This is a genomic window from Bacillus sp. 1A, assembly GCF_052682215.1.
Genome location: NZ_JBQYLZ010000001.1, coordinates 3,465,977 through 3,523,647, shown reverse-complemented (window position 1 = coordinate 3,523,647; position 57,671 = coordinate 3,465,977). Strand labels below are relative to the sequence as shown.

General features: G+C 34.8%; 62 protein-coding genes, 5 pseudogenes and 1 riboswitch (2 of these 68 running past the window's edge). Of the genes and pseudogenes, 17 read left to right on the top strand and 50 right to left on the bottom strand.

The window, feature by feature from the left end; genetic code table 11:
* The 9 genes and pseudogenes from ACUN0F_RS18005 to ACUN0F_RS17965 form a co-directional block, all read right to left on the bottom strand.
* On the bottom strand, positions 1-824 hold the 5' portion of the coding sequence (locus ACUN0F_RS18005) for an FtsX-like permease family protein (protein ID WP_445539853.1). The gene continues 442 nt to the left of window position 1, outside the view; only the first 824 of its 1,266 coding nucleotides appear in the window; the start codon lies at positions 822-824; its stop codon lies off the left edge, out of view.
* Positions 825-829: 5 nt separating this feature from the next.
* Positions 830-1,915: an ABC transporter permease gene (locus ACUN0F_RS18000; protein WP_264462185.1), complete on the bottom strand. Its 1,086-nt coding sequence runs from the start codon at positions 1,913-1,915 to the stop codon at positions 830-832.
* 479 nt (positions 1,916-2,394) lie between these two features.
* A pseudogene (locus tag ACUN0F_RS17995) lies at positions 2,395-2,751 on the bottom strand (serine hydrolase domain-containing protein); the annotation flags it as partial.
* A gap of 141 nt (positions 2,752-2,892) precedes the next feature.
* Entirely contained in the window at positions 2,893-4,023 is a 1,131-nt protein-coding gene (locus tag ACUN0F_RS17990) for an RNA-guided endonuclease InsQ/TnpB family protein (RefSeq protein WP_445539852.1), read from the bottom strand.
* Positions 4,023-4,151 (bottom strand): hypothetical protein, encoded by a 129-nt coding sequence (locus ACUN0F_RS17985; RefSeq protein WP_264462187.1) that lies wholly within the window; start codon positions 4,149-4,151, stop codon positions 4,023-4,025. Before ACUN0F_RS17985 ends, ACUN0F_RS17990 begins: the two co-directional genes overlap by 1 nt.
* 512 nt (positions 4,152-4,663) lie before the next feature.
* Positions 4,664-5,245 (bottom strand): annotated as a pseudogene (locus ACUN0F_RS17980) (serine hydrolase domain-containing protein); the annotation flags it as partial.
* Positions 5,246-5,269: 24 nt separating this feature from the next.
* Positions 5,270-6,160, bottom strand: coding sequence for an AraC family transcriptional regulator (locus tag ACUN0F_RS17975; RefSeq protein ID WP_264462188.1), 891 nt, complete (start codon positions 6,158-6,160; stop codon positions 5,270-5,272).
* Positions 6,161-6,208: 48 nt separating this feature from the next.
* Positions 6,209-6,679 carry a GNAT family N-acetyltransferase gene (locus ACUN0F_RS17970; RefSeq protein ID WP_264462189.1) on the bottom strand — a complete coding sequence of 157 codons (471 nt, stop codon included), beginning with the start codon at positions 6,677-6,679 and terminating at the stop codon, positions 6,209-6,211.
* Between the two features lie 17 nt (positions 6,680-6,696).
* The gene (locus ACUN0F_RS17965) at positions 6,697-7,104 is read right to left on the bottom strand and encodes a DUF3980 domain-containing protein (protein WP_000610482.1); all 408 of its coding nucleotides are present in this window, start codon (positions 7,102-7,104) and stop codon (positions 6,697-6,699) included.
* 96 nt (positions 7,105-7,200) lie between these two features.
* Between ACUN0F_RS17965 and ACUN0F_RS17960 the strand changes: the two genes are divergently transcribed.
* Positions 7,201-7,668: an NUDIX hydrolase gene (locus tag ACUN0F_RS17960; protein WP_264462190.1), complete on the top strand. Its 468-nt coding sequence runs from the start codon at positions 7,201-7,203 to the stop codon at positions 7,666-7,668.
* Positions 7,669-7,686: 18 nt separating this feature from the next.
* Here the strand turns inward: ACUN0F_RS17960 and ACUN0F_RS17955 are convergent, their stop codons facing one another.
* Complete coding sequence (locus ACUN0F_RS17955; RefSeq protein WP_264462191.1) at positions 7,687-8,598, bottom strand: DMT family transporter; 912 nt, start codon at positions 8,596-8,598, stop codon at positions 7,687-7,689.
* A gap of 125 nt (positions 8,599-8,723) precedes the next feature.
* Here ACUN0F_RS17955 and pdxR point away from each other — a divergent pair, with 125 nt between their 5' ends.
* The gene (gene pdxR / locus ACUN0F_RS17950) at positions 8,724-10,166 is read left to right on the top strand and encodes a MocR-like pyridoxine biosynthesis transcription factor PdxR (protein WP_046954236.1); all 1,443 of its coding nucleotides are present in this window, start codon (positions 8,724-8,726) and stop codon (positions 10,164-10,166) included.
* 81 nt (positions 10,167-10,247) lie between these two features.
* Positions 10,248-10,688: a YaiI/YqxD family protein gene (locus ACUN0F_RS17945; RefSeq protein WP_046954237.1), complete on the top strand. Its 441-nt coding sequence runs from the start codon at positions 10,248-10,250 to the stop codon at positions 10,686-10,688.
* Positions 10,689-10,774: 86 nt separating this feature from the next.
* Here ACUN0F_RS17945 and ACUN0F_RS17940 read toward each other — a convergent pair whose 3' ends face one another.
* The 10 genes from ACUN0F_RS17940 to ACUN0F_RS17895 form a co-directional block, all read right to left on the bottom strand.
* The gene (locus ACUN0F_RS17940; protein WP_264462192.1) at positions 10,775-11,089 is read right to left on the bottom strand and encodes a DUF3892 domain-containing protein; all 315 of its coding nucleotides are present in this window, start codon (positions 11,087-11,089) and stop codon (positions 10,775-10,777) included.
* Between the two features lie 63 nt (positions 11,090-11,152).
* Positions 11,153-12,148: a sensor histidine kinase gene (locus tag ACUN0F_RS17935; RefSeq protein WP_445539851.1), complete on the bottom strand. Its 996-nt coding sequence runs from the start codon at positions 12,146-12,148 to the stop codon at positions 11,153-11,155.
* Entirely contained in the window at positions 12,145-12,816 is a 672-nt protein-coding gene (locus ACUN0F_RS17930) for a response regulator transcription factor (protein WP_137052709.1), read from the bottom strand. The genes ACUN0F_RS17935 and ACUN0F_RS17930 overlap by 4 nt, the downstream gene beginning before the upstream one ends.
* Positions 12,817-12,850: 34 nt before the next feature.
* On the bottom strand, positions 12,851-13,837 hold the full coding sequence (locus tag ACUN0F_RS17925) for an alpha/beta fold hydrolase (RefSeq protein WP_445539850.1): 987 nt from the start codon (positions 13,835-13,837) through the stop codon (positions 12,851-12,853).
* 106 nt (positions 13,838-13,943) lie between these two features.
* Positions 13,944-14,768 (bottom strand): DUF2785 domain-containing protein, encoded by an 825-nt coding sequence (locus tag ACUN0F_RS17920; RefSeq protein ID WP_264462194.1) that lies wholly within the window; start codon positions 14,766-14,768, stop codon positions 13,944-13,946.
* A gap of 236 nt (positions 14,769-15,004) precedes the next feature.
* Positions 15,005-15,547: a GrpB family protein gene (locus ACUN0F_RS17915; protein ID WP_445539849.1), complete on the bottom strand. Its 543-nt coding sequence runs from the start codon at positions 15,545-15,547 to the stop codon at positions 15,005-15,007.
* Between the two features lie 43 nt (positions 15,548-15,590).
* Positions 15,591-16,259, bottom strand: coding sequence for a hypothetical protein (locus ACUN0F_RS17910; RefSeq protein WP_445539848.1), 669 nt, complete (start codon positions 16,257-16,259; stop codon positions 15,591-15,593).
* Positions 16,260-16,432: 173 nt separating this feature from the next.
* On the bottom strand, positions 16,433-17,176 hold the full coding sequence (locus ACUN0F_RS17905; protein ID WP_264462197.1) for a metallophosphoesterase family protein: 744 nt from the start codon (positions 17,174-17,176) through the stop codon (positions 16,433-16,435).
* Positions 17,177-17,189: 13 nt separating this feature from the next.
* Positions 17,190-18,128, bottom strand: coding sequence for an aminoglycoside phosphotransferase family protein (locus ACUN0F_RS17900; protein ID WP_445539847.1), 939 nt, complete (start codon positions 18,126-18,128; stop codon positions 17,190-17,192).
* A 14-nt stretch (positions 18,129-18,142) separates the two neighbouring features.
* A complete protein-coding gene (locus tag ACUN0F_RS17895; protein ID WP_445539846.1) occupies positions 18,143-18,940 on the bottom strand; it encodes a VOC family protein in 798 nt (265 codons plus the stop codon).
* Between the two features lie 207 nt (positions 18,941-19,147).
* On the opposite strand from ACUN0F_RS17895, the gene ACUN0F_RS17890 reads away from it, so the two are divergent.
* Entirely contained in the window at positions 19,148-20,050 is a 903-nt protein-coding gene (locus ACUN0F_RS17890; protein ID WP_445539845.1) for a sulfite exporter TauE/SafE family protein, read from the top strand.
* Positions 20,051-20,089: 39 nt separating this feature from the next.
* On the opposite strand, the gene ACUN0F_RS17885 is transcribed toward ACUN0F_RS17890, so the two are convergent.
* Positions 20,090-20,539 (bottom strand): GNAT family N-acetyltransferase, encoded by a 450-nt coding sequence (locus tag ACUN0F_RS17885; protein WP_046954245.1) that lies wholly within the window; start codon positions 20,537-20,539, stop codon positions 20,090-20,092.
* Positions 20,540-20,862: 323 nt separating this feature from the next.
* Positions 20,863-21,055: riboswitch (Lysine riboswitch) on the top strand.
* 112 nt (positions 21,056-21,167) lie between these two features.
* Between ACUN0F_RS17885 and ACUN0F_RS17880 the strand changes: the two genes are divergently transcribed.
* The 3 genes and pseudogenes from ACUN0F_RS17880 to ACUN0F_RS17870 form a co-directional block, all read left to right on the top strand.
* Positions 21,168-22,634: an amino acid permease gene (locus ACUN0F_RS17880; RefSeq protein WP_001083377.1), complete on the top strand. Its 1,467-nt coding sequence runs from the start codon at positions 21,168-21,170 to the stop codon at positions 22,632-22,634.
* 20 nt (positions 22,635-22,654) lie between these two features.
* Positions 22,655-23,038, top strand: coding sequence for an iron-sulfur cluster biosynthesis family protein (locus tag ACUN0F_RS17875; protein ID WP_445539844.1), 384 nt, complete (start codon positions 22,655-22,657; stop codon positions 23,036-23,038).
* Between the two features lie 12 nt (positions 23,039-23,050).
* Positions 23,051-23,218: pseudogene (locus ACUN0F_RS17870) on the top strand (DNA alkylation repair protein); the annotation flags it as partial.
* A gap of 64 nt (positions 23,219-23,282) precedes the next feature.
* Here ACUN0F_RS17870 and ACUN0F_RS17865 read toward each other — a convergent pair.
* Positions 23,283-23,759 (bottom strand): DUF2716 domain-containing protein, encoded by a 477-nt coding sequence (locus tag ACUN0F_RS17865; RefSeq protein ID WP_264462201.1) that lies wholly within the window; start codon positions 23,757-23,759, stop codon positions 23,283-23,285.
* A 197-nt stretch (positions 23,760-23,956) separates the two neighbouring features.
* Between ACUN0F_RS17865 and ACUN0F_RS17860 the strand changes: the two genes are divergently transcribed.
* Entirely contained in the window at positions 23,957-24,718 is a 762-nt protein-coding gene (locus ACUN0F_RS17860; RefSeq protein ID WP_264462202.1) for a class I SAM-dependent methyltransferase, read from the top strand.
* A 49-nt stretch (positions 24,719-24,767) separates the two neighbouring features.
* Here the strand turns inward: ACUN0F_RS17860 and ACUN0F_RS17855 are convergent, their stop codons facing one another.
* From ACUN0F_RS17855 to ACUN0F_RS17845, 3 genes are all read right to left on the bottom strand, one after another.
* A complete protein-coding gene (locus tag ACUN0F_RS17855) occupies positions 24,768-25,625 on the bottom strand; it encodes a PhzF family phenazine biosynthesis protein (RefSeq protein ID WP_264462203.1) in 858 nt (285 codons plus the stop codon).
* Positions 25,626-25,672: 47 nt separating this feature from the next.
* On the bottom strand, positions 25,673-25,840 hold the full coding sequence (locus ACUN0F_RS17850; protein ID WP_264462204.1) for a hypothetical protein: 168 nt from the start codon (positions 25,838-25,840) through the stop codon (positions 25,673-25,675).
* A gap of 103 nt (positions 25,841-25,943) precedes the next feature.
* Positions 25,944-26,468 (bottom strand): NUDIX hydrolase, encoded by a 525-nt coding sequence (locus tag ACUN0F_RS17845; protein WP_445539843.1) that lies wholly within the window; start codon positions 26,466-26,468, stop codon positions 25,944-25,946.
* A 156-nt stretch (positions 26,469-26,624) separates the two neighbouring features.
* Between ACUN0F_RS17845 and ACUN0F_RS17840 the strand changes: the two genes are divergently transcribed.
* Positions 26,625-27,248 (top strand): cephalosporin hydroxylase family protein, encoded by a 624-nt coding sequence (locus ACUN0F_RS17840; RefSeq protein ID WP_264462250.1) that lies wholly within the window; start codon positions 26,625-26,627, stop codon positions 27,246-27,248.
* A 183-nt stretch (positions 27,249-27,431) separates the two neighbouring features.
* On the opposite strand, the gene lepB (ACUN0F_RS17835) is transcribed toward ACUN0F_RS17840, so the two are convergent.
* Positions 27,432-27,953, bottom strand: a complete 522-nt coding sequence (gene lepB / locus ACUN0F_RS17835; protein ID WP_445539842.1) for a signal peptidase I — start codon at positions 27,951-27,953, stop codon at positions 27,432-27,434.
* 82 nt (positions 27,954-28,035) lie between these two features.
* Entirely contained in the window at positions 28,036-30,189 is a 2,154-nt protein-coding gene (locus ACUN0F_RS17830; protein ID WP_445539841.1) for a penicillin-binding transpeptidase domain-containing protein, read from the bottom strand.
* 279 nt (positions 30,190-30,468) lie between these two features.
* Between ACUN0F_RS17830 and ACUN0F_RS17825 the strand changes: the two genes are divergently transcribed.
* The gene (locus ACUN0F_RS17825) at positions 30,469-31,050 is read left to right on the top strand and encodes a hypothetical protein (RefSeq protein WP_445539840.1); all 582 of its coding nucleotides are present in this window, start codon (positions 30,469-30,471) and stop codon (positions 31,048-31,050) included.
* Between the two features lie 54 nt (positions 31,051-31,104).
* On the opposite strand, the gene ACUN0F_RS17820 is transcribed toward ACUN0F_RS17825, so the two are convergent.
* The 8 genes from ACUN0F_RS17820 to ACUN0F_RS17785 form a co-directional block, all read right to left on the bottom strand.
* Complete coding sequence (locus ACUN0F_RS17820; RefSeq protein ID WP_445539839.1) at positions 31,105-31,833, bottom strand: NAD-dependent protein deacylase; 729 nt, start codon at positions 31,831-31,833, stop codon at positions 31,105-31,107.
* A 75-nt stretch (positions 31,834-31,908) separates the two neighbouring features.
* Positions 31,909-32,556, bottom strand: coding sequence for a pyroglutamyl-peptidase I (gene pcp / locus ACUN0F_RS17815; RefSeq protein ID WP_445539838.1), 648 nt, complete (start codon positions 32,554-32,556; stop codon positions 31,909-31,911).
* 16 nt (positions 32,557-32,572) lie between these two features.
* The gene (locus ACUN0F_RS17810) at positions 32,573-33,535 is read right to left on the bottom strand and encodes a DUF979 domain-containing protein (protein WP_445539837.1); all 963 of its coding nucleotides are present in this window, start codon (positions 33,533-33,535) and stop codon (positions 32,573-32,575) included.
* A gap of 1 nt (position 33,536) precedes the next feature.
* A complete protein-coding gene (locus ACUN0F_RS17805; protein ID WP_000593393.1) occupies positions 33,537-34,232 on the bottom strand; it encodes a DUF969 domain-containing protein in 696 nt (231 codons plus the stop codon).
* Positions 34,233-34,253: 21 nt separating this feature from the next.
* Complete coding sequence (pxpA, locus tag ACUN0F_RS17800; RefSeq protein WP_327964085.1) at positions 34,254-35,015, bottom strand: 5-oxoprolinase subunit PxpA; 762 nt, start codon at positions 35,013-35,015, stop codon at positions 34,254-34,256.
* A gap of 18 nt (positions 35,016-35,033) precedes the next feature.
* Positions 35,034-36,023 (bottom strand): 5-oxoprolinase subunit C family protein, encoded by a 990-nt coding sequence (locus tag ACUN0F_RS17795; RefSeq protein WP_445539836.1) that lies wholly within the window; start codon positions 36,021-36,023, stop codon positions 35,034-35,036.
* Positions 36,014-36,727: a 5-oxoprolinase subunit PxpB gene (pxpB, locus tag ACUN0F_RS17790; RefSeq protein ID WP_264462211.1), complete on the bottom strand. Its 714-nt coding sequence runs from the start codon at positions 36,725-36,727 to the stop codon at positions 36,014-36,016. The genes ACUN0F_RS17795 and pxpB overlap by 10 nt, the downstream gene beginning before the upstream one ends.
* A gap of 14 nt (positions 36,728-36,741) precedes the next feature.
* Positions 36,742-37,494: an IclR family transcriptional regulator gene (locus ACUN0F_RS17785; protein WP_264462212.1), complete on the bottom strand. Its 753-nt coding sequence runs from the start codon at positions 37,492-37,494 to the stop codon at positions 36,742-36,744.
* 252 nt (positions 37,495-37,746) lie between these two features.
* Between ACUN0F_RS17785 and ACUN0F_RS17780 the strand changes: the two genes are divergently transcribed.
* Complete coding sequence (locus ACUN0F_RS17780; RefSeq protein WP_445539835.1) at positions 37,747-38,160, top strand: hypothetical protein; 414 nt, start codon at positions 37,747-37,749, stop codon at positions 38,158-38,160.
* Between the two features lie 49 nt (positions 38,161-38,209).
* Here ACUN0F_RS17780 and lepB (ACUN0F_RS17775) read toward each other — a convergent pair whose 3' ends face one another.
* The 4 genes from lepB (ACUN0F_RS17775) to ACUN0F_RS17760 form a co-directional block, all read right to left on the bottom strand.
* Positions 38,210-38,761: a signal peptidase I gene (gene lepB / locus ACUN0F_RS17775; protein WP_264462214.1), complete on the bottom strand. Its 552-nt coding sequence runs from the start codon at positions 38,759-38,761 to the stop codon at positions 38,210-38,212.
* 23 nt (positions 38,762-38,784) lie between these two features.
* Positions 38,785-39,462, bottom strand: a complete 678-nt coding sequence (locus ACUN0F_RS17770) for a copper homeostasis protein CutC (protein WP_445539834.1) — start codon at positions 39,460-39,462, stop codon at positions 38,785-38,787.
* Between the two features lie 196 nt (positions 39,463-39,658).
* A complete protein-coding gene (gene spoIIP / locus ACUN0F_RS17765; RefSeq protein WP_264462216.1) occupies positions 39,659-40,789 on the bottom strand; it encodes a stage II sporulation protein P in 1,131 nt (376 codons plus the stop codon).
* 219 nt (positions 40,790-41,008) lie between these two features.
* Positions 41,009-41,737 (bottom strand): ArsR/SmtB family transcription factor, encoded by a 729-nt coding sequence (locus ACUN0F_RS17760; RefSeq protein WP_264462217.1) that lies wholly within the window; start codon positions 41,735-41,737, stop codon positions 41,009-41,011.
* 69 nt (positions 41,738-41,806) lie between these two features.
* On the opposite strand from ACUN0F_RS17760, the gene ACUN0F_RS17755 reads away from it, so the two are divergent.
* Positions 41,807-42,277 (top strand): DinB family protein, encoded by a 471-nt coding sequence (locus ACUN0F_RS17755; protein ID WP_264462218.1) that lies wholly within the window; start codon positions 41,807-41,809, stop codon positions 42,275-42,277.
* Positions 42,278-42,416: 139 nt separating this feature from the next.
* Positions 42,417-42,776, top strand: coding sequence for a nuclear transport factor 2 family protein (locus tag ACUN0F_RS17750; protein ID WP_264462219.1), 360 nt, complete (start codon positions 42,417-42,419; stop codon positions 42,774-42,776).
* A gap of 136 nt (positions 42,777-42,912) precedes the next feature.
* Here ACUN0F_RS17750 and ACUN0F_RS17745 read toward each other — a convergent pair whose 3' ends face one another.
* The 8 genes and pseudogenes from ACUN0F_RS17745 to ACUN0F_RS17710 form a co-directional block, all read right to left on the bottom strand.
* Positions 42,913-44,061, bottom strand: a complete 1,149-nt coding sequence (locus ACUN0F_RS17745) for an acyl-CoA dehydrogenase family protein (protein WP_264462220.1) — start codon at positions 44,059-44,061, stop codon at positions 42,913-42,915.
* A gap of 153 nt (positions 44,062-44,214) precedes the next feature.
* A complete protein-coding gene (locus tag ACUN0F_RS17740) occupies positions 44,215-44,847 on the bottom strand; it encodes a YdcF family protein (protein WP_000662231.1) in 633 nt (210 codons plus the stop codon).
* A gap of 330 nt (positions 44,848-45,177) precedes the next feature.
* On the bottom strand, positions 45,178-45,765 hold the full coding sequence (locus tag ACUN0F_RS17735) for a GNAT family N-acetyltransferase (protein ID WP_264462221.1): 588 nt from the start codon (positions 45,763-45,765) through the stop codon (positions 45,178-45,180).
* Positions 45,766-45,875: 110 nt separating this feature from the next.
* Positions 45,876-47,204, bottom strand: a complete 1,329-nt coding sequence (locus tag ACUN0F_RS17730; RefSeq protein ID WP_046954267.1) for a YjiH family protein — start codon at positions 47,202-47,204, stop codon at positions 45,876-45,878.
* A 113-nt stretch (positions 47,205-47,317) separates the two neighbouring features.
* Positions 47,318-48,196, bottom strand: a complete 879-nt coding sequence (locus ACUN0F_RS17725) for an aminoglycoside phosphotransferase family protein (protein WP_445539833.1) — start codon at positions 48,194-48,196, stop codon at positions 47,318-47,320.
* Positions 48,197-48,397, bottom strand: a pseudogene (locus ACUN0F_RS17720) (GNAT family N-acetyltransferase); the annotation flags it as partial.
* A 211-nt stretch (positions 48,398-48,608) separates the two neighbouring features.
* Positions 48,609-49,043, bottom strand: coding sequence for a ferritin-like domain-containing protein (locus ACUN0F_RS17715; RefSeq protein WP_264462223.1), 435 nt, complete (start codon positions 49,041-49,043; stop codon positions 48,609-48,611).
* Between the two features lie 189 nt (positions 49,044-49,232).
* On the bottom strand, positions 49,233-50,414 hold the full coding sequence (locus ACUN0F_RS17710; RefSeq protein ID WP_264462224.1) for a YhgE/Pip domain-containing protein: 1,182 nt from the start codon (positions 50,412-50,414) through the stop codon (positions 49,233-49,235).
* 171 nt (positions 50,415-50,585) lie between these two features.
* On the opposite strand from ACUN0F_RS17710, the gene ACUN0F_RS17705 reads away from it, so the two are divergent.
* Positions 50,586-51,203 (top strand): TetR/AcrR family transcriptional regulator, encoded by a 618-nt coding sequence (locus ACUN0F_RS17705; RefSeq protein ID WP_445539832.1) that lies wholly within the window; start codon positions 50,586-50,588, stop codon positions 51,201-51,203.
* A gap of 55 nt (positions 51,204-51,258) precedes the next feature.
* On the opposite strand, the gene ppsA is transcribed toward ACUN0F_RS17705, so the two are convergent.
* Together ppsA and ACUN0F_RS17695 are read right to left on the bottom strand one after the other, a co-directional pair.
* Positions 51,259-53,865 carry a phosphoenolpyruvate synthase gene (gene ppsA, locus ACUN0F_RS17700; protein WP_445539831.1) on the bottom strand — a complete coding sequence of 869 codons (2,607 nt, stop codon included), beginning with the start codon at positions 53,863-53,865 and terminating at the stop codon, positions 51,259-51,261.
* Between the two features lie 159 nt (positions 53,866-54,024).
* Positions 54,025-54,121, bottom strand: a pseudogene (locus tag ACUN0F_RS17695) (YolD-like family protein); the annotation flags it as partial.
* Between the two features lie 204 nt (positions 54,122-54,325).
* Here ACUN0F_RS17695 and ACUN0F_RS17690 point away from each other — a divergent pair.
* Together ACUN0F_RS17690 and ACUN0F_RS17685 are read left to right on the top strand one after the other, a co-directional pair.
* On the top strand, positions 54,326-55,183 hold the full coding sequence (locus ACUN0F_RS17690; protein WP_445539830.1) for an MBL fold metallo-hydrolase: 858 nt from the start codon (positions 54,326-54,328) through the stop codon (positions 55,181-55,183).
* 481 nt (positions 55,184-55,664) lie between these two features.
* Positions 55,665-56,006 carry a hypothetical protein gene (locus ACUN0F_RS17685; RefSeq protein ID WP_445539829.1) on the top strand — a complete coding sequence of 114 codons (342 nt, stop codon included), beginning with the start codon at positions 55,665-55,667 and terminating at the stop codon, positions 56,004-56,006.
* A 335-nt stretch (positions 56,007-56,341) separates the two neighbouring features.
* On the opposite strand, the gene cotF is transcribed toward ACUN0F_RS17685, so the two are convergent.
* A complete protein-coding gene (cotF, locus tag ACUN0F_RS17680) occupies positions 56,342-56,821 on the bottom strand; it encodes a spore coat protein CotF (RefSeq protein WP_264462229.1) in 480 nt (159 codons plus the stop codon).
* Positions 56,822-57,326: 505 nt separating this feature from the next.
* Between cotF and ACUN0F_RS17675 the strand changes: the two genes are divergently transcribed.
* Positions 57,327-57,671, top strand: partial view of a YqcI/YcgG family protein gene (locus ACUN0F_RS17675; protein ID WP_264462230.1) — the start only. It continues 414 nt past the right edge of the window; the window shows 345 of its 759 coding nt (coding positions 1-345); it begins with the start codon at positions 57,327-57,329; the stop codon falls past the right edge of the window.

The window sequence follows — 57,671 nt, the reverse complement described above, 5'->3', positions numbered from 1 at the left end:
TCCCCTAAATTTCTCAAGTATAAAGTAACGTCGCTTCCCTTCAGTTGAATCGTTTCTTGTAGTTTGTTTACATCTGCGTCTTTTTTTAAATTCATAATTGTACTTTGATGTAATCTTGAAAACATTATTTCATAATGTTCATATCTATCAATTGGCATGGGTGATAACATAGCCTTGTCTAACTTCTGGTATATATTCGCGCCGTTACCATCTATAATGAATTTATTTTCCGGAAAAAATCCAATAATCGTATATTGATTATTGATTGTATCTCCTATTTGAAAATATTTCTTAAAGTAAGGACCTACCAAAACATTCGTTTTCTCTTCACTATTTTTTTGGAAGTCTTGATATGAAAAGCCTGTTCCAGTTTTTATAGGTATGTTCAGTAATTTATAATAATCTTCATCTATTGTAATTATGCGGATAGTAGGGCTTTTTTCGCGGAAAGTTTTATTTTTCAATTCTTTTAACATACTTTCTTGGAGTGGTCGGTTACTTGATTCTAGTTCGATTATGCTCTGTTCGTATGTACCATACGAAATCACATCTTTATTTTGCCGCATTTTTTTATAAATTTCTTCGACTTGTTCTTTATTAAATTGATCTGCCTTCAACCTATCAGTAGTCATCCCATCATAAGTGATAAAATATGTACTTTCTAAATCTAGTAACGAGTTGGAACTGTTCCTAAGATAGTAAAAATTATACATCCCATTAATGGAAAGAGTCATTGCCGCTAATCCAAACGTGAATTGTATTAAAAGAAATATGGAAATGAGCAATCTATTTTTCAGGGCCATAAGAGCACTTTTTAGTCTCATCTTATTTACTCCTTTAACGCTTTAGCAGGTTCAATTTTAAGTATTTTGAAAAATGGTATTACAGCGGCGATAAACGAAATAGACAAGGAAATTACTACACTCACCATAACTTTGAAAACATCTATACGAATGGTAAAACCAAATAAATCTACTATGCTTTTGTTCATTGTAGTTAAAATCCATTGCATACATATCGCACAAACGGCTGCAGCGATTGCGCATATGAATAATTGGCTAAATATAAATACAAATAAATTCAAATTGCTTGCTCCCAACGCTTTTCTTAAGGAAATACTCTTCCTCTTCGTATAAATCCAAAAATAACTCGCAATTATACAGTTCATTACAGCTATAAAAAGTAGTCTAAACGGAAGAGTAAGTTGTGCTCTCATAGCTTTACTTGAGCTTTTTTCTTTCTCATAATTCTCTTTTTCATTTATTACTTTCGCATTTGCATCAGTTCTATTTTGCTTAAAATACCGAATAAATATATCTATTTCTCGTTTAGGATCTTCGTTAGACCTTACTATCATTTCAAATGTAGTTTCATTTTTCATACGTCGTTTTATCTCATCAGGCATATCCTTTAACCCGATGTAAACATTGTTATTATAAATATGTTCATCATTCGCTCCATTCACGCCTTTAACTCTATATTCTTTACTAAATAGTTTTATTGTTTCAGATTCTTTATAAATGTTCTTTCCAACAATTACACTATTTTCTTCCCCCTCTTTCATTCGAGAACCTTTTATTAATGGTGGAGACCAATTCGTATTTATAAGTCCAATCATCGTTACTTCCCCTATGCCAGGGATTCCAATTCTCATATTATTTGTAATAACACTTGAGTTCTTAAAAGTAGTTTCTGTTAACTCTTGAATTGCTTTGAAATCCAATTCCCCAAAACTAGTAAGCTGAACAGAATAGTAATATTTAAAATAACCATGTTTTCGCTCATAAAATTCTTCATCGTAATCATCTCGAATCGACATCGCTATAAGTATGGGCAGAATCGTTAAAGTAAATCCAATAAATAACATAATGAATATTTTTCTGTTCACTGCTATTTCTTTTAATATTAGATTCATATACCCTCCAAACGTCAAAAAGATAAATATCCTTTTTGACAAATTCCATATAAAGTGAAACTTTAATCAGCCCTCACCAATCGGACGTTTACGGACAGCCCGACTCCCACCTAACTTCTTTGCTCCAACTGAATTTTGAGGTGGGAGTTTTACTGTCCGTTAACGCGGGATAAACTCTGCATTTATCAAAAAACTTAATATATTATTCCGTTTCCGAAGTCATCATGAAACGTACATTAACTTTTAATTAGTTTTTCATACACTTCATCCCCCTTATGTAAATAATTTTTAGTATGCGGCTTCATTATACATAGAAAAATCGATGTTAAAATCAAACAATTGAAATATTAACAATTTTTTACGTTGCGTTTATTTTCCAGTTAACTTAATGACATTAAATTCTTTTCCAAAATCTTTTTCTATGTAAATGCCATATATAAAGGCGGTATGAAATCTCATACCGCCTTTATATCTTAAATTTATTTGTTAGGAAGAATATATTTCGCAATCAATTCCCATCTATCCCGGGTATTCGCTATAATTTCAGAAGCAATTACTACAACCAAATCCTGCTTCGGAATACAACAAATCATATTCCCACCATCGCCCATTGCACAGTACGAAAAGATTCCACCCTCTTCTCGTAACCACCATAAGTAACCGTATTGATTTGGATTCATCGCTATTGATTCTTTTATCCATGATTTTGATAGTATTTGTTTTCCATTATGAATACCTTCATTCAAATACAGCTGTCCAAACTTAGCCATATCTCTAGCTGTTAACGTTAGTCCCCAGCCGCCTGTCGAAATACCGTTTGGATCATGAACCCATCCGATACGATAAACTTAACTAAATCTATACAATTCAATCAAATTTACACAAGTTAGTGCTTCATCGTGTTCTCGCAACCCCAAAGGGACGAGGGGTATAACACTCCACACGAGGCAGTATCGTTACCTCCTATTATCAAGCATTTATTTTACCCATCTTGATAAATTTATCGACGCATTTAAATCTCTATCGTGGTGGCTATTGCATGAAGCACAACGCCACTCACGTATTTTTAAACTCCACTGTCCTTCTGGTTGAACTGAATGGTCGTATTTAACGCCGCAACATGAACAAATCTTGCTTGAAGCGAACCATTTATCAGCCTTTACATATTCAATGCCGTACTTCTCGCACTTGTATGACAAACATTGAAAGAAGAAGTGTAATTTTTGAAATGAAAATGCTTTCGATAGTTTTTTGTTTTTTAACAGGTTTGAGATAGATAAGTCTTCCACAACAATCCTCATTGGTTTGGTTTTCACCAACTTAGCTGTTGCTTGATGGATATGGTTATTTCGGATATTCGTAATTTTCCTAGATAACCGCAGGTGCTCAGTTTTCGCTTTTTCATATCCGGCAGACTGAATTTTTACACCTTTTTTAAATCTCCTAGACATATCTCTTTGTGCTGACTTTTTCCTTTTCAAAAGTTTTTTAACCTTAGCATCTTTGTTTATATTTCGTTCTTTTATACCATTAGAAGCTACAAAAAGCTCTTTTAATCCAACATCCACACCAATCGACTCGTTCGTTAGTTCTTGTAATTCAAAGTCTTCTTGGAATCCTACACTAATCCACCAGTGACGACCATCAAAGGTAACTCTTGGATTGGATGGTTTTTTGTTTCTTGGTAGTTGTTGGCTTGTTTTCACTTCTCCAATAGACTGAATATGAACTACTTTCTTTCCTATAATCAGCCTTTCATAATTGGCATAAAATCCTTGGATTACATCTTTTTTGGATTTATAAGAAGTGTGATAACCATTTTTGTACTTTTTGAACGAATGTTTCCTCGCCTTGTCAAAATCTTTTGAGGCCTGTTTGGGAACCTGTGCATTGATGTCTTTTAACCACTCATATCTCTTTCGCTTCTTGATCTTTGTAAATCGTTTCTGTAAAGCTAACTGTGAAACAGATTTTCCAAATAGCTTATAGTATCTGTCACTCATTCTTTTACAATAGTTATAAGCGAATCTTGCAGCACCAGCATGGTTTCTAAGCACTTGTTCTTGTTCAGGCGTTGGAATCAGTCTGACTTTCTTCGCCAATATCATCAGAATGTAACTCCTTTAATGAAAGATTTGTTCTTCTGAATCGTAGCGTGTTCCATCAGCATTCTCCTGAGACTACCAGGATACAAACCTGTTAATTCTGATACTTGACTAACTCGTGAAAATTTCATTATTATTCTCACCTCATTGAATCTAACATAGCACGTATGTTCGATATTTTCAATGAAGTTTGATAGATTTAATACAATTTATCTCGTTCAACTAAGGACGCAATTCCTTAGCCAGTTCTCTTATGAACTTCTCATGTTTTCACATGAGCGCAGACTATATGTTTATCTCTTTAGAGATAGAGGATTTTTCCACCACCATAGGCTTGTGATGTACTCTCGTCAGTTATACGAGATAGTCGTTGAACGTTCATCTTATCACTTTTGACTTAGATGATTCGAGGCGGAAGACCCATTGTTCTAGTGTTTAGGATTTAACCTTGCACCATCTGATTGATTTTTTCTGCTTTCGCGACATTCACGCTCGCTATTTCTAGCCACGTTGTAGTTCAATCAGCTTTAGGGATTGCCCGCAGTTAACCCTCACTACTAGCCAATCACTTGACTAGCAGGGCTTACTGATATATTTAATTAACTTTCGTTATAATTGGTTAAATAAATCGTAACAGTTAGTTACCCTTTACATCTTTTCCGAATAAGTCATCAAATCCAAATGCTTTCATATTGAAGTTTGGAATTTCTCTCATGCCGAGTGGTTGAAATAAGTACTCATTTGCAAAGTCACGGGCACTTTTTCCTGTTACACTCGTAATAATTGCTGATAGTAAATGAGCTCCTGCAGATGAGTATTTAAAAGATCCGATTTCTCCGCCTGTTCCTATCCTATTTAACGTATACTGTACCCAATCTCGTTGCGTACATAGTTCTTCTAACGTTTCCTGCCAGTCTACGAAAGGATGTGGAGCCGTCATCGTAAGAAGATGTCGCACTGTTATTTCAGATGAATGAACGTTATATTCCGGGAAAAATTCCATTACTTTTTGATTAACACTTTTTATATAACCTTTATCTACACATATCCCAATTAACGCAGAAATAATCGTTTTTGTGACTGACGCTATATGAAATGCTTCATTTGGACTGTGACCGTTATAATAGTTTTCAAAAATAACATTACCTTTTTGTACTACTAACATCCCATTCATATTTTTGTATTCTTCTTTTATAATTAGATCTAACTTTTCAGCAGTTTTCATTATTCATTCCCCTTTAATCCATGATTAAAAAGATTCGATAGGTACATATATATCAACTATATGTTTATTTTCTGGGTGCTGCCTTGGGTCATTTTTATACATTTCAAAAGGATACGAATCTCTCGGTTTATATCTGCTATTTGGAAGCCACTCACCGTATAAGAAATCCCATACTCCTTTATATTCATCTTGGAATATTTCAAAATGACCTACCGCATACTTTCCAGAAGGTATTACCATTATTCCAATGTCGCTCGTTTCTACTGCGGACTCATTCGGAATTGTTATACATAAACTAGTTCTTAAATGATTGTCCTCAGTAAATTCATGATGATCGTGGTAAATGGTTAATACTTTCGTATCCTCAAATACATGACAGTTTTCCTTCGCTGCGTAATGAAATAATTTCTCTATCATTTTTGGAAAAGCGATAGTTAACTCTTTATATGTACCGATATGTCTTATATATGCGACGTTTATATCGTCCGCTGCTACAATTTCAACATTTCCTCGAACCTTCTTACACTCATTGTATTGAGAAGTTCCGCTTACGTCTTTGCAATTCTTGCTATTGTCATTACGATATTGAGACGGACTTACTCCGAAATACTTTTTAAATGCGCGGGAGAAAACTGCTGAATCTGTAAAACCAAAATGGTAAGCGATATCCGTAATCGTCATATCTGTGCGATATGTAAGTAGATTCGTTGCCCTTTCTAACTTCAATCGGTTTACATACCGTGATAATGGCTCGTCTACGATCCCCTTAAAAATCCGATGAAAATGAAACTTTGAAAATCCTGCTACATCTGCTAGCTTTTCAATTGAAAGTGGATCATCTATGTTTGATTCTATATAATCTTGCACTTTGTAAATGCGTCTTAAGTACTCATTTCTACTTTGTTTACTCTCCATACTTTTATCTCCTCACAACAAAAAGGCTAACGTTAAGCTAGCCTACTTTTATACATTTTTCAAAAACAAAACTCTACTACCGCCATTCCCATCATAATTTGTATGTACCGATACACCCTCTATCTCATCATCCCCGGCCTCAATTCGAAAACCGATTTCTTGATGAAACTGTATCGACTTTTTGTTAATTGGTGACGTAATTGCTTTTACAACTTTACGATTATTTGCACGAGCGATATCAAAGAAGTAAGAATACAATGTCGATGCGATTCCTCTTCTTCTATACTTCGGATTTACACCGATAAAATGAACGTATGCTTCCTCTTTATGCGTTTGTGAGAAAAATCCGCATAAGAAACCTAACGTTTCACCATCTTCTTCAATAATAAAACTCGTTTCTTGAAAATGAACGAAGAACAGTTTTGGCAACATAGCAGCCATATCTCTCCCGCCCCACCAATCATTTAAAACTGAATGAATCTTTACATAATCTTCCCCTTGGATGTTTCTTACTCGCATATGTTTCTCCCTCTCACTCACTTCATTTTTTCATAAATTTTAATGACTGTTTCTACTAATAGGATGAATACCCAAATACCGCAAAATACAAGAACAGACTGGAATATAGAGCCTAACATAACAATACTTATTAGACCTAATTCTGAGCCTGAAATTGACATTTCATCAAATCCTATATTATGTATAAATGGACCGGTTGAAAAAGCCATAAAAATAGATGCTATTAAATAAATCACACTCATTATTTTTAATATTTTTATAGAAAGATACGAAGTTTGTTCTTGCTCCACTTGTGATAATTCGATTTCCCCGCTTGCAATTCCTTTTTGCAGACAATCTTCACACAAAAATTCTTCCTTTATTTTTTTACCCCCATGTATTGTACCCGTTATTTCTTTACATCTTGAACATTTTCGATTTATCATGTTGTTACCACTCCAATCTATTAAGATTATACTTATATCATTCTGTATTTACCTTAATATTCCTTTTATGTATTTTACAAGGAAAGGTCGTGTTTTATGATTTCAAAACTTACGTTTGGCTCGAAAAAGCGTACCGTTCATTATGTATTAAGACCTAGTTGTTATGCAGTTATTTTCCATTCATCTTCTTCAATGATTGCTGTTATCCAAAAAGGAGACCGTTACTTTTTACCTGGTGGTGGTATGGAAGGTAATGAAACAAAAGAAGAGTGTTTGCACCGTGAACTACTAGAGGAATTAGGATGGGCGATTGAAATTGATCAATATATCGGTAATGCGGCTCGATATTTTTATGCAGAAAAGGAAGATATATATTATTTAAATGACGGGTTCTTTTATATTGCGAACATGGTGCAGAAACAAACTGAAAACTGTGAGGATGATCATGTTCTAAGGTGGGTGTCTCCTTTACTTGCTGTAGAGCTTCTCATTCATGATCATCAAAAATGGGCCGTTGAACAAGCGCTTTTTTTACAAAAACAAAAAGGGTCTCCTTCTATGTAAAAGAGATCCTTTTTACTGTTAGCTTACTTTTTTCAAATTGAGAGCTGGCTTTTTGATTCCGCCTTTTTTTACAACATATAAGCCAATAAAGATAATAAGTCCGCCAACGAGTTGCATCATATTAATTTGCTCTCCAATTGTTACTGCCGCAAAGATAACTGCGAATAATGGTACGAGATACATATAAACCATTACTTTCGTTGAACCGATTTTACTAATACCGACATACCACATTGCTAGTCCGAAGATGGTCGCAAAGATGATTGAATATGCTAATGAACCCCAGCTTGGCATATCTACTGGCCAAGTTAATGTGTTTACGTTGAATAAACAGTATATAACGAGAGGTACAATTCCAATTAAAGTAGACCATGATGTAACTCTCATTGCGGAGTATTTTGTAATAAGAGGTTGTGCTAAAATTGGATACCATCCCCACGCAATTGCTGCGACTAATCCAATTACATTTCCGAGCCACGCATATTCGTAAGTAGCTCCTCCTGTATGTCCTGTTAATAAAACGAATGCTGCACCAATAAACGCTATTATTGAACCAATTTGTACTTTCATCGAAAAACGTTCTTGTTTGTGCAATACTGCTAATATCCCTGTAAAAATAGGTGACATCGCAATTAATAATGAGGCGTTCGTTGCTGAAGTATATTTCACAGATAGCATAAACATCGTTTGATACATTGCCGTACCAACGATACCGACTGCTATTAATCGTAACCAATCTTTTCTTTCAATACGTAATGAGCGTTCCATTAAAAATGTAATAAGTAATAATACCGGAGATGCTACTAAAAATCGTAAACTATTAAATTGAATGGATGACATATATGCCACGCCATATTTTCCAATTGTATAATTCGCTCCCCATACTAATGCTACTGATACTAGGAGCCATTCCATTTGCCATCTTTTCATCCGAATCTCCCCTTCCATATTTAGCATAGTAAAATTGGCTGGATATAGCACCGTCCAATTGGCTGTTTTTTTACCCAGCCAATTTGTTATACTTGATGTAGTGAAAAGATACGGAGGCATTTTTTATGGAATGGAAGCTAGATAGTGACAGTAAAATCCCTATTTATCAGCAAGTTGTTGACTTTATTGAAAAACGTATTACATACGGAGAACTTCCTCCAGGTAGCTTCCTCCCTTCAGAACGGAAATTAGCTACACAGTTAAATGTAAACCGAAGTACAGTAACGACTGCTTATAATGAACTACGTGCTATGGGAATTGTAGAAAGTACGACTGGTAAAGGTACACGTGTAAGTACACATATGTGGGGCGTTTCTCCAACATTAACGCCGAACTGGAGAAATTTCGTAGAAGGTGGTACGTTTTTACCAAACTTACCGTTACTTCGCCATATTCGAGCAGAAGTACAACAAAATGAAAACATAATAGATTTTGCCAACGGAGAGCTCGGTTGTAACCTCTATCCTCACGATCAACTACAAACAATTTTACGAGAACAACCGTTAACGCAGTCATTAAGTTACGATCATCCGCAAGGGTATCTCCCGCTAAGACAAGCGGTAGTAAAATATATGAAGGAATATTTAAAAGTTGAAGCGACCGAACAATCGATTATGATTACATCTGGCGCACAGCAAGCACTTCACCTTATCGTTCAATGTTTATTAAATCCCGGTGATGCAGTTGCTTTCGAAAGCCCTTCACACTGTTATTCTTTACCCTTATTCCAATCAGCAGGTATTCGTATTTTCCCGTTACCTGTCGATGAACACGGTATTAATCCAGATGATGTGCAAGAGTTATATAGAAAACACCGTATTAAAATGATCTTTTTAAATCCAAACTTCCAAAACCCTACGGGAACAATGCTACATCCAAACCGTAGAAAAAAACTGTTATCACTTTGCGCAGATTTACGAATTGCGATTGTGGAAGATGATCCGTCCAGCTTACTTACGTTAGAAAAGAAACAACCTTGCCCTACTTTAAAATCAATAGATGAAAATGGGACAGTCATTTATGTACATTCCTTATCTAAAATGATTGCACCAGGTTTACGAGTTGGCTGGCTTGTCGCCCCGCAGTCTGTAGTCGAACGGTTATCTGACGCAAGGCACCAAATGGAATTAGGTATGAGCATTTTCCCGCAGTGGCTTATGCAACAATTTTTCGAAACCGTACCATTTCAGTCTCATATCGTACCGTTACGAAAACAATTAGCAGAAAAAAGAGACGTTATCGTTCGCGCCCTAAATGAGCAACTTCACGATAAAATCTCTTTTTCAAACCCGACCGGCGGTATATACATTTGGGGGAAATTAAACGAACCGATAAACGAAAAACAACTTATTATGCAAAGTTTAAAACAAGAAATCGCATTTATGCCAGGTAGTATTTTCGGCGCGAAAGATGGTTATATTCGTTTATCTTATGGAAAAGTGAATATTAATCAAATTGAGGAAGGTATTTCTCGTTTGCGTGAGGCTATTTTAGTTTGTGGAAAATAACTTTTAATAAAGCTTTCTCGTTTGACAAAAGAAAAATCTACCATTATCATCAACTCGAACCTATTTTTAGGAGTGATAAAAATGAAAATCTACGTTGATGCAGATGCATGTCCTGTAAAAGATGTAATTATTTTAGAAGCTACGAATGTAGAAATCCCTGTAACCCTCGTTACTAGTTTTTCTCATTATTCTAATGCGGAGCAGCCAAAAGGCGTGGAAACAATTTATGTTGATTCTGGAGCAGATGCTGCAGATTACCGAATTATGCAATTAGCCAAAAAAGAAGATTTAATCGTAACGCAAGATTACGGTCTTGCTTCGCTCGCTTTAGCAAAAGGCTGTATCGTTCTACACCATAAAGGCTATAAGTATACGAATGATAACATTGAACAATTGTTACAAACACGGTATTTAAGTGCAATGGTTCGAAAAAGCGGCAAACGCACAAAAGGTCCAAAACCATTTACAGCAGAAGATAAAGAGAAATTTAGAGTGCTCTTTAAAAGTATAATTGCACTTTAAAAATGAACCGTCTATTTGCAAGGAAAACTTCGCAAAACAAAGAAGAGAATATCGAAATGAACATTCTCTTCTTGAGGTTTACCCTTTTAAAATGAAGGTAAATTATCTAAGTTATTTTCCTTTATTCCATCAGGTTCACTACGTAAAATATCTCTACCATACTTATGAAATACGTCCACATGAGCTAGCTTCCCTGATTTCGCTTCACTAAGAGCAGTCATATAATCTAACTCTCTCCCGCTACTTGTTTTAAACGCTATTAAATCACCATCATCATTTTTACGAACGGCAACAATTTGTTCTGCTCCTAAATTGACTTCATGGTCAACTTCAAATTGAGCTTGCTCTTCTCCTTGATGTAAGTAATCATTGTAAACTTTTTCAAAGTCTTTTTCGTCCATAACATTCACCTCCAACACATTTTATTAGTATGGTTGTGAGGTATTGGTTTTATGTAATTTGTTCTAAACTTTAGTATTTTCAAATGAAAACATAGTACCCTCACTATTTGATTGTAAAGTGTATTTTATATCGAACATCTTTGATATATCTTCAATATTTTTCAAACCAAGTCCCGTACCTTTACTATTTATATCAAACCCAATCCCATTATCTCTAAAGGAAACAATATCTTCATCTATAATAATTTTGAGTTTTTTAGCTTTAGAATGTTTAAGGACATTTTGAAAAATATTATCAAATAACCTTTGCATCCATAACTCATTACTATTCCATATCAACTCTTTATCTTGTAGATTATATACTAATTCAATTTTATGAATGCTATACAAATAGCTCCATTTTTTAATCATATTTTCTATTAAATTATGTATATTAACTTCATCATTCACAATATAAGTATTCTCTAAGGTCTCTGTAGATTGAATATTAAATTCGTTAGTTAAATCACTTATATATTGTATCTGCTCATACAGTGATTCAAGTACTGGTGCTTGTTCCTTGTACTCACCTTCTAAATAATATAATTGTAATCTGACTGCTGTTAAGGGTGTATTAATATCATGCCGTAATTTATTTAATAGTTCCTTTTTTATTTGTTCCTGTTGTTGTAGTTCTAATTCTCGATAAGTTGTTCTTTCTATAAGCAAATTTACTGATTTAATCAGCTCTCCCATTTCATCATCACTTTTAACATTTATTATATTAGGGATTTTTTTATCACTAGCTAAATCACGAATCGTTTGATTTAATACATTAATTTTATTTAATACTGTGTTAATCGATTTTGAAAATACAAAAGCTAATATTAATAGTGATAATAAAAATATGATTAACATCGTAGGATATGCATAGGATTCGTGAAAAGGAATGTTCTTATTTTTAGTTTTAAAGACAACATTATAAATAACTGATACAAAGATACTAATTGACAACAATAACAGTGGTACGCTAATAATAGCGGAGAGTAATAGTAACTGATATTTTTTCTTTAAGTTCATTTCTTCATATAGGTATTTAATCTATACCCTTCTCCATATATGTTCTGAATAATATCACCTGTTTTATCATCAATTTTGGTCCTGATTTTCTTTATATGTACGTTCATGATATTTTGATTTCTATCTTCAAGTTGCCATAGGTAATCATAGAAGTGTTCTTTAGATAAAATTCTATCTCTATTTTCATATAAATAGAAGAATATTTTACGTTCGATTGCTGTAAAAACAACTTCATTACGCAAATCATTAATGAAAACTCTTTTATATTCTGCATCTATAAATAAATGGTTAATTTGCGTGAATGTACCATATTGATTATCTAACATTTTCTGAATCCTTAACAACAACTCTCTAGGATCAAAAGGTTTTATCATGTATTCTTCTCCAATAGTCAAACCTTTTAGTTTACTATCCATATCATTCCTAGCTGATAGAAATATAATTGGAATATTTAATCCTAGATTTTTTATTTTCTTTGTAATTTGATAACCATCTTCGCCTGGTAACATAACATCCATTATGACTAAATCTATTTCATGAATTACATCAAGAACTTTCCTTCCCTCTTTTTCCCAACACACATTATACTTCTCGCGCTGTAAAATTTTTTGTAATAAATCTCCTATAATCAAATCGTCTTCAACAATTAATATGTTATATACTTTCATTATGTAGACCTTTCATCACTAAAATAACAATAGCTTAGTTCTTCATTACTTTATTCTTAATAAAGTCCATAGTAAATTTGTATATTTCATCAGGAGCGTATAAATAAATGCTATGTGTACCTTCAATTATTTTTACATCAGCTATTAATAACTTGCTAGCAAACTCCTTATAATCTTCGTTTTTTTGCTTTGTATACTTCGAATCTTTATATTGCCTAGCAATCGCATCTATAAATAACATTGGTGTTTCTTTTGGGATCGATAAGGAATTTGATTTTTTACTGTTATTGTAGCTTTGTAAAAGTTCTTGCTTCATATCATCAGTAAAAGCCCTCTTATACGTAAGCGCTTTATAAATATCTTTTTCCTGTTCGTTTAAAAAGGATTGACGAATGACTTCGGAATTATAAGTAATAGAGGGAGCTAATCTCTGAAAACCAAATTTCGTTAAAATATTCATCCCTTTTATTTTTAATGAATCAAGCATACCTATTTTATTAGTTACGTACTGTTTAGGTAAACCAATATCTAACGCAATAATCCCTTTTACTTCACTTGGATATTTTTGTGCCCAATAAATAGCCTCTATTCCCGATAGAGAGTGTGGTACTAAAATGTAAGGTGGTTTATTTCCACTTCGAATAAGCGCTTCTCTCGTTTGTTCTAATATCGTATCAATATCTCTATCATCTTGAAAAACATCACTGTATCCATAACCCGCTCTCTCAATTACAGAAATCTTGTTTTCTTTTGAAAATTTACTATATAAGCCTTTCAATTCATAAACAGGAGCGGCAATTCCAGATCCGGCCATAAATACAAACGTATCCTCCCCGCTCCCCTCATTATAAATATTCACTTTTTTATTATCGAAATTAACAAGTTCACCTTCATTCTTCATTAATTTCGATTCGATTTTTAATTGATAGTTATGATATATAAATACAGCGCCTGTTCCAAAGAAAATCATACTAATACACATTAAAAATATTATTTTCACTGACTTCAATAATTTTTTCATTTGACACCCCTTTCAACCTATATTGAAAGGGTACAATATAAAAATAAATTTCTAATAAATTTTTCAAAATTAATATCTATTCATTGTTTCTAAGGATGAATCACTTTTAATACCTACGCAAACCCTTCAAAGTCTCCAATATATCATCTGTAAAGGCTGTACTACCTTCTGCCTCTAAAACTCTGAAATAAAAACTTCTTAGGAAAGTTCTAATATTTTGTACTAAAATAGCATGCTGCGGATGTCGGATATCTTCAACAGTTGCTATACTATGTAGCCAATTGCTCCACTCTTCTCCAATTAAAATATTTTGGTTGCGTAACGACATAATTGGCTTTACTAATCTCTCATCTTCAAAGTGCACATACACGTAATCACTTAATCGAACCTTCTGACGAACAGCAGCTAATATTGCATATGAAAACTCACGATTTTGTATTGTACGCGCTAACGCATCGAGCGCATCTGCTGCATGTGCAGTAGAGTGTGCCCATCCTTTTCCTTCTACGTAGCCTCTTACATCTTCTTCTAAATATACATATTCCAGCACTTGTTCTGCTACACTGTACAGTTGTTCTTCAGATAAAAGTGGTTCTCTTTCATGAACAGATAAAATAAGTGGCGGAATTAATACGGAGAACGCACGTTTAAAAACAGAGTCTGTGCCCTTTTCACCAATTTTATAAAATAAATAATCAGGACTAATTGCTTGTAACATTAATCCTCGTAACTCTTTTTGTCTAAATACATCATTTGTAATCCATGTGTGAAGCGTACTATAAATTAAATCATCACGTAATTCAGCATCAGGTGAACCGATATAATCTAACATCCACTGCGCATATGGATATGCATCTACGTCTTCTGGTACAGCATAATTATTATTTTTAATTTGTAGTAGTTCTTCTTTTAGTTCTAGTACTTCATTCATTATATTTCCTGTCCCCTTTTTACTTTATTAACATATTTTCGCCTTATCCCCTGTAATTGCCTATCCTTATATGAACTTGATTCAATTATATATAATTTATCCTGATAAATAAAAGGAAATACATTAGAACATCGCAGTCTCTCACTTTGTTTACATGCATTTCATGTAAGTTTAAGTTATAAAATAAAGGATGTTTTTTCTTTTGTATTCACACGTAGTTACAATCAAAAATTTAATCATTTTAGAACTTGTTTAATAAATTCTGTTTTAGCTTTTGTGTATGCTTCTCTATCTTGGTTAAATCTTTTAGCTAAATCTTGTTTCAGATTTGAATACTCATAAACTAATTGTGGATTTTCTCGTAAGCGGTTACGAAATAAAAGTTGTTGCTCCCATCGCTCAGTTCCTTTAACCATTAAATGTAGGTGAGCTATACGCCTATTATTCTTAACTTTCACAAAGAATCTTCTCCAAGGTCTTTCATCTAATTCTGGGCTTACATAATGCCAATTATATATGGCCAATGTAGCTGAAATATCTAGTACTCTTTCAAATGAGTCTATTTCAGCCATTAGATCAATGATAGGTTTTGCAGGTAAACCAGGTATGGATGTACTTCCTATATGTATTACTTTGCTTATACCTAGAGGAGCAAGCAGTTCATATAGTTGCTGCTCTTCACATCGGCCTTTATCTTGCCAATCAGAATTTGCATTAACTATCTCTACTGACTCATTTGCCCATACAGGCCAATCGTTCGAAGTATCTTTTTTATCCACCCAACACATCCCCTTTCACGAACTTTTTGCTATTTAAACGATTTTAAATTCCTTTAAATACAACTACCGGATCATCAAAATTACTACTCTGAAATATAACATTCGCACATTCTTTCGGATTATGCTCATCTATATACATCTTACAAGCCGCATGATATCTGTTTATAAACATTTTCTCTGCTTCTTCATAACTTCCAAAAGCCTCAGTCTCGCGCTCTGCACCATGTTTTCTCGCAATCTCAAAATCTGTATCTACGAAAATTTTATAGTCAAATAGATACTCAATTTCTTTTTTCAATAAAAATGTTCCATCTACTATTAGCACCATATTTGGCGGCGCCACTAGCGGCGTATTATGTACAGGCATGTCCGTTATTAAGTTATGAGAAATCGCTTCATACTGTAAATTCTCGTTAGGTCCTAAAGGCTTTAATAACCTTTCTTTAAAAGCTATATAATCGTGTGCATCTTCATAATACCCTCTTGCAGATTCTTTACCTTGTGCATAACGAATCACTCTCGGGTTATGAAAATCGTCAATGCTTGCGCGTGTTGCTTGTACTCCTCGTTTTTTCATTTCCTCTGCCAGTTCGTTTGCAAATGTGGTTTTTCCTGATGCTGTAATACCGCTTACTCCAACTCTTATTGGATGTGTTAAATTTAATTTTAAAATATGATCTGCAATTTCTTTGATTCGTTTTTTTCGGTTCATGATATTTCTCCCTTCATTTAGTTTACATAATAAAATTATAATTAACTTTCCGTGTCACTATTTGTCAGTAAATCGATATTTTTTGCCGAATCGTCGGTATATTAAAAAAATCGTTGATATATTTTAAGTTACGATAGATATATTTGAAAAATCGTTGATATATTATGATTAGCTTACTTTCTCTTAAACCCTCGATATAAAGCAGTCCGTAATTCTTGTTTGTATTCTTCAATTTCTGGCATATCGAGTTCTTCTGCAAGTCTGATAGCTAATTCAATATCATACGGTACACGTACGAGTTGAATAGAAAAGCTCGCTGCTTCTTTTTCATTGTAAGATCCTTCGAATATTAAATAAGAAGCTTGTGTAATTTCAAGAGGATTTCCTACACTACCAGCATTACATAACGTTTTCCTTTTGAAATTTTGAACGAATGCTTGGTGAACGTCACCGTAGCAAACGACATCTGGTTTTCTTTCTCCTTCTATATTCTCTGTGAGCTCACTATTTTCGAACATACTAATACGCTCTTCTCTTGAGGCATGTGGTTGAATTCTTTCATATAAACTTCTCGGTGAAGCGTGGAACATACGAATCAGTTTGCCGCTCATAAAAAATTCAATTGAAAATGGTAAGCTTCTTAAATAGTCATTTTGTTCTTCCGACAGTTGTTTTTGATGCCATTTTAATGCCTCAAATTCAGTCGGTTTTGTAATGAAATCATCCCAGTTCCCCATTACAACTCCTTCACATTCTTTACGAATGATTTCAATCACTTCGCTAGAATGAGGACCTTTCCCGACTAAATCTCCAAGACAAATGATGCGCTCGATTCCTCTTAATTTAATATCTTGCAGCACAGATTCTAAAGCTGGAATATTACCGTGAATATCTGAAATTACCGCTATTTTATCCATATGAATCCCTCCATTACTTATTGTTTATTATATCCTCATGTTGTGATTGATACCATTTTGGAATATAGGATGAAAAATTGTTATGATCTTCGATAATTCGGTTTAATCTCTCTTTCATATCATTTACTAAATGTGGCGTGCTTCGGTTTGTCCATACGATATCAGCTGGGAATGTCATTGCTGCATATAATGAATACAGTTGCCAAAAATGAAGTGACGGTTCTCCCCCGCAATAACCATGAACTTGTCCAACCGCAAATGGCTTGCTTATTCTTGTAGTAAAAATCGCTACGTTATAGAAATCGTGTATTGGATCGCCAAAATCATATCCACCAAAATCGATAACGATAAACTCCTTATTATGAATCATACTATTTGCTGGATGGAAGTCATCGTGTAAAAATGTGATTGGGCGATTTTTCAATAATTGTTTATGCTCCCCTACAAAACTTAATACTGGCTTCAAATCAAGGAAATCTATTTCATAGTTTGCTAACGCTTCTACGTATCTTTCGTATTTATTCCATCGAACCGTTTCCCATTTATTACTTGCACTTTCTCTTTCAATTGAGTGGATTCTCTTTAATACTTCCCCTGCTTTTCTTCCTGCATAATACTGTTCTTCCACCGATAGCTTCCCTAAACCTTCTTCACCATTTACACCTTGTGCCCATTCAAATACTTGAACACATTTATTTAAATCCTCCAGCTTTATAAAATGAATTAACTGAGGCGTAGGAATATGTAATAACTCTAATTGTTTCATATACGTATATTCTTCTTGTTTACGTTCAAAATGAACAACATCACATACTTTTACAAAATAAGTTTCTTCGTTCTTTAATTCAATTTTATATTTCTCTTCATGTGAAAAACCTTTTGAAATAGCTGTACACTTTACAATACGAGGCCATTCTAGTTTTCTCTCTATCTCTCTAAGTATTTCCTTCACAACGTTCACCTCTATCAATATATGTACAAACTACCTAACACTTCATTCTCTCGTTTACTTCCACCTGTAAATTCCACTGCAAATGGATATTCGCCATGATACTTCAATCGTTCTAGTACTAACCCTTCTCCAATTGGTTCACAAAACTGCACATGAACATCTCCAAATGATACGCTTTGGCACTCTGCATTCCATTTTTCATTCTTAACGACCTGGCTTGCAGTTAGCCCCATTACTTCTTTCCATTTCCGTACTGTTTCTCGAACATTTTTCACTGCGTAATGAATCATTTCAATTTGTTGTACTTTGTTTTTATGTTCAGTGATCGTCCCTATGTTACGTAAATCGTTTCTTCTTTCTTCGTCCGTTTCATTCCATTGTATAAAGAAAGGTAATTTCGGTCCGTTCTCTTCTTGCTTTATAAATAACATTTTCCACTCTAAAAGGCGGCCATCTTTTCTCATACGTTTCCCTTCAAATGGTCCTATCGTATGTAAACCGTGCTTACTAAATTTATTTGCTAGGTCTTCAATGGCATCTGTTCGAATTGCAATTTGTAGCATTCCTTCTCCGTCTTGTAATTTCACTACTGTTTCTTGTATTAATGGATTGTCTGCTTTCTTCGCTTTTTCTTCATGCTGAACTGCTAAAAATTCTATATATGATAAATCAAAATAACTTAAACTATTCCAAGTACCCCAGGTAATATGCTCTCCGCCTAGTGCAGTATGAAATCCACGCTCCTGCATTTGTTTTGCCGCTTCCTCCGGTGTACCATGTACTGCGTGTACGAGATGATCAAATCGTAACATGTCTTTCTCCCCTTTCTCTCCATCCTTTTATTGTATATTTTATTTTTCTTTCATTCAATTCAAAAAACTTTAAAACCTAGTTGATTTATACGATTAATATGTATTATAATAAAACAAATTTAATTATTGCTGATTGGAAAAACCAAAGGCACTTTTCTCATACGGGAAAAGTGCCTTTTTCATTTATTATTTACAGGGGGATTATTTATGCAGAAATTAATTGTCTTTGCCATTATTGGATTTTTCGCTCAATTGATTGATGGTGCGCTTGGAATGGCGTACGGGGTAACATCTACCTCACTATTATTAATGTTTGGTATCGCACCGGCTGTAGCTTCCGCATCTGTTCACTTAGCTGAAGTCGTTACAACTGCCGCTTCTGGTGCATCTCACATCAAATTTGGAAACGTTGATAAATATACCGTTTCCAGGCTTACATTACCAGGAGCAATTGGCGCATTTATTGGGGCATGTTTTTTAAGCAATTTACCTGGTGATGTAATTAAACCGTACATTTCCGTATTTTTATTTACTTTAGGGGTTTATATTTTATTACGATTCCTCATTCAAAAACAAATTGTTACTTCAAAAAAACGTATGTCAGCTAAACAGCTTGTTCCGCTTGGCTTATTCGCTGGTTTCGTTGATTCAACTGGTGGTGGTGGCTGGGGTCCGATTACGACACCTGTGCTTCTAGCAAGAGGAAATGAAGCTAGAAAAGTTATTGGATCTGTAGATACGAGCGAATTTCCTGTTTCACTCGCTGCAACAATCGGATTTTTCATTTCACTTGGCTGGGAACAAGTAAGCTGGGTTTGGGTATTTGCGTTAATGCTTGGCGGTATTGTCGCAGCTCCAATTGCTGCATGGTTAGTACGCATCGTTCCAGCACATTTACTTGGCGTATTAGTTGGTGGCCTTATTATCTTTACAAACATTCGTACACTGCTCACTACATTTAAAGTGGATCCGACTATTATTTCACTTTCTTACGTGGCAGTTGGTATTGTCGTTATTATTTCTATTTTCATTGCTGTTCGTAATCATTCCAAGCGTTCTAACGCACCGACCGCCGGATATCCGAATGATCAAAAACAAATGCTACCATAACGATAAAAATATCGCCCGATTCACCTCGAGCGGTATTTTTTATTTTTCTATTTTCCAGTTAATCATCGTTTCTGTAGTGCCAATTCTTTTCATATGTAATTTCTCTAATACACGAATCGATCCATCATTTTCAAGAAGTGTCTCTGCAATAATCGTTTCTACCTCTCCTGTTTGAAAAGCCCAATTTATTAGTTCTCTTACAGCTTCTGTCGCATACCCTTTATTCCAATATTTCTCAATAAATCCGTAACCAATTTCTACTATATGTTCCTCATTTGGTTTCCCTTTAAACCCTATATCACCTAGAACGATGTCATCTTCTTTTCGAATGACATACCACGCGCCCCAAGGTAATACTTCCTTATCTTTTTTTACAGTTTCTACATGTCCTACAATATGTGGACCACTATCATATCCTTGCTTTCTCGCAACGTGCATCCTCTCTTCTGTACACGGTACTATATAGAGCCTTTCTGTTTTTAATTTCATGTTAATTTCCCCTTTTTTGCTTAAACGTTACTTTAATTATAACAAAAAAATATGATCTTATCATGAATGTCGAATTATATTTTCTGAATTTTCATTTAATTTTAAAGGGTTTTTCAATATTTTTTGCGAAACATTTGTATAACAATTTTTTCTTTGCTTATTGCTACATAATAGTAGGTTCGGGTGGAGTTTTGCAAGCGTTTCCTATACAATAACCGATATTTTTTGACTTTTCCTAACAAAATATCTTGCAATATATTCAGAAAGTCATTACAATTGCCATATATTAAAAATCTTAGCAATATATCAAATCCTCATCAATCCGATGAGGTAGAGGTTGCGACTTTTATGAGTAAAACGGACGAGACACAGAGAATGTCACCGACTCCGTTTGAAAGGAAAAGTTGCCGAAGTTTATATTTCTTCTCTGGAATTATGAGCTGGGGCTGTCTCCGAAAGGAACAGAACTGTCACGTTTACAAAATTACCGTGTAAACGTGGGGTGCTATCTTAACGGAAGGGTATGATGGGGTGGTTATTTGTGAAACGTTCCGCCAAATTCCTTTGGCGGTTTTTTGTATTTTTCTCCCCCGTTCCTTCCTATCTTACAAGAAAAGGAGTGTTGAACATGAATAGCGCAACGAATCAAGCTACCTCTAAAACGCAAACTACACAAGGACAAGGTGAATTAAAACGCGGATTAAAATCTCGTCACCTTACAATGATTTCTCTCGGTGGTACAATCGGTACCGGACTATTTCTTGCCAGCGGTGGTGTCATCCATTCAGCTGGTCCTGGCGGTGCACTAATCGCATACGCCGCAATTGGAATTATGGTGTATTTCTTAATGACAAGCTTAGCTGAACTCGCAGCTTACATGCCTGTTACTGGATCTTTTAGTACTTATGCAACAAAATTTGTTGATCCGTCCCTTGGCTTTGCACTTGGATGGAACTATTGGTATAACTGGGCCATTACAATTGCTGCTGAACTCGCTGCTGTAACATTAATTATGAAATTTTGGTTCCCAGATACCCCTTCTCTTATTTGGAGTGGATTATGTTTAGCTATTATTTTCCTTTTAAACTATTTATCTGTTAAAGGGTTTGGTGAATCTGAATATTGGTTCGCACTTATTAAAGTAGTTACTATTATTATCTTTTTAATTGTCGGCTTCATGATGATTTTCGGAATTATGGGCGGCGAATCTGTTGGCTTTAAAAACTTCACTGTTGCAGATGCACCATTTAATGGCGGCATTATGGCAATTATCGGTGTATTTATGGCTGCTGGGTTCTCCTTCCAAGGAACTGAATTATTAGGAGTAGCCGCTGGTGAAACTGCTGATCCAGAGCGCAACATTCCAAAAGCAATTCGCTCAATCTTTTGGCGTATTCTTTTATTCTATATCCTTGCGATTCTCGTTATCGGTTTATTAATTCCTTATACAACTGAAAGCCTTGCCGCAAGTGATGTTACAGTAAGTCCATTTACACTTATTTTTGAAAAAGCAGGCGTTGCCTTTGCTGCTTCTGTTATGAACGCTGTTATTTTAACGGCAGTACTGTCTGCTGGTAACTCTGGTATGTATGCATCAACTCGTATGCTTTGGGACTTAGCTCGCCAAGGAAAAGCACCGAAGTTTCTTGGTAAATTAGATAGCCGCGGTGTACCTGTTAACGCATTAATCGTAACATCGATTGTCGGTAGTATCGCTTTCATTGCTTCTTTATTCGGTGACGGTGTTGTATACATTTGGTTATTAAACGCATCTGGAATGTCTGGCTTTATCGCATGGGTCGGAATTGCAATTAGTCATTACCGTTTCCGTAAAGCATATATCGCTCAAGGTAAAGATTTAAAAGACTTACCATATAGAGCAAAATGGTTCCCGTTCGGTCCAATCTTCGCATTTGCACTTTGTGTCATCGTAATTTTAGGACAAAACTACGGCGCATTTATGGGCGAAGCAATCGATTGGAACGGTGTACTCGTTTCTTACATCGGTTTACCACTCTTCTTAGTACTATGGTTAGGATATAAATTTACGAAGAAAACAAAAGTGATCCCACTTGATAAATGTGAATTGAAATAAAGTGAAACGAGCAAACAAATATGTTTGCTCGTTTTTTATTCCAATGCTTCTCCCTTCCCTATTCCTCCTGTTTTTGCAATAATAAAGGAAATATACATAAAGACATTCGCATTACTGATGAAGCAAAAGCAGCTATACATAGATTAGAACGTGAAGACAAAAAAATCATTCGCATTAGAGGAACAATGACAAACTCTTGCAGTATTTTCGTTGATGTTGATTTAATTTGGGATACATATGATGCAGATGATGTTGTATATGAAGATGCTGATTTTATTGTACAAATGGATTCATTTACGAAAGACTACACTGGTGATACGGTGACACTTGATTATAAAACGACAGGTTTTAGTATTACGACTCCGAGTGAGACTTTAGTTTATGGGTTGTCGATTAAAAAATAAAATTTGTTTTTATCAGTAGCCAATCATATTAACGACATTAAGAAAGAAGATAAAGAACTCTTTTTTCAATGGTTGCAGCAGTTACGTGATAAACAACATCCGATTAACCCTTGGATTATAAAACATGGGTTAAGAACGGTGATAAAAAGTGATGCTTTGCCAAAAGTTTTTTCTTTTTAAGTATTTTAAAGAAAACCGCTTATGCTTCAAAAATGAAATATAAACGGTTTTCCTCTTTCAACCATTACCCTTGCCTTAAAATATTTCGAAACATTTCCGGCTTATTTCGTTCAAAGCTTTCTATAAGTTCTTTTCCAAATATCGTTATACTCTCTTCCCAAGGTTGGCCTAAATAGCCCCACTTAAAGTCTTTCTGAATAAAGAAGTAGTAATCTCCATTTGGAAATACAGGTATCATCCACTCATCAAATTCATTTCTTTCAAACTCTACATGTGGATTCACCCAATAACACTCATGTTGCCAATCCAGTGCCATGATATATTCATTCGATGCTGTAATTTCTTGAAAAGCTTGTAACGCTTTACTTTCCAGATCGTTTATCGACTCCCCAAAGTAATGAGAAATATTATATGTAACAAAAGGACTTGGCACCATAAATGATGGAAATATAGAAACACTTGGTGAAAAATCAAGTTCACTATATATCTTGTCCCAAATTTGATCATTCTCTTTGTCCGTAAACTCTATCCAGTTTTCCATTAAACAACTACCTTCCCTACTAACTTCAAAGGATTTCCACTCGATTATCCCGAATATATAAATAACCATTCTCACAAGGAGCGAATTTATATGAATCTATTCGAACATGAAACGTAAAACCGTTCCATTTTAATAAGAGGTCCTCCTTTTTTCTTTTCTCATCATATCATTTACTTACAAAATAGGAGGATACAATTATGAAACGTGATCCATTATTTTTAACTTTATTAGAAAGTGCTAATACAAATTTTAGCGGCTGGGATTTTTCTTTCATTTCAGAAACTGGTCGAATGAAGAGCGAGCCTTTATCGTGGTCGTACGGCAGCACTGCTTTTCAACTTATGCAGCATACAGAATCAATGCTCGATATGGGCACTGGCGGCGGAGAATTTTTATCTATGTTACAACCGTTCCCATCAACTATTTTTGCGACTGAGGGCTATGCTCCAAACGTGCCAATTGCTCGGAAGAAATTAGAACCTTTAGGGGTTACAGTTATAGAGGTAACGGATGATACTGCTTTACCATTTCAAGATGGTCAGTTTGATTTAATGATAAATCAGCATGAATCATATGCTGCCTCTGAGGTAAACAGAATCCTTTCTCCAAATGGAATTTTCCTTACACAACAAGTTGGTGGTCTCGATTGTGCGGAACTAAATGAGCAGTTTAGCCCGCCGCTAAATAGCGAATTTGCAAGTTGGTCGCTTGAAACGGCATGTAGTCAGTTAGAGGAAAATGGATTTACTATTTTAGAAGCAAAAGAAGAGTTCCCTTTTCAACGTTTTTATGACATTGGTGCGATCGTCTATTATTTAAAAGCAGTTCCGTGGCAAATTCCTGATTTTACTGTCGAAGGTTACTATGAGGAATTATATCGTATACATGAGATCATCTTGCAAAAAGGATATTTTGATGTGAAGCAACATCGTTTTATGATTAAAGCGATTCGCGGTTAATCATGGAGCATATGAAAAAGAGATGGATCTACCATCTCTTTTTTTATTTTCACTCAATATTTTCTATATTTAAACACTTCGTTTCACAGTAATAGCCTTTGCCACCAACATAAACTTTTTCTATTTTATTCTCGCTATCGGTTGCTAATTTAACTAATATTTCGGAAGGCGAGTGTAAAGAATAACCTTGTTCAAATACATAAACTTCTTTTTGTAAGTAGCGCTGTTCATAAAGGTAGCAAGCTAATGCACCGTTTGAAGTTCCAGTCGCTGCTTCTTCATTGATATCGTATAGCGGAGCAAAGTTTCTGCATATAATTCGATTCTCATTAAAAGTATATAGATGCATCCCGACAACATTATAATACTTGCTGATTTCTTTAATTTTTTCAAAATTAGGTTGCATTATATGTAATTGTGTTTCGCTTTTTATAGGAATTAAAATATCTTTTAAGCCCGTGGAGACAATTTGAATTGGGTATGTATTGTCTATATCTTTAATGTCAAAGCAGTCGATAAACTCATTTGGAGATATAACATCATAGAATATCGGTTCGTTTTGTTCCATGAATATGATGTCATCTTTTATGGTAATAGTAAGAACACCGCTGTTCGTTTCAATCGTATAGCGATTCTTGAAAAGTTTATTTACATGCATCAGTATCGCGAAAGAGCCAATTGTGGCATGACCACATAAATCAACTTCCTCTTTTGGTGTAAAATACTCAAATTTATAATCAGCAATTTCGGACTCTGATATAAATGCAGTTTCCGCATAGCCCAGTTGTTTGGCTATTGCCATTTTTTGAGTAGTGGTCAATGTATTCTCCATAAATACCACTCCTGCTTTATTTCCCCCTTTATGATCCTTACTAAATGCACTTGCAACATAAACAGATATTTTCATAAGACACCTTCCTTCCTCACTTATAGTAAATTGTAGCATATAAAGTACTACTCATACGCATTTATATAACCACCATCTTTCATTACATTTGAATAGGAAACAAGATAATCTACTTTTTGAATGTCTTGCAGTTTTTTATCACTTTTCAAACTAGCTACAAAAAGGAGCATCGTACATATGACGATTATGCCTAATGAAATATATTTCTGGAACATTTCATCATCTCGCATATAAAATGAAAGCAATCAACATAATAATGCTGATTGCTCTATAAAATATTATCTATTAGAGTATAAGATTGATTGTTTCCATATTTTTCTATTGAGAAACAAGTTGTTTTTCATACCGTTTGTTCACATCATCTTCCATTAAACATGCAGTTGTGTAATGAATAATATTCCGGTTATCATATGTGAATATATGTTCCAACTTATTTTCTTCTTTTAATATTATCGGTAAGTATTTTTGTAAATTGCTAACTACACCTCTATTATCATAATTCAATATCCAATCAATTTCTTTCCATTCTAATAATCCTTCCGCCGTACTTAATGGTGTATTCATATGTACTCCATCTTGTAAATCAGCAAGAAACACATACATTCCCTCATTATGCCTAGACTCGTCTTTATCTTTAAAAATAACATTCCCCTTATATGTTACACTTGGAAGCTCTATTCCCGTTTCCTCAAGCGTTTCTCTAATAATTCCTTCATATGGCGTTTCATTCTCTTCTATTTTTCCTCCGACACCATTCCACATTCCCATATTTGGCTTTTTATTTCTATTCAATAAAAGTATTTCATTTCCTTTTCTAATGAAACAAATTGTGTATTTGTACATCCGTCCATTTCCTTTCATTTACACATGAGTTATTTAGCTTATTTTTAAGTAAAAACACTCGCCTTACAATTCCTTACTACATAATATATAGTACAACTTTCATACGTAAGCACTTTACGTAAAGCGAAAGAATCCTTTTTAGAAAGGAGAATTAACATCGATACTATAAGCAATAAATTTCTAAAACTTTATTACGACAGCAACGTTTGGTTACATGATACACACTGGCTCGGGGTTCCAATCTGTAAACTTCCCTCTGACCTTTTTTTGTACCAAGAGATCATTCACGAATTAAAACCCGATTTAATTATTGAATGTGGAACGTTCTATGGTGGTAGCGCACTATATTTAGCTTCTATGTTAGATTTAATTGGAAAAGGTCATGTACTTACTATCGATATATTCCCTCAACCAAATCGTCCATCTCATGACCGAATTACGTATGTAACAGCTTCTTCTGTTTCTGTACAGGCCGTCCAAACAATTTTAAGTATGCGCAAACCTGATGATGTGATTTTAGTTATTTTAGATTCTGATCATAGTAAAGAGCATGTCTCAAAAGAACTTTTACTTTACAAATCTATTGTAACAAAAGGCAGTTACTTGATTGTAGAAGATACAAGTATTAATGGTAATCCCCTCTCTCCCGATTGGGGCCCTGGCCCAATGGAAGCTGTAGAAGAGTTTTTAGCTAAAAACAACAACTTCATAATCGATGAATCTAAACATAAGTTCTTCATATCATTTAACCCAAAAGGTTTTTTAAAGAAGATAAAGTGAAACTTTAATACGTGGGAAGGTTCATCCCCCACGTATTATTAGTTGAACCAATCGGGCTTTTACGGGCAGTTGATCTCCCACCTAACTCCTTTGCATAGCTAAATTTTGAGGTGGGGGTCTTACTGCCCGGCAAATAGCGGGGTAAAGTGAAACTTTAATAAGTGGGGTTGTATATAACCCCACTTATTCTATGATCTTCATTTTTGAAAAAGGATAATATACAAATGCTACTTTGCCTATTATATTATCTTCTTCAATATATCCTAAGCCGTTTCGACTATCTCTACTAAGTTCACGATTATCTCCCATTACAAATAACTTATTTGGCGGGATTTTTGTCTTTTGAAAATTATAAAACACTTGCGTATTATTGAATAAATCTTTATTTGTATATGGTTCTTCTTGCTTTTTATCATTCACATATACTGATCCATTCGTTATGTTAATTACGTCACCAGGAAGTCCTATTACTCGTTTTACATAATATTTCGACTCATCCTCTTCCTTTATAATGACAATTTCTCCGTGCTCTAAATTAGAAAAATGTACTGCTGCTTTATTTACAAATACGTAGTCTTCTTCATATAAAGTCGGTTGCATCGATTTCCCTTCCACTTTACATAAAGTAAAAGAATGATAGGCTACTACCAAAACAAACACGAAGAGTATGTATTTCTCCCAGCCTCTTTTAATCTCCTGTTTCATATCCATTCCCACCTTATTTAAACGCTTTTTAACTCAAAAAATATATCACTGCACAATATGTCTCCATGCAGTGATACTATTTTTACTGGGCCTTGTTCGGCTGTTCTACTGGGACTGGATTTCCACCCGCTCTTTTCGTTTTCAATTCAAAATACGCATCCAAAATCTCTTTACCAATCGCGGAATTAATTCCTGATTTGTCATCATTCACCCAAGGTACAACAACTGAAAAAGCTACTTCCGGATCAGCATCATATGGTGCATAACCGGCAAGAGTTAAATTATAACATTTTTTCCGGTTATTATTTTCATCTCTTCCAATATCACTTTCTCCACCGTATACAGTTTCAGCTGTTCCTGTTTTTCCAGCTGGTTTATATGGTAATCCTTTAAACGTTGCCGTACCTGTTCCGTCAGTTTCTTGAAAAACTCTTCTAAATCCTTCTTTTACATGATTAATGTATGAAGTGTCCATATCCACTCGATTTAAAATAACTGGTTCAATAGACCGAACAACTTTTCCAACATCCTCTGGTCTATGTGGTTGCTCTCTCACTTCTTGCACAATTTGTGGTTTCATTCGGTAGCCGCCGTTTGCAATTGTTGACATATATTGAGCAAGTTGAAGCGGCGTATATGTATCGTACTGTCCAATCGCGTAATCAAGTAAAAAACCAGGTATGTTATCCGTTCTACCCATTTGACCAATCGATTCATTCGGCAAGTCAATTCCAGTCGGTACCCCTAAGCCAAACTGTCTAAAGTAGTAGCGCATTTTATTAAATGTCTCTTTTTTAATATCTAACGGATTGTTTGGCACATAATTTATACCTGCCATTTTTAAAGCTGTATTAAACATATAAACGTTTGATGAAACTTGTAAAGCTCTTAAATCATCAATATCACCAAAGTCTTTCCACGATTTCTTCGGCTTAGTACTTCCTTTAAAATACATTGGTGCATCAAAGAAATGCGTATACGGCTTAATTGTTTCAGTTTGATATCCGGCTAATAACGTAGCCCCTTTCACAGTTGACCCTAACTCATAAGAACTTGTCATCGTTCCTAAAGCGAAGTCTTCTATTTGCATTCCGCCATCTTTATTTACAATTTTCTTTCCTGCCATTGATAAAATTTGGCCGTTTTTTGGGTTCATCATTACAACGAACGCGCGATCCATCATCGGCTCTGCAGAATGAAATGCTCGTAAATTCTTTTCAAGACTTTCCTCTACTTTTTTCTGTAACTCCATATCTACTGTTAACATTAAATTATTTCCACTTTTTCCTTCAGTCACTTTTTCCGTCCGAATAATATTTCCCGCTTTATCCGTAATATTTTTAGACTGTTCTTTCGTTCCATGTAATGCATCTTCGTACTGTTTCTCGATGTAACTCTTACCAATGCGATCATTTCGGTTATAATCACGCACTAAATAATAATCTAACTGTTCTCTCGGCAAGCCCTCATTTTCAGTAGAAACGCTACCAAGTATGGAACGAAGTATTTTATCATTTGGGTATTCACGTTCCCAATCCACTGTCGTATCCACTCCTGGCAAACTTGCCAATCTTTCACTTACGATTGCATATTCATTTTGACTTACATCTTTTTTAACAATTTGCGGCGTCATTTTATATCCCGCATTCATCCTACTTTTAATTGCTAGTACTTCTAAATCCTCTTTTGATAGTTCGCTTAATTCTTCTAGCGTAATTCTTTCACGGCGCAACTCTTCAACTTTTTTATCTAATTCTTTCCCTTCTATCTCTTGCTTCCTAAATGTACTCTCATCTTCTTTCGTCACTTTTTCTGCTGCTCGTTTTTCATTTAACTGCATCCAAAAATCTTTTTTATCTGTTTCTGTCAACTTATTTATATCTTCTGGCGACATTTCAATTAGCTGGGCTAAGTTTCTTGCTACTTGTAAAACTTCTTTCGAATCTACTCCTTTCATTTTCGTATATGTAACGGTTCGTAGCGGTTTGTTATTTACAATCACTTGACCTACCCGATCAAACATTTTCCCTCTAGGAACAGGTGTGCTTACCGTTACATCTTCCTTTTTGTTCACTTCATTTCTATACGTTTCTCCATCAATGATTTGTACTTTACCTAATTGAATTATAATAGCTGAAAATAAAAGAAAGACGATAAAAAATAGTACATTTAATCGAAAAGGAATATGAGTCTTTTTCTTTTTCGATTGTTTCTTCTGCTCCTTTTTCTGTCTCATTTCGCTCCCTCGCTTCATTCTATTAACATTTCTACATAGAACCATTATGTATCAAATTTATTTATATGATATATATAGAATTTTATATTAATTACTAAAGAAATAAAAGATTTAATTTTCAGTATTTTAATTTTATGACCTATTTATTACCATTCCCTTATTAAGGAATAACATGAATGTTATTCTAAAAGAAAGATTGTATTCCATTGTTTTTTCATACCATTCATTTACATTTATTTGTATACTAATAATAAAAGACATTACTAAGGAGAAAATGAAATGACAGACTCATTTACAATATATACCAATACGTCATATTGTTTAAACTTTATGATTTATATTCAAAATATGTATCTCAATCAAAAAGAGAAAAAAGGAGCTTTACGCTTTCCTTACATACCAAAAACATTACATTTCTCACCTGACTTTGAAACAAATTTCAAAGAATTATGGCATACACTTCGCAAACAAATTGCTAACGACAAATATGATTTACAAATTTTTTATGAAGAAAATCATATCTTTTATGAGAAGCTTTTTGACACTCATTTATGTAATGAGGAATCCTTCAAAGAGTTAACATGTAGTTTTAAAGTATGGTGGACTAGCGTTGCAGGTCAGCTTTCATTAGAATGGTCTGTAAGTGAGTATAGTCATCAACTTTACAATGATTTAGTTTTATACGTAAAACAAAACCAAATAGAACCTTTACAACAGCTACACATTAGCTTACTTTATGATGACTGTGTATTCGCTACAGATAATATTACTTCTTACTCTGCCATTTTACCTACGAAACACTTTTTTATAGGTTATAGGGATGTGGTTACTACATTATCGACATGTTTTCATAAGGCTTAAGTAGTGATTACCCAAATAAAAAACTGAGGTGAATACCTCAGTTTTTTCGATAACTTATTTAATTGAAGCTAACCCTTCAACAAATTCACCAATCTTATTTTGAAAAACAAAATCAAAGTTATATTCTTGCCCTGTTAACTCTTCATTTACTAAAATGGTCGTTGCCCCTATTTCCCTCTTTGCGATTTGCGGGAATGAAGCGACGGGTTGTACTTTTAATGACGTTCCCATAACGATAAGTACATCTGTTTCATATAAACGTGTTATCGCATTTTGATATTGCGGCAATGTATCTCCGTATAAAACAACGTCTGGATTTAAAATGAAATTACACTTTCCGCAGCGAGGCACTTCATGATCAATCATATACTGCAAATCATATCCCGCTTTACACTTCGGACAATGTGCTGTTTGAAGTGTTCCATGTAAATCAATGACATGCTTACTACCGCCTAATTGATGTAAACCGTCAATATTTTGCGTTAAAATCGTAATGTCTTTCCCTTGTTCTTCTAATTTAGCTAAAAAGCGATGGCCACGATTTGGTTTATATTGATGAAACGTATTAATTTGAAAGATTTCTTTATAATGCTTCCAAAATTCTTTCGGACTTCTATTATAATATCCTCTTGATAAATACATCTCCACATTCGCATCAGCATACAATCCATTTGCTGAACGGAAATCTGGGATACCACTTTCCGTACTTGCACCAGCGCCTGTTAACACTGTAATTTTCTTCGCTTTTTCTAAAATTGAACGCACTTCTTTAAATTGTTGCACAAAAATCACCTCTATGTATTTTCCTATACTTATTATACCAGTTGTTTACAGGAGGTGTCGTACGATTCGATTTATTTAATGCGTCGTACCCCCAATTTCAACAATATCCACATCAACTGTCGTCGTTACCTCAACTGCCAATTCTATCCCTTTACTAATCGTAGAAAGTGACATGCTCGGTTGGCCTGGATAGTTACTCGCTTGTTCTGGTAAGAACGGAATATGAATAAATCCGCCTTTTATTTTCTTATCGAGTTTCTCTAGTTCATGCATGAGACCGTAGAATAAATGATTACAAACGAATGTACCTGCTGTTTGTGAAACGGAAGCTGGTATACTTTCTTTTTGCAGTCTTTTTACAATTGCTTTCATCGGAAGTGTAGACCAATAGGCAGCTGGTCCTTCTTCTACAACCGGTACATCTACCGGCTGATTCCCTTCATTGTCAGCAATTCTTGCATCATCAACATTAATTGCGACACGCTCTATCGTAATATCTGGTCTGCCTCCAGCTTGTCCAATACATATAATCATTTCAGGGTTTAGTTCTTCTATATACTCTTTTAATACACTGATTGATTTTTGGAATACAGTTGGTACTTGTTTACTAATAATCTTGTACTCTCCAATTGTTTTTTCATGTAAACTTTTTGCTACTTCCCAAGCTGGGTTGATGCTTTCTCCGCCGAACGGATCAAATCCTGTTAATAATACTGTTTTCATAGTTTTACCCTCCTAATTAGAAACGATATACTAAGCCGTACATAATAAACATATTTATGATAAAGATTGAAAGAGCAATTGGTACTTGTGCTTTAATAACTGCATTTTTATCTTTTAATTCTAAAAGCATCGCCGGAACGATATTAAAGTTTGCTGCCATTGGCGTTAGTAGCGTTCCGCAATATCCAGCAAACATACCGAGCGCTGCCATAATCGCGGGGTTTCCTCCGTGCATTTGCACAATTAAAGGTAAACCAATTCCGCCAGTAATAACGGCAAATGCTGCGAATGCATTTCCCATTACGACTGTAAAGAGCATCATTCCTAAACAATACGCCATAACAGCAACGAACGGATACTCTGTCGGTAATACTTGGCCGACTAAATCAGAAACGACTTGGCCAACACCAGACTTCGCGAAAATACCGCCAAGTGCTGCTAACATTTGTGGTAAAATGACAGCCCAGCCGACAGCTTGTAATAGTCTGCTTCCTTCTTGAACAGGCGTTATTATTTTCGATTTCGTAATACGCATCGCCGCAATGAATGCAAGTAGTGCCCCAAGTGCTAATGCAACTAATGTGACTTTATCTGGATCAACAAGGGATACATTCCCCCATTTAATCTTCCCTAACGTTAACGTACCGATAATTGTAAAAATAGGAATTAATAGTGCAGGCATAAAAATTTTATTTTTTAATTTCTCCGCATGTTTCACACGTTCTTGTACTGGAACTTCTTTCTCCTCTGATTTTGTTACTTTATTTAATGAAGCTAACACGACCATAGCAAGCACAATACAACCAACGTAAAACGAAGGAATTACATTTCCAAATAAAAATGTAACTGCAAACAATGCCCAAAATAAGCTAGAACCAAATCGATTTGGATGCTCACGATCAAACGCAATACGAACAGCGATAAATGCAACGATTATACCTAATACATAATAGATTGTATCCATAGTTATGATGTTCATATTATATTGCCTCCTTCTCTTCTTTTCCTTCTGTCTTCATTGTTTTCTCTATATATTTATCAAACCTTCTAAACCTAATCCAGCTCACGATAAGTGCAGATATTGCAGTTGGAATACCCCAAAGTGCCATATCCCATACACCGACATGCATACCTACTGAATCGAAGAATCCTTTCATTAATAAAATGGCGCCAGTTGCGATAAAAATGTCTTCTCCGAAAAACCAAGCTGTATTTTCCGCAGCCGCTGCGTTTGCTTTAATCTTCTCTCTTAATTTTTCAGGAAGTTTACCGTATTTACCTTGCGCAGCCCCTTCTGCCATCGGTGCAACGAGCGGTCTTACTGTTTGCGCATGACCACCAATGTTCAGCCCCAGTGCTGCTGATGATTCTCTTATCGTAAAATATGACATTAATACTCTTCCAGTTGTTGCACCTTTAGATTTCGTTATAAGTGCTTCTGCTCTTTCTTTTAAACCGTAACGCTCTAAAATTCCGATTACCGGTAAAGTTAATATAATCGGCATAGACATATATCTATTTTCTATGAAAAATTTACCGAACATGCTGATCACATCATAAAAGCTTAACCCTGAAACCATACCAGTAACAATACCAGCAACCATAACGACTAATAGTGTATTTAGCCTAAATAAAAACCCAACCGCAACAAGTAGTATCCCGATTAATTTAATCATTCCAGCACTTCCCCCTATTTTTTATTTCGGTGCACAAATAGAAATACCATTAAGTTCGAATGTTCTGTATATTTTTTCCGCAAATTGGACTGCTTTCTCTCCATCACCATGTAAACAAATTGTTTGTGCTTGAACTGCTACTTTCTCTCCGCTCACCGCTCTTACATAGCCTTCTTTCACCATTTGAAGCACTTGCTTTATCGCTTCGTCTTCATTTTTTATGAGCGCATTTTCTTCTGTACGACTTGTCAACGTTCCATCTTGCTTATACGTACGATCTGCAAAAGCTTCTTGTACAAGAGTTACATTGTATTTTTCTGCAGCCTGTATAAACGCCTCGCTATTTGCTAATCCGTAAAGTAATAGAGTTGGATTCACATGAGAAATTGCCTTTGTGATTGCATTTGTAATTTCTAAATTAGTTGCTGCCATATTATATAAAGCACCGTGCGGTTTTACATGATGCATTTTCCCGCCTGCCGCTTTCACAAAAGCATCTAATGCACCGATTTGATATAAAACGTAATCGTATACTTCACTTGCTGAAACATTCATGTTTCTTCTTCCAAATCCGATTAAATCAGGAAAACCAGGATGCGCACCAATTGCTACGTTATGCTGCAGTGCCTTTTCGACCGTTTTCCTCATTACAGTCGGATCACCCGCATGAAAACCACAAGCAACGTTTATAGAGGAAACGAACGGAAGAATTTCATCATCATTCCCCATTTTATAAGCTCCAAAACCTTCTCCTAAATCACAGTTTAAATCGATTGTCGTCACGGTATTTCCCTCCTAATGTCAACTTCGTAAAGTGATGAATTTCTTTAATAGATTCATATTTACTTCTTGTTCTATGTACAATTGTTCCGCTTCTTCAAGCGTAATTTTCTCAAATGAAACATAGTCTCCCGGTTTTAACTGAGCAAGAAGTGGTAAATCTACTGAAATAATATTTCCCATTCTCGGATAGCCACCTGTCGTTTGCCTATCTGCCATTAATATAATCGGCTGTCCTCCATTAGGAACTTGAATGGTCCCAAATGTAACCGGACTCGATAAAATTTCTTTTTCTTCCACTCTATTTAAAACTTCTCCTTCAACTCTATAGCCCATACGGTCAGCGTAATTAGATACTTTATATTCTTTCGTAAAAAATGCCTGTATACTTTCTTCTGTAAATTGATCATATTCAAAATCAGTTATAACGCGAAGCTTAGGGTACTTCTTATACTTTGGCAGTACGCTTTTGCTAATTGCCCATTTCGTTTTGATTTGCTCCTCCTTTTGTAAGTCTTGAATGAAACGACTCGCTATTTCTGAGTGGGTACCAATTTGAAAATAATCTCCTTTTTTCAGCATTCTTCCCTCAATACCACCAATCGCAGCACGTATATAAGTACTTTTGCTTCCCATCGTATGATCAATATGTATACCACCTGCAAAAGTCACATACGCTCTGCAACCGTTTTTCACTTTCCCAAAACAAAGCATGCTACCTTCTTCCGCTAAAATGGGACGCCATAATGGAATACGCTTCCCATTCAGTAACGGCTCCATATTTGCTCCACCAATTGCGAGTAACGTCGTTTTCTTTATTAACAATTTCGGTCCCATAATCGTCATTTCGAGTCCCGCTTCATTCTCTTCATTACCGACTAACATATTGATCATCCGAAGTGCACTTTGATCCATAGCCCCGCCAACTGGTACACCGTATTGTTGATAATGAGATCGTCCTAAATCTTGGACTGTTGTAAACATTCCCGCATGCAAAACCTCTACATCCATTCTTTAGCCCCCTCAAGTGATACGTACTCTTCCTTCGTTATCGGGATAAATCGTAAATACATACCACTTTGAATATAGGTTGGTGTTTCTTCTTCTGGATTAAATAACGAAATAGGAGTTCGGCCGATAATATTCCATCCTCCTGGTGTTTCAAGCGGATAAATACCTGTTTGATTTCCGCCAATTCCTACTGAACCAGGAGCAATTTGTAACCGCGGTATTTCTTTTCTAGGTGTTTCTAGTTCTTTTGATAGTCCTCCTAAATACGGGAATCCTGGTGTAAATCCTAACATATACACAAAATATGTTGTTTCACTATGTATGCGAATCACATCTTCTACTTGTAAACCGTGATAATGTGCCACCTCTTCTAAATCAGGTCCATATTCGCCCCCGTAACAAACGGGTATAGAAATATGTTTCACATCTCGTTTCAGCTCTTCCTTATACGTATCTAATATTCCAGTTATGTATTGGCATACGTAATCATACGGTCTTATCTTTCTATCATTTCCCTTCCATACTTCATACAAATTGTAGTAAACGGCTAATGAAGTAAACGATGGAACGCATTCAATCATTCCTGCAAACGGATGTTGCTGCAGTGCTTGAAATAGTCGTTGCACTTTTTCGTAAGTATCCATCCCGATTTCTTCACCAAATGTAACAATAATTGCTTGATCCCCTAACGCAGAAAATTTCATCCCACTCCCTCTTTCTATGCCAAAAAGCCGAGTTCTTTCGAAATGCGATGTGCTGTTTCCTTCACCTTCGCAATAAAATATGAAATATTACTTTCGCTGTACTCAATTGCTAATCCTGAAATACTAATACCTGCTACAACCGTTCCATCGCTTGCAAAAATGGGCGCTGCTATAGCCGCTGTATGATTTTCTAACTCAGAGTAACTAATTGTGTGTCCTTCCTTTTTCGCCATTTGTAACACTTCTAGCAATTGTTCCTTATCCACAATTGTTCCATCTGCAAACTGTTTTAAATCTGTTTCCTCTATGTATTTCCGTTTCTCTTCCTCAGAGAAATACGAAAGTAAAATTCTCGGACATGCGCCAGCATAAAGCGGTGCTCTTCTTCCAACCGCTGTATACACTCGTACAGGCTGAACGCCTTCCATCTTTTCCACATAAATCGCGTCATTACCATCTTGAATAATTAAATTAACTGCCTGCCCTAAACTATTTCTAAGCTCTTTCATATATGGAATCGCAATATTTCTTACAGATAATCTTTGTGAAACAAGTTGACCGAACCGTAAAAATACGACTCCTAAATGATATTTCCCCTTTTCGTTTTTTTGTAAAAACTCCATTTCTTCTAACGATCCAATTAAACGATAAACAGATGTTTTCGGCATACTCGTAAGCTGAACCATCTCTGTTAAACTGAGCTCGTCATGCTCATAAAACAACTCTAAAATATCCATTGTTTTAACTGCCGTTTTATTTATACTCATTCTATCTCCCTCTTGTTCCGAATTTCGGAACTTAAATTCCGTTTTTCGAAACAAACATATAATTTAAAATTATAAAATATTCTTTTAATTCTATCAATATTTTTTTAAGTACATGACCCGATATATTTTGTCAGTAATGTAAAAAACATAAATAATTAAATGCATTTGTAAATTTTTACATCAAACGATTACATGCCCAATATATTTCAATTATTATTATATATGTAAAACAAAATATAAGGAGTGTTTCTTTTGAAAAAGCTACTAGTGATTCCTGCTATTATGTTGTCTGTTTGTATAGGTTATAATGTGACATTTGCGGCAGATGAAGGAACTAATATTAGCTCTCAAATTGATCAACGCCATGCAATAACTGACGGAAATGTTGCCTTTTTCGGATCAAGTATTTCTGGCTTTTACTACTCTCATGGAGATGACTTAAGCGTTCTTGTAAAAAATATTGGTGATTCTCCTTTTAGTTACACTTTATATAATGCTAAAGGTTCTTGGATGATTGACGGGACTTTAAAACCAGGGGAACAAGCGATAAGTGAATTTAGTATAAACTGGAGTGATTGGCTTCCTGAAGGTGAATACAAGATCAATTTTAGAAATAATGATGGTTCTCTTTCAAAAGTTCAAGTTATAGCCAAGCCAAACATATAAATAAGGTACAAAAAAAGTATGGAAGAATATTTCTTCCATACTTTTTGTTTTATAACGTTCTTACTTGTTTCAACGGCCAGAAAACAGCTTGGCCTTTTCCGACAATTTCATCTTCTGAAATAAATCCAAACATACGACCATCTTTAGAAACTTCACGATTATCCCCTAAAACAAACACTTGGCCTTCTGGCACTTTCGTTTTTCCTGTGATTTGTTCTAACGTAAAGTCTGGAGTTAATACACGGCCTGCTGCTTTTTCTTTAAACTCTTTTAAATATGGTTCTTCCATCGCTTTTCCGTTTACATATAAAACATCGTTTTTATACTCCACTGTATCGCCTGGTAAACCAACTACTCGTTTTACTAAATCGTACCCTTCTTTTCCGTGGAAGACGATAATATCAAAGCGATCTAATCCACTTATACTATAACCGATCTTATTCACTAGAACTCGTTCGTTATTTTCTAAAGTGGGCATCATCGATTCACCTTGTACTAATGAGGGTGTAAATAAAACACCGCGAATAATAGCAATTAGGACAAGGGTAAACCCTATCGTTTTAGCCCATGAGAATAATTCTTTCTTCGTATTTTCCTTCATCGTTTCTCCTCTTTCTTACGTGTTTATTGTATGATTTGAACTAATTCTTGCACTAAATTAAGATCAATTTCAGAAAAACATGATTTCCCTTCTCTTACCGCTGTACCGACATGAGCTTGCGAAATTCCAGTTTCATCTAGCAATTTCTTTATATTTTCTTTCGTCACACCAGCTCCAACTACAAGCTGAATTTGGCCATCACTTACCTTTTGCATATCTGTAAGCACTGGGATATTATCCACTATATTTCCTTGTCCACCTGAAGTTAAAACGTGAGTCACTTTATGAAACTTCTTTAAAGTTCTCATCGCTTCTACTGGATTTTCTATATCATCTATCGCACGGTGGTACGTTACATTTATTCCATCTACAACAGATAGTAAATCTGCTAGTTTCTCTTCATCCACTTCATTTTTTTCATTTAATACACCTAATACAACACCAGCTACTCCAAGATTTTGAGCAACTACAATATCCTCTTTCATCATTTCAATTTCTTCTTCCGTATATGTAAAAGACTTCGCATGCGGACGAATCATAACGTGAATCGGTATATGTACTGCTTCTACCGCTTTTTTAATAAAAGCATAACTCGGTGTTAAACCACCTTCTGTATAAGATGTAATTAATTCAATTCGCTTCCCGCCAGCTCGTTCAATTCGTTTCACATCTTCTAAACATGTTGCAATAACCTCTAGCATGAGATGACCTCTTTTCTTGCTTTTTTCTTATTATACAGTAGGTGAAATAAGAAGCATAGTATTCTCCTATAAAACTATAAAAAGAAGAATGAAAAGAAAGATTTTTTTCAACTAATACTATTTATTGGTAATTTTACATTCTACAAAAAAGGAGTAACCCCCTAGAATTTCTGACTAGGTGTCACTCCTTTTTATTTTAGTTATTTTTCTTAGTTACTTCATTATAATAGTGGCTAAATGCTTCTACTAATGCGTCAACGGAAGCATACAACTCTTCTGGTGTATTATCTACCCCTCCCATTTCAATAAGTAATGCATTGGGGGATAGATCTTGATTATATACTCCGTTTCCGCTTTTACGATCTTTAATAAAAATCCCTCGGCTTAAACCGTAATATTTTTCATCTAAATATGAATTTATTGCTGTTACTATTTTTTTATTTTTTTCAAAGTTAGGATTTTCTCGTCCTAAAATAAAATAGAGCCGAGCATAATTCTTTCCGTTAATATTTTTTGTTGTAGTATTTTTTCGCGCATCGTCCCTATGAAGGTCCATTGGAAACATAATATTTTTATCTTGTGCTAATTTATCTTGTAATATTTGACGGGATCCTTTGTAAGATTGGGCCCAATTTAAATTTTTATTTCGCAGAAAATCCCTCATATTTGTCGTATCATGTGAAACACCTATTCCTTTTTCTTCTAACTTTTGTTTTAAATAGTTTCCAACAAACGTAATATTCACTTCATTATTTGTACTAGAAGCATCATCGGGTATAGTGGCACCTGGAATGAGAGGAATAAACGACTCCCAACTATGTGTATGATAAATAAAAACCTTATTTTCACTGTTATTTTGTGTATTTGAATTGTTTTCTTTCTCACTCTTTGGGTGTTTTATAGCAGTACCTTTATTTTTAATATTCTCTAAAGGAACACTAGATTCTTCGGGAATGTTCGTATAATCCGTTCCCTCTCCAGCAATTAATATTTCCGAATAAAATTGATTCATATTAGGAAGTTCTCGAGTTAATAAACTTCGGAGATCATTTACATTAATATTTGTAGAAAGTGAAAGCAAAAAAGATTCCAAAGACGCTCGTCCTTTTTCTTTATGAAATTCTTCTGCAAAATAACGATTTTCACTTCCTATCATATACATAAGACCTTTAGTAGAATTCGTTCCCAATAACTGATTAATATAATACGATTTAAATACGTTTGAATTACTAGAAATGAAGAATGAAGTGAGAATACATATAATGGTGAATAAAATACATATCATTACATACTTTATATTAAATACTTTCAGTTTCACTTTATTCATTTTATATCTCCCTTCATTTACTATATTCTTACGCATAATTTTCAATGAATATGATTAATAATTTAATAGAACTGCCTCAAACTACTATGTTTTCATTTAACCTCTTTCCATAAAGCAAATGAGGTTAAAGTTGCCATATGCAAATATCATCAAAGATTTTAAAACAAATTAAATAACCTGAGTCTATATAAATATAGAACTCAGGTTATTTCATACTGTTTACTCGATAGGAGGCACTGCATTTTGATGGACTTTTTTATTTTCCATGTCAATGCCTAATTGGTCTTTCAATAACTTCATACCTTTTTTTGTAAGATGGACGGTTCTATTCTTATCCGTTTTTGTAATCCATTCCTGTTCAAAAAATAGTTTTGCTATCGCAGATCCTAACCAACCAGCAATATGGTAGCGTCGTTCACTCCAATCAAGACAAGGTTTTGCAAATACCCTCCTTTTTATATTTGCCTTATCAATATTTATTCCAAAATTCAGAAACCACAACTTACCTTGTTCCGTTACAATGTATTCTCCTTCTTCTAAAATTATAAATTCCCTATGTAGTAATTTTTCAGTTATCTCTACACCGAGTCTGCCTGCAAGATGATCATAGCAAGTTCGAGCATAACGAATTTGTTTTAGTTGATCCGATTGTTTTAAAGACCGAACTTGGACTGTTGGTGCAATTGTTCCTAACTTTTCAAGAACTTCTGCTACCTCTTGATTAGCAAGTCGATAGTAACGATGTCTACCATGTTGTTCAACTGTAAGTAGATTCCCCTCTACTAATTTAGAAAGATGAGAACTAATCGTTGGATGTGACACCTTTGCCATATAAGCCAATTCGCTAGCAGGTAGTGCCTGATTATTCATTAGACAATCTAAGATAATTGCTCTTGTAGGTTCAGCAATTAGTTTAGCTATATATGAGATATTCGGATATACATTCATATTTCGATGATACCCTAACTATTAAACTGATACAATTATTTTAAGTTTAAGAGTAAAGGAGAATGTATTATGAATGCAATTGATCTTAGTATATTAAATTTGAAAGAAACGAGAAGGCGCTCAGAAAAATTATGGAATTCTCTTCCCGATAATTTTCTTAATTGGAAACCTGATCATGAAGCTATGTCCTTTGGTGAGATGATTCGTCATGTATGGAGCTCAACTTTTTATTATCATATGATTTTAAAAAACAACGGCTCAATAAATGATATACATTTCCCGTATGATAATGAGCCAATTACTTGTGTAAAAAAAGAAATTGAATTGGCACAATCATACTTTACTGACTTTATAGAATATGTTCAATCCATAAGCATAGCTGAGCTAGATTCAACCCTTATTGATCGAAGCGATGTTGGCTATCAAAGATATTTAGGCGACATGCTATTAAGAATTGCCTATCATGATGCGGTCCATGCTGGTCAATTTTTACAATATTTACGAATGATAAACTTGGAAAGACCTTTAATTTGGGATTAAATATAACAAATGTTTACAAAGCTTCCAAACCGGCATTATAATAATACGCAACCAATTATCTAACTAGTCAAAATCCTTTTCATTAGTTAAAAAGAGCAGTTTAGTTGTTGTACGATAATTAATATATGGGGATGATTACGTGAAAAAGCACTCTGAATTAAAAAAGCATTTATGTGAACTGGAGGAAAAACTATTAGAACCTAAAACTCGTACAAATCCAGCAGAACTGGACAAATTACTTGCAGACGACTTCTTTGAGTTTGGAAGTTCGGGAAACGTTTGGTATAAGAAGGATTCTGTTGGTGGAGACGGACTTAGTGTGAGAGAAATGACTCTTTCTAATTTTGAAATATACCCTTTATCGAAGGATACTGTGTTGGCGACATATCTTGTAAGAGATGAAACTAGAATGCAGAATACTTTGCGAAGTTCCATTTGGAAACTGATAGATGGAAAATGGCAAATATTTTTCCATCAAGGAACACTTACAAAATCATGATAACCATTTATATTAAAAATCTACATCTCAATTTGGTACGTCGTACACATAAAAAGCACGTGTTCGATTACTAATCAAACACGTGCTTTCAAAACAACTATATTGTCCATAAACACTAAAATATAAGCTTTAAAAACTACGACCGAAACGCCGCATCCGCTAACATAGATAGTGTTGCATCATCCATCGGCGGATTGTGTAGTCCTGCTCTGACGTTTAAATAGTAACGGTGAAGCGGATTTTTTTCTGATAAACTTTTTGCTCCTACGATGCGCATTGATTTATCCACTATGGATATCGCCGCATTTGTTACGGCGTATTTCACTGCCGCTAATTCTGCTTGCAGTGACAGTTTATCTTCTGCCTCATCGTATTTTTTCGCAATTTGATATAAAAAGACGCGAGCTTGCATAAGCTCGAGTTCTAACTCTCCGACTAATCTTCTAACATTCGGTAATAAACTAATAGAATGGTTTAAACTATTTGGCTTGTATGATCCCGCAAACTGAACTGCATAATTTCTTGCTGATTGTGCAATTCCTAAATAACATGCTGGTATATGTAGCAACCAGCCAATACCCTTTTGTTTCACTTTCCCGCCCTTTACATCTGTAAAAAAGCGACTTTCTATCTCTACATTTTGTAAGACAAGGTCGTGACTAGCAGTCCCTCGCATCGCAACGCTATCCCACGTTTCTTCAATGGATACACCGAGCGTATTTCTCGGAATGACAAACTCGCCAACTTCTTCTCGACCTTCAATACTTGCTGAAATAATAAAATAATCAAGTATTGGCGCCATCGTTGTAAAGGTTTTCCTTCCATTTATAATCCACTTCTCGCCTTGTTGAACCGCTATCGTTTCTGGTTTTCCGCCACGCGTCGGACTCCCTGTTTTTGGCTCTGTTGCTGCCCTGTTAAAGAGCGCACCATTACTCACTTCTTCGCAAAACCATTTGAACATCTCATCATTCCAAGAGCGATTTTCCACTAGCTCTTTTACAATGCCAAGATGCCAGCCAATCGATAATGCAGTAGCTCCGCAGCCTTCCGCGATTTTCTCTTGAAATAAAACGAAGTCATATAAAGAAATCGCACTACCACCAAATTCCTTCGGTAACGTTAATTTCGTATATCCGATATCTTTCAAATCACTTATATTTTCATACGGAAATGATCCTAATTCACTTAGTTGATGCTCTCTTTCTATGAACTTCGGAATCAATTTATTTATTTGTTCAATAATGAAAGATTGTTCTTCTGTTTCAACAAATGAGAGTGCCATACTATAATCTCCTTTATGTTCGATTCATCAACCGCTCACTTTTTCATTATGATTATATGAAGCTACCTCTCTATTGTTTCACTATTCCGATAAAAATACAATGTTTTTGACCAATAAGAAAAGTTCCCATTTAAAATAGGTTCTTTTCTTATATTAGTCTCCCTTCAATGCCTTTAACGGCAAAGAGGTTACATATCCAATGTACGAGAATAATTCTTTAAAGAAGAATGGTATTTCTGTGTCTAACGTTTTATATGCTGATGTCGGCGTTGGTGAAGCATACGCTTCAATATTAATATGTTTTGCGATTCTCATTGCGCGTTTCATATGAAGTGGATCACTTACAATCGTGTATGTGCGTATTCCGTTCTCTATTCCAACTTCCTTCGCATTCTTTAAGTTTTCTTCTGTGAAAAGGGATTTTGTTTCAATTAAAATATCTTCCTCTTTTACACCTTGTTTCATTGCATATACTCTTGCAGTACGGGCTTCCTCAAGTTCTGCCTCGAACTTTGTACCACCTGTAAAAATAATCTTTTTAATATTTCCGTTCTTATATAAAGAAATCGCATGATTAATTCTTTCTTTAAATACAGGAGATGGTTTTCCGTTCCACGAAGCTGCTCCTAGTACGATACCAGCATCCGTTTTCACGCCATCATTTGTTTTAAAACGATAACTCCAAATATCATAAGCTGCATAACTTACATATAAAATAGCAGAACAAATCATTAGTAAAAATACTTGAAAGATTCGTCTTTTCTTACTCTTCTTATTTTCTTTCATTTGTAATTGCCTCCGTACATCATCCATACTTCTATAAAAAAACATTTATATCAAATCGTTTTGTTTGAGTTTATTTAAAAGAAGGAACTTTACTTGTTATTTATGTATAAAAGGGTTTTCATTTAAAATTGAGGATTATCAATTCATTTTTATTTGCGGTTTTCATTACATGTTTTAAATTCATAAGTTTATTACCATACAACTACATTGTAACGAATTTTTTCTCAGAAGGGAACGATGAAACAAAAGGAATTAAAATAAAGTAGCATTTTGTAAGAAAAAAGGTATATTTTTCTTACATCGCGAACAATATACCTTTCAAAACACGAATTATAACTTTTCTTTATACAACTCTAAATTTTCTAATAAACGTGCTTTCACAACTGGCCATTCACTTGCGATAATACTATACACAACTGCATCTCTCACATAACCACTTGGCAATTTTCTTTCATTTCTAAGCACGCCCTCTTTTACTGCACCTAACCTTTCAATTGCTCGTTGTGCCTTTTCGTTTCTTGCATCCGTCTTAATTTGTACTCTCAGCATACGTAATTTTTCAAAAGCATACTGGAGAAGCATGTACTTACACTCTGTATTTATACTCGTACGTTGCACACTTGGACGATACCAAGTCTGCCCTAACTCGACTGTCTTATTTTCTACTGAAATATTATATAGACGTGTACTTCCTACAATCGTATTCGTCTGTTGATCCACTACAACGAAAGGTATTTGAGTACCCTTCCCATAACCCTGTATCGCTTTTTGAACATATTGCTGCATATCTTGCGCACTATCCATTTTAGAAATTAAATACGCCCAAATATCCCGATTTCCTTCTACAATCGAAAACAAAGTTTCGACATCATCACTATCTATTAACCGTAACTTTGCTCTTTCATGAATTATTTCCATTTGTTCCCCTCCTCTTTTTTTACTATATCATACAAATAACATCTTATAATCTATATATCGTAAATTAACAAACATAAAAAACTCGCTTTTCTTTAAAGCGAGTTCATTCTTTATAGAAGTATGTAAGCAATCGGCGTAATAATAAGTAACGTTAATATCGTTCTTTGTACATAGAGAATAATAAGTTCCGATACTTTTAACGGAATGTCTGTCGATAAAATACAAGGAATGGAAGCTGAGAAGAACAATATAGATGATACCGAAACAACCGCAATGACAAACTTTGTCACAAGTGGTGCACTTACTACTAATAATGATGGCAAAAACATTTCCGCAATACCAACGGATACCGCTTTAGCAGCTAGTTCTGCTTCTGGTAATTGTAATAGCCATGTAAACGGATAGAAAATATAACTAATCCAATCAAATATTGGCGTGAATTTCGCTAAGACGATACCAATTAATCCGACTGACATAATGGATGGTAAAATTCCCATCGTCATAATAAAACCGTCTTTTAAGTTCACTGCAATATTTTTCATAATACTCGGTGCAGACTTTGATACTTCTAACGCATCTTCCCAAGCTCGTTCTAGCATTTTTTCTTTATAAACAGGCTCTGGGAACCCTTCTTCTGTTACATATGTATCTGGTTTTCTACTAAGGGGTGGGATTCTTACGGTGATAGCAGTTACGATGAATGTTACAACGAGAGTAGTCCAAAAATAAACATTCCATAAATGCATAATGTCTAATGTTTTTGCGATGATAATCATAAATGTTGCGGATACTGTAGAAAAGCCTGTAGCGATAATAGCTGCTTCTTTTGTCGTATATTTTCCTTCTTTATACACGCGGTTCGTAATTAATAACGCCAATGAATAGCTCCCTACAAAGGAAGCAACCGCATCGATTGCTGATCTTCCCGGTGTTTTCCATAACGGTCTCATAATCGGACGGCAAAATGTACCAATAAATTCTAGTAATCCGTACCCGACTAATAACGCTAAAAAAGCTGAGCCAATTGGAACGAGTAAACTTACCGATATTACTAGTTTCTCATACAAAAACGGCCCTACATCTGGCGCAAAGAACCAGGCTGGTCCCACTTTAAAACAATATAGTACACCGAAAACGACGCCAACTACTTTTAAAATAGAAAAACAAATGTCTACGATAGAAGCATTCCATTTCTTCGTATAAAACGGATAAATTGCACCCATTACCATAACAAGTAGTGCGTAATAAGGTACTACTCCTGGAACCGAAGCCCGGACCCAAGATACGATATGATCAATCATAATGGACGAAGCACCATTTATCGTAACTGGTACGAAAAACATAAACACCCCAACGAGACTAGCGAGTATAAACCGAAGAATGATCCTCTTCTCACTCCCTGTCTTAATTACATTCCTTTTTAATTCAATTTCACTCAAAATTCGACACCTCCTATTTATCTAAATATTCTGTATAATTATGTTAGATTCCTTCTTTCGATTTCTAATATTTAATCATATGAAAAAGCCTATTTTGAAATAGGCTTTTTCTATTACCTCTCATAATCATCCACAATCACTTGAATGACACGATACGATTCTTCCGCCACTATCTTATTACTAATCTTATTCGCATCATACGTAATTAACGCCTTCCAAAGTGCCCATCCTCTCGCCCTATTCCACGTTTCTTTATCTATGCGCAATACTTCTTTAAATACGTTTCTACTATTCTTATCAAAAAACGTCCAAGCCATCGCTGCATCACAAGCCGGATCTCCTACTCCTAAAATACCAAAATCAATTACGGCGCAAAGCTTTCCGTCCTTAACGAGTAAATTTCCTGGTGCAACATCTCCATGAATCCAAACTGTTTTACGCTCCCACGTTGACTGAAGTGCTACACCCCAAAGATGCTTTAATACGTTTTCATCAAAAACGTCCTTATTATTTTCGATAGCACCTCTCGCCTCTTCATCATATACAGATATAAGCCCGCCTCGGTAAAAATTATGTGCTCCAGCTACCGGTCCATTACTCGCATCAATGGACTGCAATTCTACTAAAAATGATCCTAAGTGTGACGCAAATTCATTTAAGTCACGGACATTTTGTTTCGTAACTATTTCGCCCTCTATCCACTTATTAATAGACCAAGGCCACGGATACGCTTCAGACGGAGCCCCTTTCGCAAGTGGTGTAGAAATCGGTAAAGAAAGCTCCTTACTTAATATAGGAAGCCAACTATTTTCTTTCTCTACTTGCGGTGCATATGCCACGTCACTTGGCAATCTTACACTCATCTCATCACCTAGGTGAAATGTTCTGTTATCATGCCCACTAAACTTTACGGGCTTCACGTCTAAATGTGCCCATTCAGGAAACTGTTCCCCTATTAACCTTTTAACTAAATCGGTATTAATTTGATCCATTCAATATCCCCTTTTCTTTTGAAACTTACTAAGTCCATCTATACTCCCAACATATTCAAAACCATTTTTCTTATAAAAATCATTCAACTTACGATTATGCCCGACGCAGTCTAGCTTCAAGTACTCTTTGTCATGTTGTACATTCTCTTCTATCCACTGTAAAAGCCATTCTCCAATCCCATTCCCCTTATACTTCCGCTTCTGTAGCAATTCGAATTGTATATTCTTTAACTGTAGTTCTCTCCATATTACGTTTCCCCTTTCATATACTTACTTCTCTCTTTACTAATTTTCATTTTATACATTATATACCAAAACTAACTAATACACCTTCAAGATATCTATTTTACAGCTTGTATTCCACAAAAAAACCGTCTCACTACTAGTGAAACGGTTTTAATTTCTTAAGCATTCACTTCATCTTCACAAAATAATATAAAAACCACACTGCATGATTTTGTTCATCGGCAGCTATTCTGCGCAATAACTCTTTCAGATGTGCATCCGATGCTTCATCTGAAATTTCCAAGTAAAAATCTACTGTCTTCTGTTCATCTTGTATTGCGAATTCTAATCCTTGTAAGTACGTATTCGGACATTCTTCTGTAATTTTTGGTTTTGGCTGCTGACCAGTTAAATTTGTATAGATCTGTACAAACTGATGAAAATGCTTTATCTCATCATTACGAATTTCAAGAATTTGATTTCTTTCCGCCACATTTGGAGCCATATTAGCTAATTTCGCATAGCAATTTATAGCACTAAACTCTCCATTAATTGCTTTCTCAATATCACGAATCAACTTATCATTTTGCCTATACCAATCATAATAATTCGAATTATACATCTTATCCCCTCCATTATTTCGCATTACATTTTATGCAATTTGAAATAGCAGGAGCATGTATACAAAAAGAACCGCAAATCCGAACTCTTCTATTCCCCTTAAAATATAGAAAAACCTATCTTGCTTGATTTCCCTATAGGTTAATAAAAATCAAAAAACGCTTCACTCTTAGTGAAACGTTTTTATCCTTTATGCGTGTAATTCTGTTATATGTTCCTTTATTGCACTACGTTTGAAAGCAGTCGCTAAAATAATAGCCATACTTACCGCACCAATCCAAATGAGCACAGTAACAGGTGTACCCCAGCTTAACCCTTTTCCGAAGAAGAATATTTCTCTAAGCCCTTCAATCATAAATCGCATTGGTAACCATGCGTACACCCAATCTTGATAAAACGGAGACAACATTTCCGGTGCTAATGATAATAACGGTGCACCGAAGAAAAGTAAGAGTGCGAATACACCAATTCCTTTTAGTCCAACTAGTGAAAGTACTGCGGATATCATTAAAAAGAAGCTAAAGGACGTAATTGATAAAAACAGTGCCGTATCCGTGAAATTCGAAATATTTAAACCTACCATACCATCCGCGATCCATGTGAGGCCAAATCCAATAACAAGTGCCGCGACAGCCCCTGTTATGATTTGTTTTAGTTTTAATATGAAGCTTTCTTTTCTTGTACCTACTGGCATTTTACTTATCGCAATAAAGATAATTGCTGCGCTCGCTAAACTTGCAATCCATAACGGCTGGAATAAAGACATTGGCGAGTTACCGTTCGCACTATTTTTGCCGATTTCATTCACATTTGTCACTTTCTTTGCAATAGGTGTTATTACATTTGAAACTTGGTCTGCTGTTAATGTAGCTCCTTTTGCTTTCAATTCTTCTAATAGTTGTGTACGAACAGTATTGTTCATATTATCAACGATCGCATTTAACATTTGTCCTGCCATAGTTGATGCAGCTGTATTCATTCCTTGATTGATGAATATTTCTACCTCTGGCGAAGATGGCTGTGGTGTTCGTAATGATGCTTGTTTTGTGCTAAAGTCTTTCGGAATAACTAATGCTGCGTAATATTCTTGATTATTTAAACCTTTTTGAACTGCTTCTTTATTTTTCACTTCTACCCACTTCACCGCAGGTTCTTCATCTGATTTTGATGTCTTTTTCATATTATCAACAATCGTTTGCCCCATATTCATCTTTGGTTGATTCGGAATTTCTACTCCTTGATCCTCATTTACAATTGCGATTGGCAAATTTTTCGGCTGTGGTTGAACGGTTGGAAATAACGTGAATGAAAAAATAAAAACAACAAGTAGTGCAATAACTGGTGATACATATAAAAGTTTATTTTTAAACATTTTCTTTTCTCCTCCTATAATTTGATTTATAATAACAAACAACGTGTTGTTTATTTATATTTTGAATTATATGTTCGAGTTGAACCTTATACAATAATCAAAAATCGTGAATGTGTCGGTTATAAGACACATTCTTGAAAAGTGTTGAGAAAAATTAAGGAGGGACATGCTTTGCGCGATAGTAATTTAGATTTACGTGTTATTCGTACGAAAACTGCCATACGAAACGCATTGGTCGAATTAATTGAAGAAAAAGGTTTTGACGCCATTACAGTGAAAGATATTACAACGAAAGCAAACATTAATCGCGGTACTTTCTATGCGCATTATCAAGATAAATTTGATTTAATGACGAAATGCCAAGAAGAAATTATGTATAAATTTTCTAGCATTGCCAAACAGAGATTGCCTGAAGTTATTGCGGATCTTGGGTCCAATCCTTCCCCAACAATGCCGTTTATACTTATTACTTCTATTCTTGAATTTCTAAATGAAAATAGTGATTTTATGAGAGCTGTATTAAGTCCAAAAGGAGATTTGTCTTTCCAAACAAAACTGAAAGACTTTATGTGGAAAACAATATTTGAAGATACGAATGGCGCTCTCATTAATAAGGAGAATTTACTTGTCCCAAGCCAATACTTAGCTTCTTATATGGCATCTGCTCATATAGGTGTTATTCAGCAGTGGTTAACTACCGGGCAAAAAGAAACACCTGAGGAAATTGCTCGCATTTTATCAACAATCGCAGTTCATGGACCTTTTTATGCGGCTGGCTTAAAAAAATAAGTCAGCTATATAATAAAAGATCATCCACTATAATAGCGGATGATCTTTTATTTCATTACAACACTTCAATATACCCTTCTGTTCCATGTACCCGAATTCGTTGCCCATCTTTGATTCGTTTCGTAGCATTCTCTACCCCGACGACTGCTGGTAATCCATATTCACGTGCAATCACTGCCCCGTGCGTCATAAGTCCGCCAACTTCGGTGACTAACCCTTTTATAGACACAAATAACGGTGTCCAGCCCGGGTCAGTAAAAGCAGTAACTAATATATCCCCCTCTTCTAAATTCGCATCTTCCATGTTTAAAATAACACGAGCTCTTCCCTCAATCACTCCTGAAGAAACAGGCAAACCTACAATCGCGTCAGCTGGGAGGTTTTCTCGTTTATATTTACCTGTAATGATTTCTCCATCAGACGTCATAACGCGGGGAGGCGTTAGTTTTTCATATAATTTGTACTCATTTTTTTGTTTATGAATAAGCTCGTAATCTAGTTTTTTCGTGCGAATAACTTCGTGAAGCTCTTCAAAAGTTAAATAGTATATATCATCAACTTCATGAATGACACCGCTTTGGACAAGTTGCTCAGCTTCTTTCAATAATGCCTGCTTATATATGAAATAACGATTAATCATGCCGTATTTCGGATATTCACGATAGCCAATAAAATTACGGATTTTACGAATCATTCGCTTCGTTTCTTCTATCTTTTGTTTTCCATCCGGCAATTGCTGCAATCGGTCTAATAATTCTTCTTCTTTTTTCAAAGCTTCTTGCAGTCCTTCTTCAAACTTCCGTTTACTAGCACCCGCTTCAAAGTCTCTTATATTATTTAAAATCATCGGGATAATTGTAGTTGGCTTTTCACTCCAGCGTGTTTTCGTAATGTCAATTTCTCCACTACATCTCATTCCGTATTTATTTAGAAAAGTTAGAATGGCATCTCGGGCTTCTTCTCCACCTTTAAACTGAACTATTTCATCTAAAAAGTTATCGTTTTCTACATGTTGTAAATACGTAATAACTTCTTGGTACGGCCGAATCACATCAGCAACGTCCAGTAATGCTAGCCCCATTTCAGACGTAATATTGTTTTGTACCGATTGAGAAAGTATGTCTGCTGCATTCTTTTCGCCTAGCCAGTGCTCCATCTTTTCATTCATCCATGTTGAAGCATTCATACCTGCCATAATGACAGCGATACTTTGCGGATGAAATAATATTTTCTTTAATTGCTGAATATCTTCCAAAATAAAATCAAGTACATCCACCCCTGATTTCGTTTGCATGTTTCGTTTTAACTCTTCGATTGATGCTTCACTATTCTGTATTAAATTCGTAACGATTGCCGGATCATTTTCGATTTCTAGTTGCGAATTTGCAGGTTGCTTACTTTTACTAACACTCTTTTCTTTTTCATCATCCGGCAACAATGTAATAAAATTATCTCGCTCGATTATAGTCGTTAATGCATCTCTTACGAGTGGATCTGATTTTCCTAAAGTGTTTATTAAATAATCTCTGCTAGCAGGTGAAGCCAATTGTTGCGTAGCATCAACAAACAGCCGTCCTCCCGCTTGTCGCATAGGAGCATTAGTCGTTAACAGGAAAAAAGATAACCCTAGCGGTTTCATCGCATCGGTCATCATTTGTTGATGGCCAACTGATATATATACATGATTTCCCCCATCATTTTCTTCAGGAATTGGATATAAAGTCGTAATGGGGCGACTTTGGACAATATAAAATGTATCATCCACTAAACACCATTCAATATCTTGCGGACAACCAAAATAAGCTTCAATCTGTCTTCCGATCTGTGCTAGTTGTAATATTTGTTGTTCAGACAATGTTTGAAGCTTTTGCTGAACCGGATCAATCTGTTTCGTCTCCGTTCCGCCCTCTTTTAAAGCATAAATAGCTAATTTTTTAGTCCCTATCATCATTCCGGCAATTTCGCCTTCTTTTACTTTATAATTATCGGCAGAGACCAATCCTGATACTAATGCCTCACCAAGTCCAAAACTGGCATCGATTGATACTACCTTTCGGTTAGAAGTAACCGGATCAGCAGTAAATAAAATGCCCGAAGCCTCAGGGAAAACCATTTTTTGAACGACAACACATATAGAAACTTGATTATGTTCAAAATCATTTTGCATGCGGTACATAACTGCTCGCTCTGTAAATAAAGAAGCCCAGCACTTTCTTACATGCTGCAAAATCGCTTCTTTACCGATAATATTTAAATACGTATCTTGTTGACCAGCAAACGAGGCATACGGCAAGTCTTCAGCCGTAGCACTAGAACGCACGGCATACGCATGTTCATTTCCAAAACGTGAGAGATAATGAGCTACCGCTTCCACTACTTCAGAAGGGATTTCTACTGCCATAATGACTTCTCTAATCTTCTTACTAATTCCACCAATTTGAGTTCGGTCTTCACGTTTCAACTTTGTTAGCTGCTGCAACAAAGTTTGAAGCTCGTCATTTTGCTCGATGGCCTTTTCATATCCTACCGTTGTAACACAAAATCCTTCTGGCACTTGTATCCCTTGAACGCTTGATAACTCCCCTAAATTCAATCCTTTTCCACCAACGAGTGCAAGCTGCGTGTTTTCTATTTCCTGAAAATCGAGAACGAAAGAACTCATGTAACATCTCTCCTTACTTTGCATGTGTACTTGATTGTAGCAGGAGTAAATACGAATAAACAGTCTATTTTGAACTTGATTTACATGGTATAATTAAGTTAGGAAGAGATATTCCCCCCTCTAATTCACTTCAACTACATCACCAAACTTAAACATCCTTTAATTATGAAAAGCATCGGTTACAAGTAATCGTCTTATTTAATGGATTTATATCAGCTACTGTTATGTAATTTTTATATAAATACACATCAAAATATTAAGATGAATATTTTATTAACTCATCACCCTCCTCAAAAAAAATTGTAGAAACTATTATATAAATTCATATGTCTCCACCTTAATTCTAGGACTTAATTTTTTTTGTAATCCCCCACTAATTCTTTTTTCAAATGTCCCAAAATGGATTCGAGAAATTAGGGAACTATAATGTCGTATTAAAATATATTAAGGGGGATAAAAAGTGGACAAGGAAATGAATTACGGAAGTGATTACAAGTTTATTCCAGCAACTTCAATTGAAAGTGGTCATGGCCTTGAAGTATTGCCTGATTTATTTTGTTACACGATTCAAATCGTCAACATATGTTTTGTTGGAAATCCGCATACCAATGATTTTGTTTTAGTTGATGCTGGAATGCCTAAATGTGCAAATGAAATTATCTCTGTTACTGAGAAGCAATTTGGTACAAATAGCCGTCCAAAAGCAATTATTTTAACTCACGGGCATTTTGATCATGTTGGAGGAATAATCGAACTCATTAAGTATTGGAATGTTCCAGTCTATGCCCATCAAATGGAGATACCGTTCTTGACTGGACAACAAAGCTATCCTGGACCAGATCCAACAGTTGAAGGTGGTATGGTAGCGAAAATGTCTCCCCTGTTCCCTAATGAAGCAATTGATTTAGGAAATAGCGTAAAAACACTACCTACCGATGGAACTGTTCCCCATATGCCAGAGTTTAGATGGATTCATACACCAGGGCATACTCCTGGGCATATTTCATTATTCCGAGAAAAAGACCGAACTTTAATTACTGGGGACGCTTTTGTTACAGTGAAACAGGAATATTTATATAAAGTAATTACTCAGGAACAGGAAATAAGCGGTCCGCCTCGTTATTTAACAACAGACTGGAAAGCTGCTAAAAAATCAGTTATTAAGCTAGAGAAATTAAAGCCTCTAGTCGCTATTACCGGACATGGGATACCAATGTCCGGTGAATTGCTATCAACAAGCCTCAAAACACTCGTTCAAGAATTTGATAAAATCGCTGTACCCGATCATGGAAAATATGTAGACAAAAAGATACATTAAATAAGGAAATACTTTGCATGTTTTTTATATCAAAAGATTAAAATACAATAAAAAATTACGCTATCCAAACTTTAGATATGTCGAAATCATCAAAAGATATTACACTTTATATGTTAAAAACAATGGATGCAGAAAATATTTGTATTTTACAAAATAGAACTACTTTTTCGGGAATAAAAATCGCGATTTCGCAAACATTATATGTAATACAGCCTGCTTCTTACCCAGACTGTATTTCTTACCATTAAAGAGAAGTCATTACCAATAACTGCTCTTTTTTAACTTTTAGCATAAATTTCAAATTCTTGTTCATACTATACTTAACCCATGAAAAAGTTATACTCCTTAAATTCATGGATGTAAATTTCTCAAGGCAGCTGGCTTTTGCTAGCTGCTTTTTTATTTATAGAACAATTACATAAAATATGCAGTTGAAAAATAGAATTAGAAGTAGATTGTTATTGAGGGGAGAATCTTAATTATGAAAAACAATGTACATGTTTATATAGGATTGGTTTCATCTATTAGTATCTTTTTACTTTCGCTATTAATTCTATATTTTAATCCGTATAGTGGTCAAATATCTAATAAAGAATTTTTCATCACTGTTCTTTTCATGTTATTACTCCCCTCTTTTTGGGCAACCATTTCAATAGTTAAAAGAGAAAATATTTTGATTTTAATTTGTAGCATTTGGTTATTACCTGGAGGAATCTATTTCGGAATATCTACAATTCCAAGTGTTTGGAATTTATATATTTTGTTTCTATTTTTTATCTATTTTTCAAATGAAAACTATACAAAGTTAATCCCAAATGAATGACTCTCCTGTTTAAAACATGTATAAACAACCTTTATAGCTTGTACTTAAAATTCTAGTTCACGAGTTACCCAATAATAACTTTTTTACCAAGTATCAACAAATATTATAAGAACATCTATTTTTATTTAGAAAATAATTCTCTAAAAAGTTCTTAAATATGAGTTCACGTATTCTAAAATAGCCTTAGTATAATTTCTTAAATATTTTAGAATGAATTTATATTTGTAGAATTTAATCAATTTGTTAACAATGGAAATTACCATTTAGTCTTAACTATTTGACCCTATATATATAAACTATAGTTCTCCTCTAAAGATAATTTCCATACCTTCATTTTAATATTGCATTTGTATTGCCTTTTGCACATTTTGAACATCATTTTTTAATAGTTGCTTTAAATCATAAGCTGGATAGTAACCACGTTCATACATAAAGTTAAAAACCTGCGCATGTAATTGTATAGCGCCATTTATTTGGCGGGTTAAAACTTCTCTAAGTCGGGGTGTTGCAGTTTCAGTAATTGCGATTGCATAATTTCGAACAGATGTCTTTGCTAATCCAAGTAAATCTCCAGCGTAAAATCCAGTGTCATCACGATGCTGTGCTTGAAATCCAGGAGCATACGGATAAAACTGTACTAACTCTTGTAGATTGTTTTGGATCGCATTTATAGCTTTAATATATAACGATTGAAGTGCTTGATCAGGTACATTTCTAACTGACTTTTTTAATTTGATTAAACCGTTCGCTTGGAATGCTACTAATTCATGTAGATCCAATGTTTCATGCCAAGCTAACTGATTAGGATAAGACATATATGTTCCCCCTTAATATTCATTCATGCTACATTATGCAAAAAAATATAAAAGGGGCCTATACTATATAAATTCATTTCAACTTAATTTATCATTACCTTCCATTTTCTATATTAATCACCATAAACTCCTCTTCATTCCTCTTCTCTACTTTTTTATATCCTTAATTTTAATTTTCAAAATGACTTCTTCGCCTTTACAATCTATAAATTTAATTTTTTCTTCCTTAAAAATCCCCACCATAATACATCCTTTCTCGTTTCGTTATAAACCATACTAGTTAGAAAATATAAATTTGAACATTGTACCTATATATATTTTTCAAATTTTATAGTTACTTAAATTTATACATTATTAGATATTAACTATTAAAGTAACTCATTGCAGGGATTATCCATTAAATCATTTCATTTTAATAAATTGAAAAAAATTATTTTTGCTATGTTAGTCACCCATTCCTAAATAATTAATAGGTTATATATTATGACTTAGGAGGGATAAATAGATGACTATACTTTATGATAAAGACTCTTTACAAAAAAATATTACTAACCTTCCACATTGGCAACAAGAAGCTTTCGGTTCTTTCCAATTAAAAATGACAGATAAAAATAAACCTTTCCCTTGTATACCAGCTCAAAACGGTTTTACAGCCAATCACCTCAGGTACGCATTCATTGGTGATCCTAGAGATACGAATACTAGCGCGGATTTTGCTACATTACTTAAAGAATATACGGAATGTTCTAGAGACACAGGGCAATACGCTTCACTTATTGTTTTTATTCATACACCAATAGATTTAAAGCGAGAAACTACCGTTGAGGATTTTGAACATATTTATTGGTCT

Excerpts from the sequence above, each read along its gene's own strand:
- ACUN0F_RS18000 (WP_264462185.1), bottom strand. The coding sequence starts at position 1,915 with ATGAATCTAATATTAAAAGAAATAGCAGTGAACAGAAAAATATTCATT.
- ACUN0F_RS17990 (WP_445539852.1), bottom strand. The coding sequence starts at position 4,023 with ATGATATTGGCGAAGAAAGTCAGACTGATTCCAACGCCTGAACAAGAA.
- ACUN0F_RS17985 (WP_264462187.1), bottom strand. The coding sequence starts at position 4,151 with ATGAAATTTTCACGAGTTAGTCAAGTATCAGAATTAACAGGTTTGTAT.
- ACUN0F_RS17975 (WP_264462188.1), bottom strand. The coding sequence starts at position 6,160 with ATGGAGAGTAAACAAAGTAGAAATGAGTACTTAAGACGCATTTACAAA.
- ACUN0F_RS17970 (WP_264462189.1), bottom strand. The coding sequence starts at position 6,679 with ATGCGAGTAAGAAACATCCAAGGGGAAGATTATGTAAAGATTCATTCA.
- ACUN0F_RS17965 (WP_000610482.1), bottom strand. The coding sequence starts at position 7,104 with ATGATAAATCGAAAATGTTCAAGATGTAAAGAAATAACGGGTACAATA.
- ACUN0F_RS17960 (WP_264462190.1), top strand. The coding sequence starts at position 7,201 with ATGATTTCAAAACTTACGTTTGGCTCGAAAAAGCGTACCGTTCATTAT.
- ACUN0F_RS17955 (WP_264462191.1), bottom strand. The coding sequence starts at position 8,598 with ATGAAAAGATGGCAAATGGAATGGCTCCTAGTATCAGTAGCATTAGTA.
- pdxR (WP_046954236.1), top strand. The coding sequence starts at position 8,724 with ATGGAATGGAAGCTAGATAGTGACAGTAAAATCCCTATTTATCAGCAA.
- ACUN0F_RS17945 (WP_046954237.1), top strand. The coding sequence starts at position 10,248 with ATGAAAATCTACGTTGATGCAGATGCATGTCCTGTAAAAGATGTAATT.
- ACUN0F_RS17940 (WP_264462192.1), bottom strand. The coding sequence starts at position 11,089 with ATGGACGAAAAAGACTTTGAAAAAGTTTACAATGATTACTTACATCAA.
- ACUN0F_RS17935 (WP_445539851.1), bottom strand. The coding sequence starts at position 12,148 with ATGAACTTAAAGAAAAAATATCAGTTACTATTACTCTCCGCTATTATT.
- ACUN0F_RS17930 (WP_137052709.1), bottom strand. The coding sequence starts at position 12,816 with ATGAAAGTATATAACATATTAATTGTTGAAGACGATTTGATTATAGGA.
- ACUN0F_RS17925 (WP_445539850.1), bottom strand. The coding sequence starts at position 13,837 with ATGAAAAAATTATTGAAGTCAGTGAAAATAATATTTTTAATGTGTATT.
- ACUN0F_RS17920 (WP_264462194.1), bottom strand. The coding sequence starts at position 14,768 with ATGAATGAAGTACTAGAACTAAAAGAAGAACTACTACAAATTAAAAAT.
- ACUN0F_RS17910 (WP_445539848.1), bottom strand. The coding sequence starts at position 16,259 with ATGAACCGAAAAAAACGAATCAAAGAAATTGCAGATCATATTTTAAAA.
- ACUN0F_RS17905 (WP_264462197.1), bottom strand. The coding sequence starts at position 17,176 with ATGGATAAAATAGCGGTAATTTCAGATATTCACGGTAATATTCCAGCT.
- ACUN0F_RS17895 (WP_445539846.1), bottom strand. The coding sequence starts at position 18,940 with ATGTTACGATTTGATCATCTCGTACACGCAGTACATGGTACACCGGAG.
- ACUN0F_RS17890 (WP_445539845.1), top strand. The coding sequence starts at position 19,148 with ATGCAGAAATTAATTGTCTTTGCCATTATTGGATTTTTCGCTCAATTG.
- ACUN0F_RS17885 (WP_046954245.1), bottom strand. The coding sequence starts at position 20,539 with ATGAAATTAAAAACAGAAAGGCTCTATATAGTACCGTGTACAGAAGAG.
- ACUN0F_RS17880 (WP_001083377.1), top strand. The coding sequence starts at position 21,168 with ATGAATAGCGCAACGAATCAAGCTACCTCTAAAACGCAAACTACACAA.
- ACUN0F_RS17875 (WP_445539844.1), top strand. The coding sequence starts at position 22,655 with ATGTTTGCTCGTTTTTTATTCCAATGCTTCTCCCTTCCCTATTCCTCC.
- ACUN0F_RS17865 (WP_264462201.1), bottom strand. The coding sequence starts at position 23,759 with ATGGAAAACTGGATAGAGTTTACGGACAAAGAGAATGATCAAATTTGG.
- ACUN0F_RS17860 (WP_264462202.1), top strand. The coding sequence starts at position 23,957 with ATGAAACGTGATCCATTATTTTTAACTTTATTAGAAAGTGCTAATACA.
- ACUN0F_RS17855 (WP_264462203.1), bottom strand. The coding sequence starts at position 25,625 with ATGAAAATATCTGTTTATGTTGCAAGTGCATTTAGTAAGGATCATAAA.
- ACUN0F_RS17850 (WP_264462204.1), bottom strand. The coding sequence starts at position 25,840 with ATGTTCCAGAAATATATTTCATTAGGCATAATCGTCATATGTACGATG.
- ACUN0F_RS17845 (WP_445539843.1), bottom strand. The coding sequence starts at position 26,468 with ATGTACAAATACACAATTTGTTTCATTAGAAAAGGAAATGAAATACTT.
- lepB (WP_445539842.1), bottom strand. The coding sequence starts at position 27,953 with ATGAAACAGGAGATTAAAAGAGGCTGGGAGAAATACATACTCTTCGTG.
- ACUN0F_RS17830 (WP_445539841.1), bottom strand. The coding sequence starts at position 30,189 with ATGAGACAGAAAAAGGAGCAGAAGAAACAATCGAAAAAGAAAAAGACT.
- ACUN0F_RS17825 (WP_445539840.1), top strand. The coding sequence starts at position 30,469 with ATGACAGACTCATTTACAATATATACCAATACGTCATATTGTTTAAAC.
- pcp (WP_445539838.1), bottom strand. The coding sequence starts at position 32,556 with ATGAAAACAGTATTATTAACAGGATTTGATCCGTTCGGCGGAGAAAGC.
- ACUN0F_RS17810 (WP_445539837.1), bottom strand. The coding sequence starts at position 33,535 with ATGAACATCATAACTATGGATACAATCTATTATGTATTAGGTATAATC.
- ACUN0F_RS17805 (WP_000593393.1), bottom strand. The coding sequence starts at position 34,232 with ATGATTAAATTAATCGGGATACTACTTGTTGCGGTTGGGTTTTTATTT.
- ACUN0F_RS17795 (WP_445539836.1), bottom strand. The coding sequence starts at position 36,023 with ATGGATGTAGAGGTTTTGCATGCGGGAATGTTTACAACAGTCCAAGAT.
- pxpB (WP_264462211.1), bottom strand. The coding sequence starts at position 36,727 with ATGAAATTTTCTGCGTTAGGGGATCAAGCAATTATTGTTACATTTGGT.
- ACUN0F_RS17785 (WP_264462212.1), bottom strand. The coding sequence starts at position 37,494 with ATGAGTATAAATAAAACGGCAGTTAAAACAATGGATATTTTAGAGTTG.
- lepB (WP_264462214.1), bottom strand. The coding sequence starts at position 38,761 with ATGAAGGAAAATACGAAGAAAGAATTATTCTCATGGGCTAAAACGATA.
- ACUN0F_RS17770 (WP_445539834.1), bottom strand. The coding sequence starts at position 39,462 with ATGCTAGAGGTTATTGCAACATGTTTAGAAGATGTGAAACGAATTGAA.
- spoIIP (WP_264462216.1), bottom strand. The coding sequence starts at position 40,789 with ATGAATAAAGTGAAACTGAAAGTATTTAATATAAAGTATGTAATGATA.
- ACUN0F_RS17760 (WP_264462217.1), bottom strand. The coding sequence starts at position 41,737 with ATGAATGTATATCCGAATATCTCATATATAGCTAAACTAATTGCTGAA.
- ACUN0F_RS17755 (WP_264462218.1), top strand. The coding sequence starts at position 41,807 with ATGAATGCAATTGATCTTAGTATATTAAATTTGAAAGAAACGAGAAGG.
- ACUN0F_RS17745 (WP_264462220.1), bottom strand. The coding sequence starts at position 44,061 with ATGGCACTCTCATTTGTTGAAACAGAAGAACAATCTTTCATTATTGAA.
- ACUN0F_RS17740 (WP_000662231.1), bottom strand. The coding sequence starts at position 44,847 with ATGAAAGAAAATAAGAAGAGTAAGAAAAGACGAATCTTTCAAGTATTT.
- ACUN0F_RS17735 (WP_264462221.1), bottom strand. The coding sequence starts at position 45,765 with ATGGAAATAATTCATGAAAGAGCAAAGTTACGGTTAATAGATAGTGAT.
- ACUN0F_RS17725 (WP_445539833.1), bottom strand. The coding sequence starts at position 48,196 with ATGGATCAAATTAATACCGATTTAGTTAAAAGGTTAATAGGGGAACAG.
- ACUN0F_RS17715 (WP_264462223.1), bottom strand. The coding sequence starts at position 49,043 with ATGTATAATTCGAATTATTATGATTGGTATAGGCAAAATGATAAGTTG.
- ACUN0F_RS17710 (WP_264462224.1), bottom strand. The coding sequence starts at position 50,414 with ATGTTTAAAAATAAACTTTTATATGTATCACCAGTTATTGCACTACTT.
- ppsA (WP_445539831.1), bottom strand. The coding sequence starts at position 53,865 with ATGAGTTCTTTCGTTCTCGATTTTCAGGAAATAGAAAACACGCAGCTT.
- ACUN0F_RS17685 (WP_445539829.1), top strand. The coding sequence starts at position 55,665 with ATGAAAAACAATGTACATGTTTATATAGGATTGGTTTCATCTATTAGT.
- cotF (WP_264462229.1), bottom strand. The coding sequence starts at position 56,821 with ATGTCTTATCCTAATCAGTTAGCTTGGCATGAAACATTGGATCTACAT.